We start from the raw sequence: 57,671 nt of genomic DNA on the forward strand, positions 1-57,671 counted from the left end.
CTGATCGGTTCATACGAAGCCTTAGGCCGTCAAAGTGGCGGGGTTGGAACGAAGAATAAAGGTGTTGGTGAAAAGAAGCTTGAACTAGACCGCCGTAAAGTGGAGCAAAAGATCCATGATTTGAACCGTGAAATCGACCAAGTTGAAAAGGAACGCATCACACAGCGAAAGAAAAGAGCTGACTCAAGAGTCAAGGGTGTTGCCCTTGTTGGCTATACCAATGCAGGGAAGTCTACTTTGATGAATGCAATGCTCGATCTTTATTCTCAGAAGAAGGAGAAAAAGGTTTTTGAGAAGGATATGCTTTTTGCAACGCTTGAAACCTCCATTCGCCAGATGAAGCTACCTGATAAAAAGACGTTTACGCTTTCTGATACGGTTGGATTTGTCAGCGAACTGCCACATGATTTGGTAAAGGCGTTTAGAGCGACGCTTGAAGAGGTGAAGCAAGCGGATTTATTGTTACACGTGGTCGATCTTGCCAACCCTGATTTTAGACACCAAATGAAGGTGACACTTGATACCCTAGCTGAGATAGATGCGGCGGATGTACCGATGCTGACCATTTATAACAAAGCCGATATCGCAAACGTTGATTTAAGCGAACTTGTCGATGGGATTGTGGTGAGTGCCAAAACTTCACTTGGGATTGAAACACTTGTAGATGCAATTAAAGCGCATATTTTTAAAGATTTCATTGATTGCGAAGTGAGAATTCCTATGGAAGACGGAAAGCTATTTGCTTTCATCAACGAATATTCTGGTGTCAGTGAGATGCGTTTTGAGGAAGAATCAACCTTTCTACAAATCAGTTGCAGTCCCGAAATCTATGAGAAACTTAAAATGTATATTGTCGCATAAAATAAATGTGAAAAGTGTCAAGTTTTCGGTCAATTGTTAATTCAATTGACCGATTTTATTTGCTAATAAACGCATTTAAGATATAATATTTATATAAGTTTTTATAAGCATTTTGAGTTTGTTTACACTGGAGATCATATGATTAAACCCTTTAAATTAACGACACTTAAAAAGAGTCTGATCTTATATATAACATTTTTGCTGGTAATCTCAAGCCTTTTGGTAGGGGTTTTCGGCTATTTTATCGCTAGAAATGCGCTTATTAATCGCGGGAAAATCACACTGCAAAATGGTGTTAACTCAGCTTTGATCTTGATCGAACAGATGAACAAAGAGGTTGAATCTGGTTTTATTACGCTTGAAAAAGCACAAGAGCTTGTTAAGATTAAGCTGGTAGGTCCAATGCAGGAAGACGGTACACGATTAATTACCACTAGTGTAGATTTTGGTGAGAATGGTTATTATATCATCTATTCGACTGATGGTGTCGAGATTCTTCACCCTACGCTTGAGGGAGAAAATGTTTGGGGTTTTATCGATAAAAAAGACACTTCAAAGCCATTTTATTTGGTTCAGGATAAAATCAGTAAAGCTTTAAATGGTGGTGGATTTACACAGTATACATGGGAATATCCATATTCTGATAAGCTAGGTGAGAAAATCGTCTATTCTAAGTACGATCCAAACTGGCAATGGGTTGTTACAGCCGGTTCTTATATATCTGATTTCGATCAAGAGGCATTAACTATACTTCAAATAACTGCAATCGTTATTTTTTCAATTGTCCTACTGGGAATTATATTATCGATTAAATACATTCATACGATTACCTCACCGCTTTCAAATGTTGTAGCAGGTATGAAAACTGCTGAAGCGGGGAAGTATGCTAGAGTTGAGAACTTTAGTAAAACGGAGGAAATGCTAAATCTAATCAATGGTTTTAATAATATGATTGAATCCATTGAAACCGCTCAAATTAATCTAGTGAAAAAAGATGATCAATTGTTGCGTTATGCCTACTACGATAGTTTAACTGGTTTACCAAACTCATATTATTATAGGCTAAAGGTCAATGCTAGAATGCTTGAAGCGCCAGTCCCAGCAGCAATTTTGCTCGTCGATATTAAGGATTTCAATTTCATCAACTCTGTTTATGGCTCTGAATATGGTGATCAAGTACTTGCCTATATTGGCAATCAACTATTAGAAATCTGTGATGATGAAGCTATCGTGGCTAGAGTAGGTGGTAATGAGTTTGCTATTTGGTACCAAAAAACGGATGAGCAAACCGTTGAAGCTTTAATCAATGAACAGTTTAATTTACTTAAAATTAAGCTGAGAGAAAGTGGATTAATCAATCATATTGAGTTTTATATGGGGCTATATGTTACTGATGGCACACAAAATGATTTTGACAGCGTTCTAAAAAAAGCGACCATTGCACTTCAAAATGCAAAGAACAGTGGGATCGTCACACCTAATCGATACGATGAACTCGTCCATCAGATTATAGAAAGAGAATCTAAGATCATTGATCAGCTAGAAGCTGCTATTGATAACTCTGAGTTTAAAGTGTTTTATCAGTCAAAGGTCAATGCAATTGAAAATAAAATCATCGGCGTTGAGGGGCTCGCTAGATGGCAATCTGCTGAACTCGGGTTTGTTTCGCCAGGTGAATTCATACCATTAATCACAAGAGCGAATTTAATGCTCAGATTTACACGAATGATATTTACAATGATCTGTGAGGATTTTGAAAAGCTAATACAAAAGTATGGTGAAGGTATTGCAGTTTCAGTCAATATTTCACCAGCATTAATGTTTGACTCTGATTTCTTAGAATTCATGAACACCAAGGCAGATGTGTATCGTGTTCCTAAATCACAGATTATATTAGAAATTACAGAAGATATCTTCATTAGCGATCTTGATTTGATTCAAACGCAGGTAAATCAATTAAAGAAATATGGTTTTAAGATTGCTTTAGATGATTTTGGAACCGGTTATTCCTCTTTAAATTACCTTGCTAAGGTAAAATTTGATGAAATAAAAGTAGATAAAACCTTTGTAGATCCAATATTAACTGACCAATCCTCATTCGATTTGTTTAAGTCTATCGTAAGGATATCGGAAGCACTTGATTGCATCGTTATCGCCGAAGGGGTAGAGACGATAGAGCAGGTCGACAAGATTAAGAGTGCAGGATGTCACTTGATACAAGGTTATTATTATTCAAAGCCGTTGCCACTATAAAAACCTGCTAAGAAAAATCAAGAAGAACTTTTGAATTCTCAGTCAAGTTTTCGATGCAATAAAAAAACACCATCTTCGAAAAGATGATGTTTTAAGCACGACAAATAGGCTAACTGATTACCTGAAGTTAGCCTGCTTTTTATTGAAATTGCTTTTATAAATGTTATTGCAGTTCCATAACCCTCGCATAATAAATGCGTAAGAACTTGTTTAAAGCTGCAATTTTAGCTACCTTTTTTGCCTTTCCTTCTGCTTCCTTTTTCAACATATACTGATATACTGCGGCATCATTCACAGGCTGTATTGCTTTTAAGCATTTCATGACTTCATAACCAGTTTTTCTAAGTAATGATGATCCACGTTTGGATATCTTTCTCCTTGTGCCTACGAAATTACCAGATTCAAAAGGTGGAGAATCTAACCCCGCATAGGCGACTAATGCACTTCCATTGTGAAATTTTCTAACGTCTCCTATTTCCGCAATTAGTCTTGGTGCCAGGACATCGCCGACACCACTCATCGCTCTAACGGTCTCATATTCTTTTAAAGTACTTGCCGTGACCTGCAGCTGTGTTAAAATATTTTGTAGAGTCTTGTTGATTTCACCAAGCACTCTGACTGCTTCTAGCACGAGCATTTTCGTCGATGGTGTGCTAGAAGAGAGCGTTGGAATACCACTGCTGGCAATGGCGTAGATTTTTCTCGCCTTGGATTCACTGGCGTGGTATTTCTTCTTTTTAGCCCATTCTTGATAGCTCTTAATAAAGTCTTCCTCGCTTAATTTTGTGATGTTGTCGTAATGCCAATAATGCTCAACGAAATCACTGAGTTTGTCTCTTGTTGGATAATCAGATCGTTTCCCTGAAAGTAATTTTTTTATGCCAGGCATCGTTCTGTCCAATATGCCGTTAAGAGACAACTTGCTGTCTATCTTCATTCGAATATAATGAGAATACTGCCTTCCGAGAAATTTGAGTTCTTCATAAACTTCTTCGCTAGGTTCATGCCTTCGTAGATGAAACCAATTATCGAGACCATAATTTGCAATCCTCACAGAATCAATCTTATCCGTTTTGCCTTTCCTAATAGCTGTTGAGGCGTATTTTTTCATCACGAGTGGATTGATGATGCTAACGAAGATTTTCTTCTCTGTAAAAACGCTTAACAGCGGTAGATGATAGGCTCCCGTTGCTTCTAATACTACTCTTACCTCGTTGCCAAGCTTTAATATGGTATCTGCTAACTTTGATACCGCTTCTTCTGTGTGAACGATTTCTGTTGGTGATAAAAGGACTTCACCATATGGCTTTAAAATGCAAACCATGCTTTTTTCTTTTGATACATCGATTCCAACGCTTATCATAACAACCTCCATGAGTTATTGTAATTGCAATCCATCTGCACTCATTGCCCATTCAGTTTGGTTAGTTACACGAACGCTATCTGGTTCAACCTGCTTAATCGAATGCTCACAATAAGAGATGGCTGACAGTTTTTATTGACGGATGCAAGGATCCAAAAAAGCCCACGCCAGACCAATTACCCTCTCATTGTAAAAAAATAAGTGCAAACGCTCAACATCACTAAGAATGTCTTGCATTTACACTTTTATCGTACCAAAAAGCCTGTCTGTTTCATATGTCCAGTAAAACTGGTTCATATATGAAATATCGACAGGCTTTATTTATTATTTTATTTGTTAGTTTGAACTATTATAGTGAGCTAGATGCGTTTAATTATATACATTTATTGATTATTAATGTTTGTTTTAGTTAATAGCTGTATCAACAAGGATTTCAAATGCATAGGTTTGAGGTGGTAAACTTCTTGTCATCGCTAAGCTGTGGTAAACTTTAATTTGATTCCCAACTCTAAGGTCTTCCGCGTCTATTGCATTACCATTTAAGTTTGATAATTTGGTATTTTCATCAAAATTGAACTGAATTAGATCGTTGTTTGTTTTAACTAAAATAGAATTTTCACTGATTGTTTGAATTGTACCTTCGTTGTATGCGACATCTTCAAGAACTTCAATTTCATATGCGTTATATTGTGCTGGATAGATCAAAATCATAATTGAAGGATGTGTCACTTTTAGCGTATCACCAACCTTTAAATCAGCCAATGTTAATGCTTCACCTGTTTTGTGCGATGTAATTACAGTATCATCATTTGGAATAACATAAGCTTCACCATCGCCTTGTGATACATGGATTTTGCCATCTTTGATATCCGTAATTACAAATCCGCCAGTACTTACTTGATCTTGAAGTGCGGCAAGTACTTCGATTGAACTGTCATTTACAAATGCATTTGCGTGCATAATTTCATCTATAAAATCTAAAGGCACATAAGTGGATCCTTCAGAGATGAATGCTTGTTCGGATAATTGCATTGGTGCCATTTTACCAAATGTAAAATAGTTTTCAGTTGTTTTAAACGTAATAAAGTGAGCGCCTTTAATTAATTCTACGTGTTTGTCCTCAGGATACCATTTCACTTGGTAACCAAGTGCTTCAGATACCACCTTAATTGGTAAATAAACTTGCTCATCAATTGTTTTGTACTCTTTTTCTAAAGAGACACCATTCACGGTGATTTGATTTGGGTTGAGTTTTGCAGAAATTAGAACTGGAACTGCATCATTTGCAGCATATGCTGAACTTGAAGTCGCAATTCCTAGCGCTAATAGCATAGCTAATGCTTTTTTCATATTTGCCTCCTTTTAAGCGTTATGCCATTATGACGCAAGCGACTCAAATAAAGTTCCATTTAATTTAAAAAAGTATAATTATTTTTGAATTTAAAAGGGAAATATAATTAACATAAATAAATTATATTTTGATATTGCCAAGTTAGATTAGTTATGGTAATATTAAATAGCTGTGAGCCGAAGTGGTGGAATTGGCAGACGCGCCGGACTCAAAATCCGGAGAGGTAACACTCGTGCGGGTTCGACCCCCGCCTTCGGCACCATATTAAAATCCTAGATTTCTAGGATTTTTTTTTTAGTCTTAAAACTGCTTTTTAGCAAAGAAATATATTAACTGCAAAGCGTTATATCTATATTTAGAAAGCTTGATGCTAGAATCATAATGAGTTACGCTATAGATCAGTCAGTTGAATAAAAATGAATGTAACTATCGTGAGTCTTTTTATATTTTATAGTATAATAGATTCAGATTAAAATAGGAGGCAGCTATGAACACACAGAGAATTTCAAGAGTAAGAGAAGAAATGAAGCAACATAGTTTTGATCAGTTGGTTATCACTTCACCAGATTCCATTTTTTACTTAACGGGAATAGACATTCATCCTGGTGAACGTTTATTTGCACTTTTGATTGATCAAGAAAGATGTCACCTTTTTTTAAGCGCTTTATTTCCATTAAAAGAGGAGACATTACCAGTAACTTATTTTACAGATGATGTGGACGCTATAGAGCTTTTATCAAAATCAATTATTGATCAAGGCGTGATCGGCATCGATAAATTTTGGGAAAGTCACTTCTTGTTAAGACTAATGAAGATAAAAAACAATCTTTTATATGAAATTGGTTCTATTGCGGTTGACAATTGTCGACTCACAAAAGATGAAGACGAAAGAGAAAAAATGAGACATGCATCAAAGTTAAATGATGAAATTATGTCTGAAATCATTTCCTATATATATAGTGAAGCACCAAATGGTAATTTAACAGAATTAAAGGTTCAAAATCAAATTAAAAAATTACATGAAGATAAAGGCATACATGAGCTTTCATTTACACCTTCTGTCTGCTTTGGCGCAAATGGTGCTGAGCCACATCACGACTGTGATGATACCGTTTTAAAAGAAGGCATGGCAGTTGTGATCGATATGGGTGGCAAGGTAAATGGTTATTGCTCAGATATGACAAGAAGCTTCTTTTACGGTGATGCGACAGAAGCTTATACAAAGGTCTATAATTTAGTAAAAGCAGCCAATGAAGCCGCTATTAAAATCGTTAAACCAGGTGTTAAGTTATCAGACGTCGATAAAGCCGCTAGAGAGATTATAGAAAACGCAGGCTATGGCGCGTACTTTACCCATAGAACGGGTCACGGTATCGGTATTCAGGTTCATGAGTTTCCAGATGTGAGCAGTGTCAGTCAAAATACTTGTTTAACGGGAATGGCTTTTTCAATCGAACCAGGTATTTATTTAAAGGATCAGTTTGGCGTCAGAATAGAAGATTTGGTATTGGTTACAGAAGAGGGCGTAGAAGTGCTGAATCGCTTTATGAAATAATTCGCTTTTATGAAATATATAACCTTTCAAAAAGTTAACAATTTTCTGTCAATTTCAGTTTGTATTTATTACAATCATGTGATAGACTAATTTATGTTGAATATGGTTAACATAATTTTATGTCAGGAGCTAAAATGGATCCACTTACACATGGTTTAGTAGGCAGTGCTATTTCTGCATTTTCAGGTACTGCAGTTGGAATAGACAACCCATTGACGATTGGTGCTATGTTAGGTGCTATGTCGCCGGATTTAGATTTTGTAATAAGGTTATTTAAAGATGATGCAGCCTACTTGGAGCATCACAGAGGCATTTCACATTCAATTCCATTTCTGATTGGCTTTAGTGTGGTGATCACACTTGGACTTAGCTTTATGGGATTTGAACAATTTAGCTTTCTACAGACTTTACTCTGGACCTTTATAGGCGCTTTATCTCATACGGGGCTAGATATTTTAAACTCCTATGGCGCAAGGCTATTCATAAAGAAGCGAAAAGCGAATTTGTTAACATTATATGATCCTGTAATAACTTTAGTTGGATTTTGGTTTGTGCTAAATGGAAAGAACACACTTTATGAACTTGTAAGTGGTACTCTGATTATCAGCATCTACTTACTTATGAGGAACAATTCTAAGCACAATGCGGGTAAACGCATTAACGCATATTTTTCAAAGCTATACCAAGTTTCAGATATTAGTGTCATGCCTTCGCTTAAGGCGTTTTATAAGTGGGATTTTGTTGTTCATACCACAGAATATGATTTCGTAGGTCAATACAGTCCGCTTAGAATAAAAAATAAATTGCAAATTAAGCATAGGATGAAAACGGTAGATGAAAGTTATTATAATTTATTTAGATCTGCAATTGTAGGGGAAAAGTTTTCTGAGTTCTCTCCAAATCTACATCTTGAAGTGACTAAGGATAGTGAAACACACTTGATCATTATCAGAGCGATCGATTTGAGATACTTTGTTAAAGAGAATTTTATGCACCATGCGACTTTAATCGTCGATCATGACCATAAATTTGTTTCTTCTTTTATACACCCTTATAATATGAACAAGGCGATTCCTATTTATCAATAAAAATCTGAGCATATCGAGTCCTCAGATTTTACCACAAGCAAGATTGAGGCAAATAAATTTTGGCTATATCAGATTTCTGATATAGCTATTTTTTTTTATTTATTTTGATTAATGGTATAATTATTTATGGAACTTTTTTATCTATTATATCGTCAAAGTACTATACCTTTCATGAAAGGAGTGGAAAAATGGAATCAATGCTCATCGAAAAGAGCGTCCAGGGAGATGTTGAGAGCTTTGAAAAACTCATTGTTAAATACAATAGATATGTTTATAATATTGCATTTAGAATGATGGGCAATGAAGAGGATGCTAAGGACATGTCGCAGGAGACCTTAATTAAGGCTTTTAAAGCGATTGGTCAATTTAAAATGGAATCAAATTTTTCTACTTGGTTGTACAGAATAACAATTAATGTATGCAAAGATGAACTTAGAAAACGAAAAGAAACCGTTTTATCTTATGATGCACCTTTAACTGAGGATGAAGTTACGTTAAAGGATACGCTAAAGGATGAAACCTACAATCCATTATTGATTTATGAAAAGCTTGAGTTAAGGTCTTCTATTGAAAATGCTTTAAATCAGCTTTCCGAAGACAGCAAGTCCGTGGTAATCCTCAAAGATATTATGGGTTACTCTTATGAAGAAATTGGTACTATTTTGGAGATACCTATAGGAACCGTTCGTTCGAGACTGAATCGGAGTCGGACCGCACTAAAGAATATCTTACAAGTTCAACTATCAGAGAATTAGAAAGGAGGGAGTTTATATGAAGTGCATCGAAGCTAGAGAACTTATGAATGCGTATATTGATAACACTTTAAGTGACAAAGAATTACAATCACTTGAAAAACACTTAGACTCCTGCGAATCTTGTACAGTTGAATTTGAAGAGTTCAAGTATATGGTTCAGTTGATGGGAGAAATTGAGTTGAAAGAATTACCAAAGGGATTCGATGAAGAACTCCATGAGAAATTAATATTTGCCTCAGGGGAGATGGAAAATCAAAGACAACAGAAGAAATCGACAAAGTCTGGAAACGTGATTTCAATATTTAAAAATAACTTTATTAAGAAAAAATACTACCGTTATTCCGCAATACCAGCAGCATTGCTTTTGGTTATTTTTGCAGCTAAGGGACTATGGCCGAACTTAAATATGGCTAAAAGTGAGGATAGTGTTGAATCCTACTATATGGAAACCACTGCTGCTGCAATGATGGATAATGAAATGGCATATGGCGGTGAGGAAGAAAGTAAAATGGCGATTTCTCCCTCTGTGGCTGATGTTAGAGTTACGACATCATTTTCTGAGAGCCAAGCATCAGACACTGGTGAAGCATTGCTGAAGAGTACTGGTGAATCAAGCTATGAAACGGGTCGTATGATTATTCAAACATCTAGTATTCAAATGGATGTTGAGGGCTTTGATGATAAAGTCGCACAGATTAAAGCAATGGTCGAAGCTTCTGGTGGCTATGTTGAAAATGAAAACTCATCTTATCGCTTTTACGTTTCTGATGAAGACAATCTGAAATATGGCTATTTAACCTTACGGGTTCCAGAAGAGGGCTACACACTTATAACAGATAGTATTAAAGAATTAGGTAGGGTAACTTCTGACGCGAGTAACGCAACAGATATTACGAAACAGTATAGAGATACTGCCGCTGAAATCGAAAATTTGAAAGTAACTGAGCAAAGACTTCGAGAAATTATGAGTCAAGCAGTAGAGATTTCAGACATTCTTTCTATTGAAAATGAATTGACTCGAATTCGCGGTAATATTTCAAGCTATGAAAAGCAAATGAAGGATTGGGAGAACTTGGTGAGTTTAACGACGATCACGGTGACACTCAACGAGGTAAAAAACCTTAAACCAATAGTAGAACCAATCGATAACAGTTTGTGGAGCAAAGCAAAAGAAGGGTTTATTGGCACCATCAATTCTGTAAAAACATTCTTTGAAAATTTAGTGATTTGGGTCATCGCTAAGTCGCCATATTTGGTAACGCTTGGTGTTCTAGGCTTAATCATAAAACATTTCTACTTTAAAAGGAGGAAGTAACATGAAAAGCAAATTATTAACTGGCATTTCAATGATTTTACTAGTTGCTATGGCATTTAGTTTCATAGTAATGAATGCGCCAAATGAAGTTTCTTTAGCAGATACGACGTCAAGTGACGTTAAATTAGTGACTGTAAGTGGTGAAGGTAAAATAGTAGTGACACCTGATTTAGCTTATATTGATCTAGGTGTACAAACTAAAAATGCGGATGCAGAAAAAGCACAGCAAGAAAATGCGAAGCTTATGACAGCGGTTGTAGCGGCTTTAAAGGCTATGGGAATTGCAGAAGCTGATATTAAGACAACCGGCTATAATCTATACCAAACTTATGATTATTATCAAGACAAACAAAGTGATCCTTATTATGTCGCAAGCAATATCGTAAACGTAAAAATCAAAGATATTACAAAAGTCGGTTCAATCATCGACGGTGCTACTAAAGCGGGTGCTAACAATGTAAATAGCATTCGATTTACAGTAGCAGATGACAGCAAATATTATCAAGAAGCTTTAAAACTTGCTATGGCAAATGCTAAAGGTAAAGCAACTGCAATTATGAGTACATTTGGCAAAACACCAAATATGCCTTACTCTGTAAATGAAACCAGCTATGGTGGTACTTTATATCTCGACTATTCTCCAGCAAAAGCGATGAGCGAGGCTGCTGATTATTCGACACCTATTCAAACCGGTGAAATTACAATTACTGCAAATGTTTCAGTTCAGTACGATTATTAATATATGTTAAACTGTTGTTTAAACGGAAGGCTTAAGCCTTCCGTTTTTATGTTATAATAAGTGTAAATAAAAATTTTGACATCAAATCTTTAGATTAAATATAAGGGAGTAAGTGATGGATAAAAAATCAGAACAAAAAATGATTATAATCGATGGCAACAGTTTGATTAATAGAGCTTTCTTTGCAATGAGTGAAATGAGAAATTCTAATGGCGTTTATACAGGTGGTATCTATGGCCTAACAAATATGATTTATAGTCTTATCGATCAGTTTAAGCCATCCCATTTTTGTGTTGCGTTTGATATGAAGGGTCCTACTTTCAGACATCAAAGTTATGATCAGTATAAAGGGACTCGAAAAGGTATGCCTGATGAGCTGGCGATGCAAATGCCTATAGTTAAGGAAATTTTAGACGCTATGAACATCATGCGTCTGGAATTACAAGGCTATGAAGCGGATGATTTGATTGGAACAGTTGCAAAGGCATGTATGGATCAAAGCATCGCACCTCATGTTATCACTGGCGATAAAGATGCACTTCAGCTAGTGGCTTTTGGTGCAAATGTGCATATAACAAAAAAGGGAATTACGCAACTTAAACGTTATTCTGATGAAGATATCATGGAAGAATGGGGCGTTCATGCTGATCAAGTGATCGACTTTAAAGGCATCAGTGGTGATAGCTCTGATAATATTCCTGGTATTCCTGGATTTGGTCCTAAGACTGCTTCGAAATTATTGGCGCAGTTTGGTACTGTAGAGAATATGGTAGCGAACTATGATCAGATTGAGAACAAACGCTGGAAAGGCTTAGTTGAAGAATACGCTGAGCAAGCGGTGATGTGCAAAAGACTTGCAACCATTATGACAGAGGTGCCAATTGAAATTGACTTTGATAAGTTTTTACTTGAAGAGCCTTTATTAGAAGAACTCATCGGATTATTTAAGAAGTATGAGCTTAATTCGCTTCTTTCAAGAATAAAAGTGGAAGCCGCTTCTGTTGAAAATTCATTGACACAAGATCAAGTGAGTTTGAATACGTTTATTGATTTGGCTTTAAGTAAGAAGCATTTTAGTTTTTTAACTTACAGCGATGTTGAAGAAATCATAGAAAGAAAATTTAGAAAGGCCGTCTTTAAAGTAGACGACTCTATTTGTATTTTAGATGATATTGAGGACCTAAAATTACTAAAGCCTCTATTTGAAAACAAGAACATTTTAAAAAGCGGTTATGATCTTAAGAAGGAATACTTGCTATTGATGCAAGAGGGCATTGATTTAAATGGCGTAAGCTTTGATGGGTTTATCGCCGCGTATTTGGTTGAGCCCGCTAGAAAGAACTATGATTTAGCTGAGGTAACTTTTGAAAATGTCTCTTATAAGATGATTTCAGAGGAAGATGTCTTAGGAAAAGGCGCTAAAAAGCTCACTTATGAACAAGTGAATTCAGATGAAATGAACCGATTTGTTTTATCTCAGATCGAAGGTGTTACTCGACTTCAAGCGTACTTTGAAAAGAAACTTGAAGAGTTATCGCTTGTCAGTCTGTTTAAAGAGGTAGAAGTACCGCTTGTAAAAATTCTTTCTGATATTGAATTTACTGGTTTTAGAATTGATAAAGAACAAATCGACCAGTTGGATGAACAATTGATTACGAAAATAGCCGAAATAGAAGCTTCAGTTTATGAAATGGCAGGAGAAAGCTTTAATATCAATTCACCAAAGCAGTTGGGTACTATTTTATTTGAAAAACTAGAACTGCCAAGCGGTAAGAAAACGAAAACTGGCTATTCTACCAGTCATGACGTCCTTGAAAAACTCAGCAATCAGCATCCTATCATCAATGAAATCATTGAATATAGAACTTATACTAAGTTGAAATCAACTTATATTGATGGCTTACGATTGGTTATAACAGAGGGAGATCGCGTTCATACTTCGCTTAATCAAACGATTGCAGTGACGGGAAGACTGAGCTCTACAGAACCAAATCTACAAAACATTCCAATTAAACTGCCTTTTGGTCGCAAGATTAGACGATTTTTTATTGCAAATCAAGACAGTGTACTACTAGATGCCGACTACTCTCAAATCGAGTTAAGAGTTCTGGCTCATTTGTCTGAGGATCCTAAACTGATCGAGGCATTTAAAACAGATATGGATATCCATACTTTAACGGCATCACAGGTTTTCCATGTAGATGAAAATGAAGTTTCATCACTTCAAAGAAGTCGAGCGAAAGAGGTAAACTTTGGAATCGTCTATGGAATGGGCGATTTTGGATTGTCTGAAAGCCTAGGGATCTCAAGAAAAGACGCGAAAACTTATATTGAAAATTACTTCGCAAGTTATCCTCGTGTAAAGGACTTTATGGATGAAATTATAGAAGCCTGTAAGTCAAATGGCTATGTTGAAACCATTCTCGGTAGAAGACGTGAAATTGTCGATATCAATAATAGTAACTTTATGTTGCGATCAGCTGCGGAGAGGATAGCAAGAAACACACCGATTCAAGGGAGTGCTGCAGATATTATTAAGCTCGCAATGATTAAAGTCTTTGATGCACTTAAAGCGAATCAGCTAAAATCAAAATTAATTTTGCAGGTACACGATGAGCTCATACTCAATGTCCCTAATGATGAAGTTGAAACTGTAAAGGCTCTTCTAAAATCATGTATGGAGGAGGCTTACGAGCTTATAGTACCTCTTAAAGTCGATATGAACACAGGAGATAGTTGGTATGAAGCGCACTAATACGCCATATAAAGTTGGGCTTACAGGTGGTATCGGTACTGGTAAAAGCACTGCGGTAAAATATCTTAAGCAAAATGGCTACTTTATTATAGATGCTGACGAGATTGCAAGAGAAGTCGTTGAAATTGGTAGCGAAGGTTTAAATGCAGTTGTAACTGAGTTTGGAGAAGGTATATTAAATGAGGACTTATCTTTAAACCGTAAGGAATTGGGAGAAATTGTCTTTAAAACAAAAGAGAAATTGCATAAACTCAATCAGATCCTACATCCTTTAATTAGAGAAAGAATTCAATATTATGAAAAGCAAAACAGTCATTTAGATGTGATCTTTTATGATGTGCCCTTGTTATTTGAAACAAAGCAGCAGAATCTATACAATGAAGTTCTTTTAATCTACGCTTCACATGAGACCGCTTTAAGTAGAGTTATTGAAAGAGATCGTATTTCAGAATCTTTAGCAAGGATGAAGATCAACGCTCAGTTCAGTATGGATATTAAAAAGAATTTAGCTGACTTTGTTATCGAAAATGAAGTTACACTTAATGAACTGCACAAACAATTGGATCATTATATTGATGCACTTAGGATTAGAATAGAAAATTGGCAAAAAAATAACGAACATTGAACAAGTTCGCTAAATCACTTATAATGTAAAGGACTATTGTTAGGAAGGATGATCCATTATGAAGCAATTGGATACCATGCACGATATCAAAGACATTAAGATAGATAACAATCGCTTGATGCACAGTGCAACACATGAAGAAATCATTAACGGACATACTACAGACGTCTATTTTTTAAGAACGTTGGATATCTTGGGAGAGCTTGACTTAGCTGAATCTGAGGTAGTTGCCGAAATTTTCCCTAGAAAAGCTGGGATGCTTGCAGGGGTAAACGAAGTATTAAATCTTTTAAAAGGAAGAAACCTTGAAATCTGGGCAGTTGAAGAGGGTGAGCGTTTTGAACCTAAAGATACTGTTATGAGAATTAAAGGTAAGTATAAAGACTTTGCTATTTTTGAAACAACCTTATTAGGGATGATGGCGAGTGCTTCTGGGTGGGCAACCGCATCAAGTGTTATCAAAGAGGCTTGTGGTGATAAGTACTTTTTATGCTTTGGTGCAAGACATGTTCATCCTGCTGTTGCACCAGTTATGGAAAGAGCTGCTATCGTAGGTGGCGCTGGAGGTGTTAGCTGTATCTTAGCAGCTAAGTTAGGCGGTATAGAACCATCAGGTACAGTGCCACATAGTGCAATGCTAGTCGCAGGAGATACGGTCAAAGTTGCTGAAACCTATAATAAACTTGCAGCACCTGACCATAATAGAACCGTGCTAGTAGACACATTTAAAGATGAAGTTGAGGAAGCGATAAGAGTAGCTAAAGCGCTTGATGGTAAGCTTTCTGGTATTCGTTTGGATACTCCAAGTGAAAGAGGTGGTGTAACACCTGGTCTTGTAAAAGAAATGAGAGCGAAGCTTGATCTTGAAGGCTTTAATTATGTAAAGATATTCGTTTCAGGTGGTTTAACACCTGAAAAGATTAAGACCTTGATTGAAGCGGGAGCAGATGCATTCGGTGTAGGTAGCTATATCTCAGCAGCATCACCAATAGATATGACAATGGATTTAAAAATGGTTAATGGAAAGGCCGTTGCAAAACGCGGTAGAATTCCGGGATTAGTAGATAATCCAAAATTGAAAAAAGTAGAAGCATAATTATAAATCCTACAGTTATTCGTATATGAAATACGATCTTCCTGTAGGATTTTTTATTTTATACTATAGAAATTTTAATGCGCTAAACTTTCAGATTTTACCACAAGCGAGTTTGTGGCTAAAAAAAAAACAACCTATTAAAATAAGTTGTGTTTTAATGGTGCAGATGGCGGGACTCGAACCCGCATGAGCTATGCTCGCTACCCCCTCAAGATAGTGTGTATGCCAGTTTCACCACATCTGCATGTCTTGTTGCGACTTTTTTATTATAGTTATTGCGCCATTAAAAGTCAAGTCTTTTTTAAAAAGAAATTTATACTTATAGTATTAATGTATATGATAAAAGTGCTATAATAATTGAGTCGGAAAAATAGGAGGTTTGAATGACATTTGTTTTTGCAGCTTTGATAATTTTGCTAGCTTCTACAGTTCAAGGTGCAACGAGCTTTGGTTTTTCACTTATTGCTCTACCGCTACTTGGCTTTTTCTTTGATATCAAAGTTGTCGTACCGGCTTTGGTTTGTTTTTCATTAATACTTAATTTAATGATCTTACTTAAACTGAAATTAAAACCTGATTTAAAGCTTTTGTTACCACTTGTGTTGTTTGCAACTTTAACGATTCCTCTAGGAGTGAAAGCACTACTATTAATCGATGAACATTTATTAAAGCAAATAGTAAGTGTGATATTGTTAGTTGTGTCAATCTTACTTTTATTTGGTGTAAAGGTTCATTTTAAAAATAAATGGGTAACATATAGTATCGCAGGGATTATATCAGGGTTACTTAATGGTTCGGTTTCACTTAGTGGACCGCCTATAGTCGTCTTACTTAGTAACGAGGGCGTTTCACGAGATGAATTTCGTGCAACATTAACCTCATTGTTTTTTATTTTGAATGTCATTACAATAATAATGTATGGCAGAGGTGGTTTGTTAACAAATCCTCAGTTATTTAATCTACTCTATTTAACCCCGATTATGATTGCGGGAACTTTTATGGGTATATATTTAGGTAATAAAATCAATGAAGCATTTTTTAAGCGATTGGTACTAATAATGCTAATGGCGATGAGTATAATTAACCTAATTTAATTGGAGGTATTTAAATGGCGAAGAAAATACTTGTTGTGGACGATGCGATGTTTATGCGAAAGCTTTTAAGTGATATTTTATCAAAAGCAGGCTATGAAGTTGTTGCGGAAGCAGGAAATGGAGAAGAGGCGTATCAAATGTTTAAATTGCATCAACCTGATCTTGTAACCATGGATATTACCATGCCAGAGGTTACAGGAATTGAAGGGGTTAAATTGATCACTTTGGATTATCCTGATGCAAAGATTTTAATGTGTAGTGCGATGGGTCAAGAAAATATGGTAATCGATTCCGTAAAGGCAGGTGCAAAAGGATTTATAGTAAAACCATTTGTAGCTGAAAAGGTAATCGCTGAAGTTCAAAAGCTGATTGGATAATAAATCTAAGAGGTGGTTGATATTAATGTAAATAAAGATTATTGATGATTGAAGGGTGGCTAAGTTAGCCATCTTTTATTATGTCATAATGAAGTAAAGTTAAAATCTATAAGATTTTAATGTTTCAAAAAAATTAACAAGCTTTATAATAAAAATATAAAATTTTGTGCATCCAATGATATTTGGTTAACAAAATATGATACAATAGTGAAGTGAAAGTATTAAGAAATCATTACAAAATGACTAATTTCAAGTGCTGGGACGTTTTTTGACTTTGATATTTTTTTAACTTTTTATTGCTTGAAAAGGTTGAAATTTCAATAGGTCGTGCATTGACCTATAAATCGATTTATAGTATTATGTTAGTGGTGAGAAAAGATATTGTATACAGTATAATTAAGGCGATTTTAAATTATTTCTGTATCGTTCTTTAATCATAGAGGTATTATTAAATTTCTAAAGGGGTGAGTATATATGGGGCTTTTAACTTTTAAAGGAGGCATTCATCCTCCACACGCTAAAGAGTCAACCGAGCATTTGCCAATCGTAGACTTTTTAGGCCCTAAAGTTGTTGAGATTCCCTTAAGACAGCACATTGGAGCACCTTGCGAGGCAACCGTCAAAAAAGGCGATGAAGTAAAGGTGGGACAATTGATTGGTGCTGCAGGAGGATTCGTCTCTGCAAACGTTCACAGTTCTGTATCTGGTACTGTACTCGATGTTAAGAAACAAAACACCGCGTATGGATTTGATACTTGCGTTATTATCGAAAATGATGAACAATACGTTCTTCATGAGTCGGTAGTTCCAAAACCAGATTACAAAACGTTATCTGGAAAAGAAATTGTGGATATTATTAAAGAGGCTGGCATCGTCGGTATGGGTGGTGCAGGTTTCCCAACACATGTTAAATTATCTCCACCACCAGAAAAACCAATTGATACAATCGTATTAAATGGTGCTGAGTGTGAGCCTTATTTAACTTGTGACCACAGATTAATGCTTGAAGAGCCTACTGCGATTATTAAAGGTCTTCAAATATTGATGCATGCACTTAATGTTAAAGATGGTGTAATTGGTATTGAAAGCAATAAGCCTGATGCCATTGAAACAATGACAAAAGCTGCTTCTGGTACTGGTATAAGAGTGGTTGGACTAAAAACCAAATACCCACAAGGTGCTGAAAAGCAATTGATTTATGCTTGTACAGGAAGAGCGATCCCATCAGGTGGACTACCTATGGATATCGGCGTTGTAGTAAACAACGTAGCTACAGTTGCAACCATAGGCAATTTGTTTGAAACAGGTTTACCACTTGTTCAAAGAATTTGTACAGTAACTGGTAAAGGCATTAAGTCGCCAAAAAATATTAGATTTAGAGTAGGAACACCATTAAAACAGTTAATCGAGTTTTGTGATGGCTATAACGGTACGCCTGGCAAAATCTTACTCGGTGGACCAATGATGGGTGTTGCTCAGTTTTCTGATGAACTTCCAGCAATGAAAAACACATCAGGCATTTTAGTGTTTAGTGAAGAAGAAGCTAAATTACCTGAAGCAACTGCATGTATTAAATGTGGTAAATGTGTTTCAATCTGTCCTATTAATCTCGAGCCAATTCAAATCAGTGCTTATGCATTGATGCATGATTATGATAAAGCGGCGAAGTTTAATGCATTGGATTGTATTGAGTGTGGATCATGCTCATTTATCTGTCCTGCTAAGCGACCTTTATTACAGTCAATACGTGTTGCAAAACGCGAGATTTTAGCAAGAAGAAAGAAATAGGGGAGGTTGATTATGGAAAATAGATTGACGGTTTCATCATCGCCTCATATTCGTTCGAGTGAGACGACACAAAGTATCATGAGAGATGTTACCATTGCATTAGCACCTGCTGCTGCATTTGGTGTTTATAATTTCGGTTTACGCGCACTTTTAATTCTTGTCATTTCTGTTGTAACAGCAATGCTTACAGAAGCATTGTGCCAAAAGATTAGAAAACAACCGATTACGGTTAATGATTTCAGTGCTGTTGTAACTGGTTTATTACTTGGTATGAACTTGCCGGTATCCGTACCGATTTGGATTCCTATCGTTGGTAGTTTTTTCGCTATCGCAATCGTTAAACAAGCTTTTGGTGGATTAGGACATAACTTTATCAACCCAGCTTTAGCAGCAAGAGCTTTACTCGTTGCTTCTTGGCCAGTTCAAATGACAACCTGGACAGCCGTAAAGCCTGATGCTCAAACGAGCGCAACTGTACTTGGTATTTTAAAAGAAGGTCTTGACCCTAGCTTTTTACCATCGTTAAAAGACATGTTATTAGGTAGCATCGGTGGATGTATTGGGGAAACATCTGCAATTCTGTTGTTATTAGGTGGTATTTACCTAATTTATAGAGGTGTTATTACAATTAAAATACCTGGAATTTATATTGGGACTGTTGCAATTTTAACGCTTTTAATTACTGGTTTTGATGTTCAGACAACTATGATCCACATCTTATCAGGCGGTTTGATTTTAGGTGCTTTCTTTATGGCTACTGACTACGCGTCATCTCCTATTACACCTAAAGGTCAAATTATCTATGCTGTTGGTATGGGTCTATTGACGACGATTATACGTTTCTATGGTGGCTATCCAGAGGGCGTATCTTATTCAATTCTTTTAATGAACGTTGCAGCTCCATTAATTGACAAGTATTCTAAACCAAGAGTATTTGGAGGTGCAAAATAATGAAAGATATTTTAAAAACGGGACTCATATTGTTTTTAGTAGCTGCAATCGCTGCTCTAGGATTAGGTCTTACTAATGAAGTAACTAAAGATCCAATTGCTGAACAAAGAAGAATTGCGAATGAGCAAGCTAAAAAAGAAGTTTTACCAGAAGCTGCTAGTTTTACAGATGCAAGTGAAGCAGATGTTGAAAAAATTGCAGCTGAGTTTGCACCAGTAGTTGCTGTTTATACAGGACTAGATGCAAATGGTGAAGTTATTGGTTATGTATTTAAATCAACCCCAACTGGTTTTGGTGGTAATGTTGAAGTTGTAACTGGTATTTCTGTGGATGGACAAGTAACTGGATTAAGAGTAGGTAGTCACAACGAGACGCCTGGTCTTGGCGCTAAAGCAAAAGACGCTGCATTCTACGAGCAATATGCTGGTAAGTCAGCTGAAGAAGCTATCGGTGTGTCTAAAACTGCTGCTACAGGTAATGATATTCAAGCAATTACTGGTGCCACAATTTCAAGTGCTGCTATCACAAGTGGTGCGAATGCGTCAATTGATGCTTTCCACTGGATTCTTGAGAATGGGGGGTTAGGAAATTGAAAATAAGCAATTTGACTAAAGGTATTATTAAAGAAAATCCAATTTTCGTTCAGTTGCTTGGTATGTGTCCAACTCTTGCGGTTACGACATCGGCTATCAACGGTATTGGTATGGGTCTTGCGACAACTGCAGTTCTCGTAAGCTCAAATATAGCGATTTCACTACTTAGAAAAGTGATTCCAGCTCAAGTTAGAATTCCTGCATTCGTAGTTGTTATTTCTACATTCGTAACAATTGTCGGTATGTTAATGGAAGCCTTTATTCCAGATTTATTTAGTGCTCTGGGCTTATTTATCCCATTGATCGTAGTTAACTGTATCATCTTAGCGCGTGCAGAGGCATTTGCATCAAAGAACGGTATTGTTGATTCTGCATTTGATGGTATAGGAATGGGTCTTGGCTTTACACTTGCACTTACAATTTTAGGTGCAGTTAGAGAATTACTTGGTAATGGTAGTATTTTTGGCACTATGTTATTAGGTGAGGCTTATAAACCAGCATTAATTATGATTCTTCCTCCAGGTGGATTCTTAGCTTTAGGTTTATTGTTGGCGCTTTATAACAGCTATCAAATTAAGAAAGCGAAGTAGGAGGGTGACTTATGGAAAATGCAAGTATTTTTGTCATAATGGTCAGTGCCATTCTCGTAAATAACTTCGTACTTTCGAGATTTCTTGGTATCTGTCCGTTTTTAGGGGTTTCAAAACAAGTAGAAACAGCTTTCGGTATGGGTATGGCCGTAACGTTCGTTATTACTTTAGCGGGAACGATCACATACTTTGTTCACTACTATATTTTAGTTAAGTTTCATTTAGAGTATCTTCAAACTGCTGCGTTTATTTTAGTAATCGCATCACTGGTTCAGTTCGTTGAAATCGTTCTTCAAAAGATGAGCCCAACACTTTATCAGGCATTAGGTGTATTCTTACCACTAATTACAACTAACTGTGCGGTTCTAGGTTTGGCGTTGCTCAACATTCAGTATAAGTTTAATCTAATTCAAACTATTTTCCATTCGTTCTTTGCAGCGATTGGTTTCTCTCTTGCAATTGTTTTATTTGCAGGTATCAGAGAAAAATTAGAAACATCTGATGTGCCACTTCCTTTTAAAGGATTCCCAATCGCACTTATTACTGCGAGTCTTATGTCAATAGCCTTCTTAGGCTTTACTGGCTTAGTATAGGAGGCTAACATGGATGTAAATTCTTTAATTTTAGCAGGAACGAGCTTAGGGGTAATGGGCTTAGTTTTCGGAGCGTCATTGGCATTTGCTTCTAAAAAGTTTGCTGTAGAAGTTGATCCAAGGGTGATAGAAGTAAGAGAAGCTGTACCGGGTGCAAACTGTGGTGCATGTGGTTACCCGGGTTGTGATGGTTTTGCTAATGCTGTTGTAAAAGGATTGGCGCCAGTTAATGGTTGTCCAGTTGGTGGTGCACCAGTTGCTTCAAGAGTCGCTCAAATCATGGGTGTTGAAGCAGGTGCAACAACCAAAAAAGTAGCAAAAGTAAAATGTGAAGGCCATGAAGAAAACTGTAGTAACCGATTTGACTATGATGGTCTTGATAGCTGTGTTGCAGCAAATATGCTAAACGGTGGACCAAAAAGTTGTTTATATGGATGTATGGGTCTTGGGTCATGTGTACAAGTATGTCCGTTTGATGCGATTCACATCAACGTCAAAGGGCTTGCTGAGGTTGATCCAGAGAAGTGTACCGCTTGTAACAAGTGTATTGATATTTGTCCGAAGATGGTTATTAGCTTAATACCTTATAATCAATTGACAATTGTTGAATGTAACAACAAAGACAAAGGTCCTCAAGTTAAGAAAAATTGTAACGTCGCATGTATTGCTTGTGGTATCTGTGAAAGAAATTGCCCACACGACGCAATACATGTAGTAAACAATTTGGCAGAGATTGATTATGACAAATGTACAAACTGTATGATTTGTGTTGAAAAATGTCCAACAAAAGCAATCAGTGGTGATTTGTCAAAACGAACTGTAGAAGTTGTTGCACAAGCTTAGTAAAATAATATTAAAATTAAAACGGCCATATGGCCGTTTTTTTTCGTTTTAACGGTTAACAGTATTTATATCTGTGGCTTATTATTTAATAAAATTCATGATTTTGTAACGCCCTTTTCCTTGTAATTGACAGCAACCAATGTTAAACTAGATTTTAGATTAGACTGTACTTTTGGTCTGCCATCGCTATGGAAACATATGGAAATATATGGTAAAATTAAGAGGTAATTCATGAGAGTAAAAAGTAACGATGGAATTGTGCTACTTGTATTACTGTTGGTTGGTGCTGTTTTTGGAAGTTTGATCGGCGCAGCATTAGGTGATGTAATCCCGATTTTAAACTATGGTAAAACAATTGGGGTCGACCCATTTGTAGTGGATTTAAATGTGATTATTTTAACCTTTGGTTTAAAGCTTAGTCTCAATCTTTCAGGCATCTTAGGCATTGTGATTGCGTTTTTCATCTATCGAAAATTATGAGAATCATATTAGCCTCGGGCTCACCGAGAAGGGTAGAACTTTTAAAACAATTTATTGATGAGATTGAAATTATACCCAGCAGTATAGAAGAGAAAATTTCATTGAATGATCAGCCAAAACAAGCGGTTATGGCGTTAGCCTATGAAAAAGGGATGCAAGTTGCTCAAGAACATCCTGATGCACTTGTAATTGCAAGTGACACAGTGGTTTTTAAAGATGAAATACTTGGCAAACCTGAAAATTATGACGACGCAAAACGCATGTTAAACCAATTAAATGATACAACTCACGATGTATTTACTGGCATTGCACTCATCCATTTGGAGTGTGGCTTAAAAATAGTCGACTATGAGCGGACCGGTGTTACGTTTAATCCGTTGTCCGATAAGATGATTTGTGATTATTTAGATACTGGGGAACCCTTTGATAAAGCAGGGGCATACGGTATTCAAGGACATGGCGCGTTACTGGTAAATGGAATTGAAGGTGATTTTTTCAATGTCATGGGATTGCCACTCTCAAAATTAAACGCAATGTTGCGTAAGCATTGTAACTTAAATTTGATGAAGCGAGGCGACTAATGATAAAGAATATTCCTGTTACGGAGCAACCAAGAGAGCGTATGTTGCATTATGGCGCTAAAGCACTTACTGTTTCTGAACTTTTAGCTATACTACTTAGAACTGGAAGCAAGAAGAGATCCGCTTTAGAATTAGGTCAATATATGGCCAGTCAATTTGAGTCTAACCTATCAGACTTGTCACAGATTACAATTGAACAGCTTTGTGAGATTGATGGGATTGGTACGACGAAAGCGACGCAAATTATTGCTGCAATTGAACTGGGTAAAAGAATCAAACAATCAACAGGAATAAAAGGCTATAAAATTACTTCACCCAGTGATGTTACAAGTTTTTTTTATGCTGAACTGTCACTTGAAAAAGTAGAGAAGTTTGTTATTGTAATGTTAAATACTAAGAATGAAGTGATCAATTGGGAAGTGATCTCCATAGGCAGTCTTAATGCCTCTATTGTACATCCAAGAGAGGTATTCAATAGCGCTATTAAAAGGAGTGCAGCGTCTATAATCGCAATTCACAATCATCCATCAGGAACGGTTTCACCAAGTAAAGAAGATTCACTTATTACTAAACGTTTAGATGAGTGTGGTCAACTTTTGGGAATACCACTTTTGGATCACTTAATTATTGGAAAAGACAAATATTTTAGCTTTAAAGAAAGCAATCAACTATAAATGAATTGAGAGGAATGTTACAGATGAGATTTGGATTATTTTATAAACAACTTGGTATTGATTTAGGAACATCAAACACGCTTGTATGTGTTAAAGGAAAGGGCATTGTCGTTAGAGAATCATCCGTTGTTGCGATCAATGATAAAGGACACGTTCTTGCAGTCGGTAGAGAAGCGAAGGAAATGATAGGTAAAACACCAGGACAAATTAGAGCGATTAGACCGTTAAAAGATGGCGTTATTGCTGATTTTGATATTACTCAAAAAATGATTAAATACTTTATTCATAAAGCAGTTCCAAACATCAATATGTTTACTGGCGCTAAAGTAGTTGTAGGTATTCCATCTCAAATCACTGAAGTTGAAAAACGTGCAGTTTACGAAGCGTCATTATCAGCTGGAGCTAAAGATGCTTTTTTAATTGAAGAACCTATGGCAGCAGCAATTGGTGCTGATTTACCAATTACTGAACCAACTGGTAGTATGATCGTAGATATCGGTGGCGGTACAACTGAAATTGCGGTTATTTCTTTAGGTGGTATCGTTACAAGCCGTTCTATAAGAATCGCAGGCGATGAACTAGATGATTCAATCGTAAACTATGTTAGAAAAAAATACAGCTTAATGATCGGTGAAAGAACTGCTGAAAATATAAAAATGAACATCGCTTGTGCAATGCTGCCAAGCCAAGATAGACAAATGGAAGTTACAGGTAGAAACTTAGTTACAGGTCTTCCAAACACTTTACTTTTACAATCAAGTGAAATTTTTGAAGCAATTAGGGAACCAATTCAATCAATCGTAGAAGGTATCAAATCAACACTTGAAAAAACACCTCCAGAACTCTCATCAGATATTTATCAGTCAGGTATTGTTTTAGCAGGTGGTGGTGCACTTCTTACAGATCTTGATAAGTTAATTAAAAAGGAAACTGGTATGCCAGTAAGAATTGCTGAAAATCCGTTGGATTGTGTAGCTATCGGTACAAGTAAAGCAGTAGAAAGCTTTAATGAATTAAGAGAAGTATTTATTAGCTCTAGAAACTTATAAGATAAATTGAGGTAAAGATGGATAATCGCTTAAAGAAATTTGCGCTGATTTTGATTGGATCTTTACTCATCATTATGATGATTTTATCATTCGGTGGTAGAGACCGGATTACTTTCATAGAAAGTAAGCTCGGGTCTTTACTTATGCCGGTTCAACGCTTTTTTACATCTGTAGGTAATTTTGTAGATGAAAAAACAGAACCGATTATCAATGTTCTTAATTATAAAGAGCTGAATGAAAATCTTGCGCTAGAAAATGAAGCCTTAAAAGAGCAGATCGTCAATCTTACGATGTCACAAAAGGAGCTCGCTGAGTTAACAGAACTTAAGCGAGCACTTAAGTATGTCGATTCTGATGCTCAAATAGGATATGTTTCAAGTAATGTCATATCTAAAGATGTTGGCAATTGGTTTAATATGTTTACCATAGATGCTGGTATCAATCAAGGGATTAATAAGAATAGTACAGTCATCAATGGCAATGGTTTAGTTGGTCTCGTTTATGAAGTTGGTGATAACTGGAGTAAGGTTATCTCAATCGTTGACCAAAAATCCTCTGTTGGATTCGAAATGCTAAGAGTGACGGATGATTATGATGGCGTCTTAAGTGGTACCACGAATTATGAGCTCATTGGTGAGTTGTTTGATCCGAAGGCATCTGTAAAAGTAGGAGACTACATTGTTACTTCTGGGCTTGGGATGTATCCGAAGGGAATATTAATTGGAAAAATCTATGAGGTTGTTGTAGACAAAGACTTAATTCTCAATAAAATCAAAGTGACGCCTGTTGTTGATTTTAGAAAAATTGATAAAGTTATGGTAATTCCATACGTTGAAAAAGAAGTTGGACAAGAGGGTGGTGAATGATATGAAGTATCGTTATATCATCCTTCTTGCACTTATAAACTTCATTTTGTCGAGCACACTTTTTCAGCTTTTCCGTATTAATGGTGCAATGCCTAATTTTACAATTGTGATTGCAATTGTTTTAGCGGCATTATCAACTTCGCAAAATGCTTATTTATTTGCATTCATCTCAGGTGCTATGCAGGATATGTTTTTAGGAAGAATGCTAGGCGTTAATTTTTTAATTTATGGTTTAATTGTCTATCTTGTCTTATATCTGATAGAGGTATTGTTTAAAGGAAATTTTATGACGCCATTGTTCTTAATGGCGATTGGGACGATTCTTTATCATTTTGTATTTTATTTAATCATGTTCTTTATACAATCGACGATACCATTTTCACTTATGTACTTAAAAATTGCCACAGAGATTGCTATGAATGTCGTCATAGGGTATTTTATCTATGCGTGGGTTTTTAAAAGAGTTCATGGTTACAAGCTAGGAGACTTCAATGCTTAACTTACTTAAAGATCGAAAAATACACATTATGCTCGGTTTACTCATCATTTTTGTTCTCTTGGGTTATAGTCTTTACGATTTAACCATCACTCATGGTGAAGAGTATTATCAAAAATCGATTAGTAATAGAATTAAAAAGATCGAGACGCAAGCTAAACGTGGCGACATTTACGATCGAAACGGACAATTACTTGCTACGTCTGAAGTTGGTTTTGCGATAGAATTAAATAGTAGCATCGTACCTTCAGATGTATTTTCACAAAAGATGATAGAGATTTATGATTTTCTTGAAGCACAAGGCGAGGAACACCTTGAGTTTCCAATCTATATTGAAAATGGCGTATACAAGTTTAGATTTGATGAAAGTATAAAAAAATGGCTATATGACAATGGTTATGATGAAAGTTGGACCGCAGAAGCCGTTTTTGATGATATTCGATCTGCAAACTATATTGATCCAGAGCTGAGTGATTACGAAGCCTATCGAATTTTATACAATCAAGGTAAATATTTGCCTATTTCGACCAATAGGATGCTTTTCTTAGAACAAATTTATAAAACGACATTTTTAAAAATGTATGGCTTAGATGAGAATATTTCTGCCAAAGAGGCCTTCCAAAAGATAAGGTCGAGATCAGAATTTAAAATCAGTGATGATTATACTGATGAGGATGCTTATAAAATTCTTATCTTTAGACATACGATTAAAGAACAGGGTTATTTAAAGTACGAACCAATTACCGTTGCAAGTTCTGTATCTAAAGAAACTGCGATTTTGGTTCAAGAAAAGGGGTACGATTTACCTGGTATTTCAGTCAATTATACAACGATCCGTACGTATCCAAACAGCTCAACTGCAGCACATATTCTCGGATATATGGGGAAAATTGCCACGGACGCTGAAATTGAAAACTATATTAATCAAAAAGGCTATAATAGAAATCAAGTCATTGGAAAAACCGGAATTGAAGGTGCTTATGAAGACTCATTACACGGTGAAAATGGCTATAAGTATATTGAGGTTGACGTCTATGGAAAGTATGTTGCAGATGTAGATGAAGCTGCATATGGTCTTGATAGTAAGGATGCAAAATCTGGTGAAGATATCTATTTAACCATTGACTTAGATTTACAAAAAGTTTTAGAACAGGGACTTGAAAAAGCATTGACAGCACTTCAAACAGGTGGTGTCTATGAAAGCCCTTGGGGAGATTATAAATACGATCAATATGCGAATGCTGAAACTGCTGCAGGCGTTGTCGTAGACGTAAAGACTGGCGAGGTTCTCGCATCGGCAAGTTATCCATCTTACGATGTCAATTTATTTTCAACAGGCATCAATCAAGAGGACTGGAATGCGCTTAACCCAGTTAACAAACGTAATCCTTTAGCGGCACGTCCGTTATATAATACCGCTACAATGATGGCGGTTCAGCCTGGCTCTATCTACAAGATGATGACCGGGTATGCTGCGCTACAACAAGGGCTAGACCCGTATCAAAAGCTTTATTCAGATGGTTATGTAGAAATAGGTAACCAGAGATTTGGTTGCTGGTATTGGAACGATTATGGTGGGAAGCATGGTCCAACTGACTTCTTTAAAGCCATAGAAGTATCATGTAACTATTACTTCTTTAATATTTCAAATGGTAAGGACTATTATAGAGGCGTGCCTCTTAATTTTGAAATGAATCCTACCATCATGACAGAATACTCAAAATTATTCGGTTTAGATCGTAAGACCGGTGTTGAAATTAGTGAAGTTTCAATGGGATTGCCAGAACCAGAAAAGAAGAAAAGAACCATTATGGCGCTTTTATCTAATCAACTTCATTTAATTGCTAAAAACTATTTTCCCGAAGAGTTAATTGATGATGAAGATAAGTTAGATGCACTTGTAGATACTATTGTCAGCTGGTCTGATGATAATCCTGGCAGAGGAGAGTTGATCAATCGTTTACTTGAATTAGGTAGTAATCCAGATTACTATGTTACTGAAGAGTTAGCTGATATCATAAAATATGACTACTTCAATTTAATGAAATGGTATGAAAGTGATACACTGAATCTTTCTATCGGTCAAGGGGACCATACGTATACGCCTATGCAAATAGCAAGATATATCGCAACTATAGCTAATGGTGGTTACCTAAATGAGTTAACCTTGATAAAAAAAGTTGGTGATATCGTACAAAATAAGAATGTAGATGTTACGGAAAGTTTTGATACAAAGGGTAATCTAAATTATGTTAAACAAGCGATGCTTCAGGTTACAAAAGGAACCTCTTCATCTGTTTATAAAATATTCAAGGATATGCCATTGAATATAGCAGCTAAAACAGGAACTGCTCAGAAAGAAGGTTTAATACCGCCTCTAGATGAAGTTGCCTATTTGACTGAATATTTGAATGAATTAGCTCCTGGCCTTAAAATAGAGGATGTGGAAGAAAAAACGATTGAAATCATCAAACAGCGTAGTGAAGAGATGGCCATACTTGAAAAACAAAGTGATGAGGCAACCTCCGATGAAGAAAAAGCAATTAAAGATGAGAAGTTAGAATCGTTAATTCAAAAGGATTATCTTAACAAAGGTTCAGCAATGCGCGAAGCTATAAAGGAAATGACAAATTACACTTTAACCGATGAGGATTTGAATCAATTCCGTTTACCATATGATAACTATTCATGGTTTGTTTCATTTGCACCTTATGAAGATCCGGAAATTGCAGTGGTCATTTTTATTCCACAAGGCGGACAAGGGTATTATTCAGCTCCTGTTGCTAGGGATGTCTATGCACAGTATTTTGGTTTAGAGCCAGAAGTGGAAAGTGACGAAGTAATTGAAGTTCCTAAAAACCAAGATTAACTGTTGGTTGTGAAATCTGTTAAAATAAGTTAAAATAATAATGATGCAGTAATAACTGTAAAAATACGAGCTGGTGGTGATGAAATGGCCTCAAAAGGTCCAGTTGAATTCAAAGGAAAGTTAAATGGACTTTACTTGAATATTGACACCAACGTTTCTTTTGATATTGCGCTCAATCATTTAAAAACACTGTTAAAAGAGCGTGGTGACTTTTACAAAGGCTCCAAAATTATCGGTGTCAATGGCGCAGAGCTTAATTATAAGCAAAAAGCTGCTATTGAAGTACTGGTCTTTGATGAGTATGGCATCGAAGTTGAGAGTCTTGAAGAAGTCAAAGAGAAGAGCCCAAAACCGACTAAATTATCTAATCGTACTGCTGAAGTTAGCGAACCACATGTTGAAACTAAAGTCGAGACAAAAATTGTTGAAAAAATTGTCGAGAAAATTGTTGAGGTTCAGGTACCTGTACCTGTGCAAAGTGATGCGCATTTGATTTGCGATACGCATTTTGTGTTTGGTACCATGCGTTCTGGTAAATCTGTTCACTTTCCCGGGCATGTCGTCGTAATAGGCGATGTAAATCCAGGAGCTGAAGTGGTCGCAGAAGGCAATATAATCGTCATGGGGAGAGTTTTAGGGTTTATTCATGCTGGTTCTGCCGGCAATGATAAAGCCGTAGTAATCGCAAATTTATTGAAGCCGACTCAAATCAGAATCTCTAAATTTATTTCGGTTCCACCGAGCGATGATGAAACGATTCATACGACGGTTCCTGAAAAAGCGACTGTGAGTAATGGGGTTATTAAAATTGAGAAATGTCATTAAATAAGGCTTTTGATGGATTGTATAGATGTACAACCAGTGCGATAATAGTAAAAATAGACTAGTAAGTTTTTGGAGGGTGTAATATAATGGGCGAAGCGATCGTAGTAACATCTGGAAAGGGCGGCGTTGGTAAAACCACAACTACCGCAAATATTGGAGCTGCTTTAGCATTACTTGGTAAAAGAGTATGTGTTATCGATGCAGATATCGGACTTCGTAACTTAGACATCGTTATGGGGCTCGAAAATAGAATCGTTTATGATATCGTAGATGTCGTTACTGGCGTTTGTAGAGTGAAGCAAGCGTTAATCAGAGATAAAAGATTTGAAAATTTATCTTTGTTACCTGCTGCACAAACAAAAGACAAAAATGCAGTAACACCTGATCAAATGAAAGAGTTAATTGAAGATTTAAAGAAAACACATGATTATGTATTAGTGGATTGTCCAGCTGGTATTGAACAAGGCTTTAAAAATGCTATCGCTGGTGCAGATAGAGCTGTAGTCGTTACGACTCCTGAAGTTTCTGCGGTAAGAGATGCAGATAGAATTATTGGTTTACTTGAAGCTGCAGAAATTAACAATCCAAGATTAATCGTCAATCGTCTTAGAGTTGATATGGTAAAAAGAGGCGAAATGATGAACGTTCAAGATATCGAGGATATCTTAGCAGTTGACTTAATCGGTGTCGTTCCAGATGACGAAGAAGTCGTAATGAGCACAAATAGAGGTGAACCTGCAGTATTTAAAGACCAATCATTATCAGGTATGGCTTTTAGAAATATCGCTAAAAGAATTACTGGTGAAGATGTGGCATTTTTAGAATTTGACGTTCAGGAAAGCTTTTTGGAAAAAATCAAAAAAGCGTTATCATTTGGCAAATAGGAGGGGTTTATGTTTGATTTATTTGGTTTTCTAAATAGCAAACCTCAGAGCAAAAATGTGGCCAAGGATCGCTTGAAGCTGGTCTTAGTCCACGATCGATCGAATTGTTCGCCTGAGTTGCTTGAGCTATTAAAGAAAGATATATTGTCATCAATATCGGAACACGTGGATTATGATCCATCTGATATGGATATTAAAATCACTAGAACACATGATGACGAATCCGGAAAACCGGTTTTAGTCGCTAGTATTCCGATTAAGAATTTGAAGCGTTAACCAAAGGTCCTTCGGGACCTTTTTTAAATGAGGTGTTAAAGTGAATTTAAAGAGGATTGTTACGAGCTTTGACTATATTTTATTAGGAATCGTATTAGTTCTATTTACATTAGGACTATTTGCGATTGCTAGTGCAACAGATGTAATGAATGTCGGAATGACAAGGCAAGTACAATTACAGGCATTTTCGTTTGTTTTTGGACTTATATTGATTGGCATACTTCAATTTATCAATTACGAAGTCGTTGGAGAGTTTTACTGGTGGCTTTATGGAATCGCGCTTTTATTATTGATAATTATCTTTATTCCAGGAGTGGGCGTGATTCGTAACGGCTCACGTAGCTGGATTAATTTAGGCATTATCGATTTTCAGACCAGTGAAATATCCAAAATTGCATACATTATCTTTTTAGCAAAATTTGCAGAAAAAAATGGAGGGATGCGCTCCCTTAAGTCAGTTATTAAGGCAGGGATTGCACTGGTTCCAATATTATTACTCATTCTTAAACAGCCAGACCTCGGCTCTGCGCTCGTATTCGTATCTGCAACATTTGGTATTCTTTTAGCAAGTGGCATGAGATACTGGCAAATTGGTGGCGGTTTATTGGCTGTGGTTGGATTGACACCATTAATTTACCCACATTTAGAAACGCACCAGCGCGAGAGAATTGATGCTTTTTTAAATCCGAATGATTTGACTTTACCAGGAAATTATCACGTAATGCAGTCAAAAATCACAATTGGATCTGGAATGATGTATGGTAGAGGCTTATTTCAAGGTGTATACCATCGACTAAATTATTTACCCGTTCAAGAATCCGATTTTATATTTGCTGTTTTTGTTGAAGAAACAGGTTTTGTTGGTGGGATAGCAGTAATTGCGCTGTATTTGTTTTTTCTGCTAAGAATGATTAGTTTAAGCAGACGTGTAAAGGATGAGTTTGGATCAAATATAATAATTGGTATAATTTTTATGTTTGCATTTCAAATAATTGAAAATATTGCAATGACTTTGGGTAGAATGCCAGTAACGGGAATAACACTACCGTTCTTTAGCTACGGTTCAACTTCAATCGTTTCCAGTATGTTGGCGATTGGAATTGTTGAATCTATATATATTAGAAGAAAGAAAGGCACTTTCTTTAACGCATAGTACTAGGAGGAACCATGAATTTAGAAGCTTTGCTTCACAAGGTAGAGAAGCCATCGAGATACATCGGTGGTGAGTTGAACACATTCAACAAAGAAATTACTGAAGAAATGATCAGATTTTGTTTTGCTTTTCCTGATGTATATGAGGTTGGGATGAGTCATTTAGGCATGCAAATTATATACAATTTGCTCAATCAACAAGAAGATGTATTTTGTGAGAGAGTATTTTCACCATGGCCAGATATGGAAAAAGAGATGCGAGAAAGAGGACACAAGTTATTTTCACTTGAAAAAAAATCGCCTCTCTCTGAAATGGATGTCATTGGCTTCACACTTCAATATGAGTTAAGCTACACCAATATTTTAAATATGCTTAACCTTTCTGGCTTAGAGCTATATTCTAAGGATAGACATTCTAAGGATCCAATTATAATTGCAGGTGGACCTTGTGCTTATAACCCAGAACCAATCGCTGAATTTATAGATATGTTCTTTATCGGTGAGGGTGAAGAGGTATTGCTTGAGTTTGTAGATGTATTTAGAAGCTATAAGAAAGGTGATATTTCAAAGGATGACTTACTGCTTGCATGTGCTGGTATAGAGGGTATATATGTGCCTAAGTTTTATGAACCACAGTATGATGCTCAAGGCATAATGCTTGGATATGCACTTAAAGCAGATGTTCCTAAGGTGATTAAGAAGCGTTTCTTAAGAAGCTTTGAAGATGGTTTTAAACTTGAAACAATGATCGTTCCTTTCGCTGACATTGTTCACGATCGCGCTATGGTGGAGCTATTCAGAGGCTGTACCAAAGGGTGTCGTTTCTGTCAAGCGGGTATGCTTTATCGACCAATAAGAGAAAGAAAACCAGAAACGATCGTTTCAAATATTGACAAAATTCTTAACAATACAGGCTTTGAAGAATTCTCTTTAACCTCATTAAGTTCAATGGATTATAGTCAAATAGGTCCTTTGGTAACGGATCTTGTCAAGAAGTATGAAGGGGATAATATTGCCGTTTCATTACCTTCATTAAGGTTAGATAGTTTCTCAGTAGACGTTTTAAAGGAAATTCAAAAAGTAAAGAAAACTGGTCTTACTTTTGCACCTGAGGCAGGTACACAGAGACTTAGAGATGTTATTAATAAAGGCGTTTCTGAAGAGAATATTTTAGAAACATTTAAAAGTATTTTTTCTTTGGGTTGGCACCGTGTTAAGCTTTATTTCATGATTGGTTTACCAACAGAAACTTATGAAGATTTAGATGGTATTAGTGACATTGCAAATCTAGGAACTTACACATTTAAGCAAGTAAAACCAGAAGATATGAAAAAGTCTGTACAAGTAACTGTAAGTACCTCTTGCTTTGTTCCAAAACCATTTACACCATTTCAGTGGATGGTTCAGGACGATAAAGAAACTTTTTATAAGAAAATTCATCATTTAAAATCAAAATTGATCAATAAAAAAGTAGTCTATAATTATCACGAACCAGAAACAAGTGTTCTTGAGGGTGTATTTGCAAGAGGCGATAGAAAACTCAATGCGGTTGTTAAAAAGGCTTATGAGTTAGGATGTAAGTTTGATGGCTGGGCAGAGTATTTTGATCAAGACTTATGGATGCAAGCTTTTGAAGCCGAGGGGATTGATCCAGATTTCTATACACGTCGAGAAAGAAGCTTTGAAGAATATCTGCCTTGGGATCATATAGACGCAGGTGTTTCTAAAGCATACCTTAAAAGAGAGTATGATAATGCGGTAATCGAAAAAGAAACACAGGATTGCCGTCAGGGATGTACTGGCTGTGGTTTAAACGTAAATCTTATAGGTGGTGATTGCTATGATAACGCTTAGAATTGTTTATACAAAAGAAGGGTACATGGCATTCTTAGGACATCTTGAGTTAATGAAGTTATTTGAAAGGGTCTTTAGATTTAATAAGGTTCCATTAAAGTTTTCTGAAGGTTTTAATCCAATTCCAAGAATGACTTTTGCAGCACCTCTTTCAGTGGGTTATTCAAGCAAGTACGAAGTAATGGAAGTTCTACTTGAAAAAGAGATGCCAATGGAACAGGTGAAAACTATGCAATTCCCCGATGGGATAAAAGTCGTTGAGGCTTCATATGTTCAAAGTAAAAAGTCACTTATGGCCGCTTTATCACATGCTGAATACCTGATTAAGGTTGAGTTTAATTCTAATATTGAAAGATTACCTATTGCAGAGTGGATTGATGCTTTTACTCAAAATAATGAGATCGTTTATGAAAAGAAAGCAAAAAACGGTAAGATGAAGCAAGTCAATATCAATGAACAAATTGATTCTTTTAAAATGGTATTCCAATCTGAACAAGAAATTTTGTTTAGAGCAACCTTACAATCTGGAAGCCAAGGCAGTTTAAACCCGGAGACTTTAGTCAAAGTCTTATTTGAAACCTATAAAGTGCCACAAACCATTGAAACAATTCGGGTTGAAAGAATTGGTTTGTTTTTTGAAAACGATGGCGTCAAACAATCTATCTTTAATTTGAGTGAATAGTATGAGAACGTTAATAATTGAGGAAAGTAAAACTTTAACTTTAGTGGCAGTAGCAGATCTAAAATCAAAAGAAATTTTTTCCTTAGATGTGTTTAACCATTTCAAGAGAACCTATGAGGGGAATTTATATACTGGTAAGGTCGTACAGGTTGTAGAATCTTTAAATGGGATTTTTATAGATATTGGTTTAAAAGACAATGCGTTTATTCAAAAGAAAGAATTAATTAGAGCACTTGGCATTTCCTATCATGACCACAAGGATATGCCAATTGGTCAATTTGTAAAAAAAGGTCAGATGGTTCTAGTTCAAGTTGAAAAGGAACCATATCAGACAAAAGGTGCGGGATTAACAGGTGATTTTTCATTGCCTGGTGAGTTTGTAATCTTAATGCCCCGTGTTAAAGGGATTAAAGTTTCAAAGAAAATCAGACAGCGAGTTGACTTAGAACAACTTATTGCTGAAGTGGAGCAGGCTTCATCAGGATTTGGCGTTATTTTGAGAAGTTCACTTGAAAACGAAACGGTTACTATGGAGATGATCTTAAAGGATTTAAATCAATTGATTTCAATGTGGAAGAACATTGAATTAAAAAGTAAATTGTCTTCAAAGATTATGCTTCATTTTGAAAAAAACAAAATAATAGATCAAATTGAAAACGTTGTTAAAGCATTTGTTCCTTCACATGCGATTGTGAACGAAGATAAGTGGCTAGAGCAACTGGCAAATCTAGGGTTCACAAAAAATAGTCTGAAGTATGTCGCTGCTGGTTCTGTTTTCGATGAGAATGGCATCAATTTAAGCGGCTATTTAAATAATACGATTTATACCTTTGAAAATGGTATTTGGGTAACGGTTGAAGAGTCAGAGGCATTTACGATTATTGATGTTAATTCAGGATCGTTTGATTCTAACATGAACAAAGAGTCACATATTTTTGAAGTCAACAAAGTTGCTGCTGCTGAACTTTTGAAAATTCTTCAGCTTAAGAATTTAAGCGGTGTGATTTTAATCGATTTTATTGATATGGTAGAAGCGCAAAGAAATACTTTTATCAGAGAAATTCAAGAAATAGGCTATAATAAATCAAATGATATTACTATTTTAGGGTTTACGCGACTTGGTATATTAGAGCTGACTAAAAAAAGAATCAATCCCTCAATGATCGATCTCTTAAGTATACATCATAGAAAACGTGATCTTTGTTATTATCATTTGCATCAGTTGGAACTTGAACTGCAGGAAACGGCAGCAAAGACCAATACAAAACGGTTAAGAATTGACATGGATGAGGATTTATATCTTCTTTTAAGACAGATTGATGTATTAAAAGAGATTAAAATAGCTTTAGAGTTAAACGGAACGCCGATAAACGAAAAAAAATATAAATTGCATAGTTTAAAGCATTGACTTTACTAGGCAGTTGTGATAATATTTATCGGGTAGCCGCACGATAGTGGGTTTTTAAACATGCAAATGTACCTACATTGGCGAGAATGGATAGAGGAGGTGCGATATGTACGCAATTATTCAAACTGGTGGAAAGCAATACAAAGTTCAACAAGGAGACGAGATTTTCGTTGAAAAATTGAATGTAAATGAAGGCGATTCAGTAGACTTCACTTCAGTATTAGCTGTTTCTACAGAAGAAGGCTTACAACTTGGCGAAGCGCTAGCTAACGCTAAAGTTACAGCTTCAGTTGTGAAGAATGGCAAAGGTCCAAAAGTGATCATTTTCAAATATAAGTCTAAAAAAGACTATAGAAAAAAACAAGGTCACAGACAACCTTACACAAAAGTTAAAATTGAATCAATCAGCTTATAATTAAGCAAAAATCAAAGATATGATTAGAGTAGAAATCACTCGAAAATATAACCACTATAGTACAGTTAAAGTGACTGGTCACGCCTTTGCTGGTGAACCTGGAAAAGATTTGGTCTGTGCTGCGGTTTCAACTTTGGCTCAAACCTTAGCAAATTCAGTTGAGGAAATTGGCCACATTCCGGAAGAAGCAATTGAGCTTTCAATTGACAGTGGTTACTTTGAACTACGATTACAAAATGAAGACTTAAATGATATCGTTGATATAATTTTTGGCACATTTAGAGTCGGTATTGAAGGTATAGAACGAACGTACAGTAAGTACATTAAACTTATAATCAAGGAGGTGCAGGGGAAATGTTAAGAACTTTTGACTTACAATTATTTGCAAGTAAAAAAGGTGTTGGTTCATCGAAAAATGGTCGTGAATCTGCAGCAAAAAGACTTGGCGTAAAGAGAGCTGATGGACAACCTGTTAGCGCTGGTAGCATCTTGGTAAGACAAAGAGGTACTAAGATTCACCCTGGAATTAACGTCGGCATAGGTGGAGATGACACCTTATTCGCTAAAGTGGATGGCGTCGTTAAATTCGAGCGTAAAGGTAGAGACAAAAAACAAGTAAGCGTTTATGAAGCTTAATCCCAGAGCCCATCGTCAGATGGGCTTTTTTATGTAATAGACATTTCTTTACAAAAGCATTATGATGTTAATGTGAGAAGTCTGTTTGACGAGGTGTAATAATGTTAGTAGATATAGCTAAAATCACCATTAAAGCTGGAAACGGTGGTAATGGTAGAGTTAGTTTTAGAAAAGAAAAATATGTGCCAGATGGTGGTCCAGATGGCGGTGACGGTGGTCGTGGCGGAAGTGTAATCGCCCTTGTCGATGAAGGCATGAGAACACTGATGGATTTTAGATATAAAACAAAATACGTTGCTGAAGTCGGAGAAGACGGTGGTAAGAAAAAGATGAGTGGCAAGTCTGGTGAAGACCTTATCATCAGATTACCGCAAGGCACGATCATTAGAGATCTCGAGACTGGTAAAGTTATCGCAGATTTAAAGGAAGTTGGACAGCGTGTTGTCATCGCTCAGGGTGGTAAAGGTGGTCGTGGTAATCAACATTTTGCTACGCCGACAAGACAAGCGCCTACTTTTGCTGAAAAAGGAACCTCAGGTGCTGAAAAAGTTGTTAGTCTTGAGCTAAAAATGTTAGCTGATGTTGGTCTGCTAGGCTATCCTAACGTCGGTAAATCAACTTTTCTTGCAACGACTACAAAAGCAAAGCCTAAAATTGCAAATTATCACTTTACGACACTTCAACCGAACTTAGGTGTTGTTGAAGCCATAAAAGGAAAGAGCTTTGTTATTGCTGATATACCAGGCCTTATCGAAGGTGCTAAAGAAGGTGTTGGTCTAGGTCTAGACTTTTTAAGACATGTTGAAAGAACTAAAGTTTTGATCCATGTTGTTGATGTTTCAGGTATCGAAGGCAGAGATCCATATGTTGATTTTTGTAAGATCAACGAAGAGGTTTTTGGCTATAATGAAAGACTATCCACTAGAAGGCAAATTGTAGCTGCAAATAAGATGGACTTGGTTTTTGAAGAAGATCAATACAATGACTTTGCGGAAAAAATTAAAGCAGATGGCTATGAAGTTTATCCTATTTCAGCGGCTACAGGTGAAGGTGTTGACGCACTGCTATTGAGAGTCACTGAACTACTTGATACAATCGAAGACGAAGAATTATTTGATGTAAATGATTACTATGTTGAAATGATTGATAAATCAAATGAAAAAGACATTAAATACTTTATGGATGGAGATGTTTACTGTGTTGAGGGCGATTATATCGATCGACTTCTATATTCTACTAACTTAGAAGACATAGAATCACTTCGAAGATTCCAAAATGCACTCAAAGTAAACGGTGTCTTTGATAAATTAAGAGATATGGGTATCGAAGATGGCGATACAGTAAGAATCTTTGAATTAGAATTTGAATTCTATGATTGATGAGGGAAAAATATGTTAACAGGAAAACAAAGAAGTTTTTTAAAAGGTTTATCACATTCGTATAAACCATTGGCTCAAGTGGGTAAGGAAGGGATTTCCGAAGCGTTTTTAACACAATTAAGTGTATTGCTGGATCAACACGAGCTCGTAAAAATTAATATTTTAGATAACAGTATGGAATCTGCCGATTCAGCTGCTAGACAAATCTGTGAAGCATTAAATGCTGAGTTTGTTCAAGCTATGGGGAATAAATTGACGATTTATCGTCAATCTAGAAACAACCCTATGCTAGAAATACCAGGTGCTGATAACACAAGAGTTAAAATTAATCGTCAGAACAAAGAAATGATGTCTAAAAAAGCGACCACAAAAAAAGGCGGCGTTAAATCTAGACCAAATCAAGGGAAGCGTTCTGTCGCTAAAGCAAAACGTGAAGAAGCTGAAAAACTTGAAAAAGAGCAAGCTATGGCTAAGTTCAAGTACAGCTACTCCAAAGACCATTCCAATAAGAGTACGCGTTCTTTAGGAACATCAAAAGAAGGCGGTTTTAAAGCAGCGCAATATAAAAAAGCTGGAAGAGGAACTTCTAAATGATTCAACCAAACAAAGGTAGAAAAATTGGCATAATGGGTGGGACTTTTGATCCGATCCATTATGGTCATTTAATGCTTGCTGAACAAATAAGAACCGGCTTTCATTTGGATGAAGTGATTTTTATACCAGTAGGTAAAGCCCCACATAAAACATTGAGTAATGCAGCGCAGAAAGATCAACGCTTTGAGATGGTTAAGCTCGCAGTTGCGTCAAATCCTTATTTTTCTCTATCTGATATTGAGATAAAGCAATCAGGTACGACGTACACGATCGATACAATTACTGAACTTCAAAGTCAAATGTCTAAAGAAGATGAACTGTTTTTTATCACGGGTGCAGATGCCATCCTCTTACTCGAGTCGTGGAAGGATTATCAATCATTAGTTAAAAAGGTTAAGTTTATTGGTGCGACACGTCCTGGCTATGAAAAAGAAGTACTTGAGGAAAAAATTAGGGCTTTACATGCTAAATACGGAGCGCAAATAGAGCTTTCTGTGGTGCCTGCATTGGCGATTAGTTCGACAGATATTCGTGACCGTGTTTATGCTGAGAAGAGTATTAAATATTTATTGCCTGAAGTTGTTGAAAATTATATTCATGAAAATTTTCTATACAAGGAACATCACGAGCGTTTTTTTGAGTTTAAACAGTTACTTGAGGAGACACTAAGTAAGAAGCGATTTCTACATTCATTAGAAACCGCACATACGGCAAGAAAGCTTGCGTTACAATTTAATGTTGACCCTTTAAAGGCTGAGTTTGCTGGATTATGTCATGATTTTGCTAAAGAAATCAAAAGCAAAAAAATGCAAAGCTATATTGAGGCGTTTGGGATTTATCTAGATCCAAGTATTATCGCAACACCCAACATAGCTCATGGCGAGGTAGCTGCTGGTATACTTAAAGCAGAGTACGGTATAGAGGATGAAGAAATACTCGATGCAATTAAATGGCATACTTATGGCAATAAGGAGATGTCAGATTTGAGCAAAATCATCTATATATCTGACATTATTGAACCAACAAGAGATTTTGAGGGCGTAGTAGAACTTAGAAAATATGCCTATATGGATTTAGACTTAGCCATAGTCAAATTCTATAGTCAGTGTACACCTCATCTTGAAGACAAACACTTAAAGATGCATCGATATACAACTGAGATGGTAAAACAAATACTCGATTCACAGGAAAGGAATTAATTCATTAATGGATGATATATTAAATTTGTCAAAAGCAATCTATAAAGTTTTAGATGATAGAAAAGCTCAAGACTTAGTTGTCTTATCTGTTAAAGGTATAAGTCCGATTTCTGATTACTTTATTATATGTACCGGAACCTCGACAACTCATATGAATGCACTAGCAGATCATGTTCGAAAAGAACTAGGAACACTTGGCGTTCAGTTAAGACATAAAGAAGGCAAAGAAACTGGTGGTTGGTTGTTGATGGACTATAAAGATGTAATTGTTCATATCTTTAGTAGAGATATGAGAGACTATTATGGCCTTGAACGTATATGGAGCGATGCGACCTTAATAAATTTCTAATAATTTGTATGAATATTATTGAGTTTTTATTTGAATTAATATACAATAGTCAACATACAAAATGTTGAGAGGAGACTATTATGGACAAGCCAATCCATCCAAAATTACTATCGATAATTCCAATTGCAAAAGCTGTTGCAGAAACATTTGGCTCAAATTGTGAAGTTGTTATCCATGATTTTAGAAATATGGAGAATTCTATTGTAGCGATATTTAACGGCCACGTAACAGGTCGTACTATAGATACTCAGATGTCTGAACCTATTTTAAGCAAAATTAACAAGCATCAAGAAGGTCATGACGTCTATAACTACACAGGTAAGAGCACATTAGGCAGAGAACTAAAGTCAACGACTACTTTTATGAAGGATGATGATGGTGAAATCGTAGGCTGTATGTGTATTAACTTTGACATTACAGATCTATTGAGCGCTAGAAATGTTATGAATGAACTTTGTAAAGTTGATGAGAAGGAAATTGAAGTAATTGGAGAAATCAACAAAGTAAATGATGTCCTTTATGATATTGTAGAAGGTACAATTCATAAATTTGGTCGTCCCGTAATTTATTTGACAAAAGACGAAAAGGTAAGTATTGTAAAAGATCTAGAAGAGAAAGGTGTCTTTTTAATTAAAGGCGCGATTGACTACGTTGCAAATTCTCTACAAGTATCTAGATACACAATTTACAATTATTTAGATGGCATTAGAGAAGGCAAATAAATATTAGGAGGCTTTAACGATGTTAAAGATAATTTCAACTGAAAATGCACCTGCTGCAGTTGGCCCATATTCACAGGCTATTGAAGCTGCAGGATTTGTATATGTATCAGGCCAATTACCATTAATTCCTGGTAAAGGTGAGTTAGTGAAAGGCGATATTAAAGCGGCAACAAAACAATCACTTGAAAATGCAAAAGCAATTTTAGAAGCTGCTGGCTGTACTTTTAGTGATGTGGTAAAAGTGACTGTTTTAATGAACGATATTACTCAATTCGCTGATATGAATCAAGTTTATGCTGAGTATTTCACTGAGCACAAACCAGCAAGAGCAGCATATGAAGTTGCAAATTTACCTTTATTTGCAGATGTTGAGATTGAAATGATTGCTTACAAAGCAAGCAAATAATAAAAAAAATTAACCCCACTAAATATTAGTGGGGTTTTTATTTGTCTAGTAACAAACAGATTTTATCTTGCTATTTTTCGTCTTTTTAATTTTTGAACACGAATTGCAGTTACGATTGAACGCCATAATAAGAGGGCAATCAGCAAACGCGTCAATAGATTAATAAACCATGCTTTAGAAAAGAGAGGACGTTTGTTGATGAAAATCATGTTGGTAATTTCATTCAAAAGATCTTCACCATCAAAATCATCATTTGAAATAAGTGGTACTGAGACCAGTAGCTCATCATTTAAATAATACCCGACACTACCCAGTACTTCACCCTTTAAAACTGGTAATTCAATTGAGTTATTGATATTTATTTTTTTTACTAAAGAAGCGGGATCAACATCTGACTCTAAATCGATAACAACCTCATGTTCAGGATAAAGTGGAATTTTAGTTTCTTTTTTATTGTTAATCTGTAGTGTATCAATAACTTCCTCTTTTTCATTTAGTACATGGGTTGATAATCCAAATAAGCCCAAATCAAGTAAAAGTCTCGTATCTTGATACATTGCATTGCCATTAGACTTTAATACAACTGCGATATACGCCTTATCATCCATTTCAGCTGAAGTAACGAGACAGTTCATCGCTTCGTCTGTGTAGCCACGTTTTATACCTACTACGTATTCGTAAGCGATGGGTACTTTTTTACCACGGATAGTTATTAAATCATTCGAGCCTTCTATACCTTGATAAAAGCTGTTGGTACTGTTCAAGTACCGTGTATCCTTTTTCATATTCGTCGGTGGAATTTCATATCTTTTTGTTGTGACTATTTTTCGAAACATTTCATTCTGCATTGCATATCTGGAAATCATAGCCAAATCATAGGCTGTCGTAATATGATCATTATTTGGCAAACCATGTGGTGTAACAAAGTTAGAGTTGATAGCGCCCATTTCTGCTGCTCGTTCATTCATCACATCTGCAAAAGCTTCTATGCTGCCTGAATGATATCTTGCTAAAGCTTCTGCGGCATCGTTGGCACTTGTAATCATTAATCCATATAGCAACTGTTCAACCGTAAGCTGTTCACCTGGTTCTAATGCGATAGAACTTCCACCTGCATAAGGGGACTGATTATCTATCGTTACAACCTCATCTAGAGACAGATCTTCAAGAATAATAATTGCGGTAAGAATTTTTGTAGTACTTGCAGGATAAAGAGGTACATTCGCGTTTTTGTCAAATAACACTTGTCCAGATTCTTCATTAATCAAAACTGCGCCTTCTGCAATTAGATCAGAAGGTGATATATCATATTCTGAAGCAAAGTTAATGGATGGTATCGTACTTATAATCATTAACATTGCAATTATAACCAAATAAATCTTTAATTTCATGTAGCCTCCAACTGTTTAAATAATTCTGCTCTTTCCATTATAAAAGAAAACTATTGTTTTTTAAATGTTAAAATTATGGTAATCTTATTATATACCATTTTATGGAAATTGAGGTGTTATATGAAAAAGTATCAAATGATTCTAATTGGACTAATCTTATTATTAATTGGAAGCAGAATTTATACGCAATTACAATCTTCAAATGTGATTGCGGCTTTTATTGCAAACGAATCTACTTTAGTGAGTGACGTTCCAGATCAACTAGATCAACAAATTAAAGCAGAGCAACAAGTACATTTAGATCAAGAGAATTCATTAAATCTAAGCAATACTAATGTCATACGTGAGGACGTTACTGAATCTTTATCTTCAAATGATATAAAATCATATTATGCGTATATGAAGGATGGTACAGAAGTATCCATAGAGAGATTTAATCAACTTTCAATTGATGAGCTAAAAGATTTCACAGGTATTGGTGATGTCACTGCTGCTGCAATTGTTTCCTATAGAAATGATTGTGGTGGATTTAATTACTATGAGGAGTTGATTAATGTCAAAGGAATTGGTCAAAAGAAATTAGACAAGCTGTTGAATCAGAGTTTTGATTAATACTTATACGTAAAAAAATGTTATAATAAATCAAAATAGTGAAAGGAGGCGTAAAGATGGTTAAATTAACTTCTTATAGCAAAAGCGCTGGTTGAGCAGCCAAAATTGGTCCTGAGACCCTCGCACAAGTTTTGTGCGACTTACCAAAAATGAATCACGAACAATTATTGGTTGGATTTGAATCTTCTGATGATGCGGCAGTCTATCAATTAAACGATGAACAAGCCGTTATACAAACACTTGATTTCTTTACGCCTATTGTTGATAATCCGTATGATTTTGGTGCAATTGCTGCTGCAAATGCATTGAGTGATGTCTATGCAATGGGCGGTACACCGACTCTTGCAATGAATATAGTTGGTTTTCCTAATTGTCTATCACCCGATATTTTGAAACAAATTATGCATGGTGGTGCTGATAAGGTCATTGAAGCAGGTGCTTTGTTAATTGGAGGCCACTCAATTGAAGATGAAGAGCCGAAGTATGGTCTTTCTGTTATGGGTATGGTTTCACCAAAAGCAGTCTGGAAGAATATCGGTGCGAAACCAGGTGATCTACTATTACTGACTAAACCCTTAGGGATTGGAGTGCTAACGACAGCACTTAAAGAAGGTATGCTAAGTGGGGAAGTAATTGCACAGATTACAAGCCAAATGGCAACACTGAATAAAATACCATCGGTTCAGGCAAAATCATTGAATATCGATGTGCATGCTTGTACGGATATTACTGGCTTTGGTTTGATTGGACATACCCTTGAAATGGCAGTGGGAAGCGAAGTTAGCGTTGAGCTATTCTCTGAAAATGTGAAATACATCTCTGAGGCGTACGAACTGGCTGAGATGGGCATTATTCCAGCAGGCGCATACAAAAATAGAGCACATGCATCTGATAAAGTTAGTATTTTGGATACAGTTTCTGAAGTATTAGTGGATTTGATGTTTGATCCTCAAACTTCAGGTGGTTTATTGTTTGCTTTATCAGCTGAAGATGCTGAAAAGCTAAAGAATAATTTAAATGAGCTGTATCCACTGGACGTTTATGTCGTAGGGCGCGTCGTCAACAAAATGGACAAATCAATCTATGTAAAATAACATTTTTTTGAGCTTAAAACAGTAAAATGGAGGTATTGATGCAATCACACAGTGATATCTTGAGACAAATTCCCAAGGTGGACTTGATTTTGAGTCTTTTGCCTGAAGCTTTGTATGAGCAACTTGATGACAGTATAATTAAAGAAACGGTCGCCCAAATATTGGATCAATTGAGATATGATATTCTAAATAACCACATTAAAGAAGTAGTGGTCAATGAGGTTATTTTGGAAATTATTGATGCTTTAAACGGGATCACTGCCCATAGCCTAAAAAAAGTAATCAATGCTTCAGGCATTATCCTCCATACAAATTTAGGTCGTGCTGTGATATCAAATCGTTCACTGGATCATTTGATCGATACGATGTCAGGTTATACAACTTTAGAATACGATGTATTTGAAGGGAGAAGAGGGAGTCGCTATGAACATGTCGAATCCCTTTTATGCCGTCATACAGGCGCTGAAGCGGCTATCGTTGTCAATAATAATGCTGCAGCTGTTTTGTTAGTTTTAAATACTTTTGCAAAGGACAAGGAAGTTGTGCTTTCCCGTGGTGAGATGGTGGAAATCGGCGGCTCCTTTAGGATTCCTGAAGTAATGAAGATGAGTGGTTGCAAACTAGTAGAAATTGGTACGACTAATAAAACACATTTAAAGGATTATGTCGCTGCAATTACGGATGAGACAGGGTTGCTTTTAAAGGTGCATACTAGTAATTATAAAGTTGTTGGATTTACACATTCAGTTTCAAGAGAAGAGATCCATCAGCTTTCAATTCAAAATGGCATTCCATTTTATGAAGATTTGGGAAGTGGTTCCTTTATAAAAATAAAGCACTTAGAAGATGAACCAACGGTTTATGAATGTATCGCAAGCGGGGTAGACATCGTCTCATTTTCGGGTGATAAATTACTTGGTGGGAATCAATCTGGCATAATCGTTGGAAAGAAAAAATACATTGATCAGCTAAAGAAAAACCAATTGTTAAGAGCACTCAGAATAGATAAACTTTCACTGGTCGTTCTTGAAGATTTATTGATCTCTTATTTAAACACTGAAAATGTAGTTAAAACCAATCCAACGCTTGAGATGTTGTCTATGACTCAAGAGGCAATATTTGACAAAGTTACGAAATTTGTCAAAATGGCACAAGCATCACTACAAGAGTTGGAAATCAGATATGTAATAGAGCCTTTATATTCTCAAATTGGTGGTGGTGCTTTACCAACTTCTGAACTACCTTCATACGGTCTTTTTATTACAGGCAATTTTAATCCTAATCAAATTCAATTAAAGCTTAGATTAAATCCAATTCCAATTGTGTGCAAAATCGAATCAGATGCCCTTGTGTTTGATTTTAGAACTGTCTTTGAGCAAGACTTTGATACATTGGTAAATGGGCTTATATCGAGTTTTAGGAGTATATAATGCATAGTCATATCGTCGTGGGAACCGCTGGTCATATCGACCATGGCAAAACCACTTTAATTAAACAATTAACAGGTATCGAAACCGATCGATTAAAAGAAGAAAAAGCCAGAGGCATAACTATTGAAAATGGTTATGCCCATTTAACTTTAGACGATGGTCGTACAATCGGTTTTATAGATGTACCCGGTCATGAAAAATTTGTTAGAACCATGATTTCCGGTGCGATGGGTATAGATGTAGCGATGCTAATTGTCGCTGCTGACGAAGGCATCAAAGCGCAGACGATTGAACATCTTAATATCATTAATCATTTAAATATTAAAAATGGACTTGTGGTTTTATCAAAGGCGGATTTGGTTGATGAAAGGCGATTATTGAATGTAACTAATGAAGTTAAAGCACTTCTAAAAGCAACGGTACTTGAATCATTTCCAATTTTTATATATAGCGCTTTAGATGATTCATCACTAAATCCCATTGTCTCATTTTTCCAAGAATTATATGAGATTGAAGATGGATCAAAAGAGAATGCGAATCCTAGGCTTTTTGTAGACCGTAAGTTCACTAAAAAAGGCTTTGGTACTATCGTAACTGGCACTTTGTTAGATGGATCGATAAAGGTTGGCGATAAACTCTTTTTATATCCTACGGATAAGATGATTAAAGTAAAAGCCATTCAAGCCTATGGCATGGATACAGAATCAGCTACCTATGGCCAAAGGGTTGCTATAAACATCAATTTGGACCTAGATGAAATTGACAAAGGTAACTTAATAACTGGAATTGAGCATCTAAAAGCCACACAGATTATCGATGCACAAATTAAGTTTGATACGTTTATTACACATTGGCAACGCCTACGACTATATCATGGGACGAATGAAATATTATGTAGGATCGTCATCAAGGATGAATTGGTTAATGAAGATGTTCTTTTAAACGTTCAGCTCCGACTTGAATCGCCTATATATGCACGAACCAATGATCCTATCATATTGAGATCCTATTCTCCTGTATATATGGTGGGTGGTGGCAAAATAACAAACCCATATGGTAAAAAAGGGTTAATTGAGGTTGAGTCTAAAGATGCGTCTGACCAAATTATAACCATTTTTAATAATGAAGCACCTATTTCAGATAATCTCGAAATGCTACACAAGCTAAGTGGTTTTAATTTGGAGAGTTTCAACCAAGCTTTATTAAAACTAATTGAAACACAACAAATCATAAAGACGAACGAGGTGTATTTTACAAGTGATCGCTATGATGCAATTAAAAATTCTGCTTTTGAGTTAGTTAGAGCCTTTCATCTAAAAGAACCCTTAAGTAGAGGGATTAGTAAAGAAACCTTGTATTCAAAATTAAGTGATCAATATCGTGAATTTGGATTTAATAGAAAAGCTTTTTCAAATTTTATTTCCTCAGATGATACTCTGCAAATAGATGAAGAATATGTCAGACTATCAACCTTTAAAGTTTCTTATAATTCTAAACAAATGACCATAAAAGAAGCGGTAATTCACTATATTAATGCGTATCACCAGCCGATCGTTCCATTAAAAGAGCTCTTAGCCTTAAATTATGACAAAAATATTATCAAAGAAATGGTATATCATTTGATTAATTATGAAATTCTTGTTAAAATTAATGATGAAAACATAATGGGTATGGAAATTTACAAACAGAGCTTGTCGCAGTTATATGCATATTTCAAAGAGCATAAAGAGATAGCTGTAAGCGACTATAAAACTTTAACTGGTTTTTCTAGAAAAGCGACAGTTTTGTTATTAGAGCATTTCGACAACAAGATGATAACTAGACGAAATGAAAATACAAGGATATTACTTAAGAGATGAATGGAGTGAAACTATGGCAGAGAGAATTTTAGTTGTAGATGATGAACCGATTTTATTAAAAGGTTTAAGATTTAGCTTAGAGCAAGAAGGATATGAAGTAGAAACTGCTGTCGATGGAAAGGAAGCATATGATTTAATCCTTTCAAACACTTATGATGCTGTAATACTAGACCTCATGTTACCTGGTATGGATGGCCTTGAAGTTTGTAAAAAGGTAAGAGAAAAGTTAATGGTACCAATTCTAATGTTAACTGCAAAAGACGATGATTCTAGTAAAGTTCTAGGTCTTGAATATGGTGCTGATGACTATATTACTAAGCCTTTTAACATGCTTGAACTTAAAGCTAGAATTAAAGCTATTCTAAGAAGAGTTCAAGTAAGTGATCAAAACATTTCATCAAATGTCTTAAATATTGGTGACTTCAACATTAATACTTTAGGTAGAAAAGTGACTATAAACGGTCAGCAAGTCAATTTGACTGCAAAAGAATTTGATTTGTTATTATTACTGATTTTAAACGAAGAGAAAGTATACTCAAGAGAAGAATTACTTGAAACCATCTGGGGCTATGAATATTTTGGTGATGTAAGAACCGTTGACGTTCATATTAGAAGATTAAGAGAAAAAATTGAAACCAACTCATCACAACCAGATTATATTTTAACGAAATGGGGCGTTGGCTATTATTTCAAAAATAAAAAGAAAAGAGTTCTTTAAAAGTATTAGGTGGAAACTTGTTTCCACCTATTTAATATTAATAACCTTTGTTATGTTGCTGACTACTTTTTTTGTTAAGGATTCACTTGTAAAGAGTAATGTAAGTGAAGCACAATCTACTTTGTTGAATTATAACGCTATTATTGCGAATCAAGTAGCGCCCTTTATTTCAAACATTGATAACGAATACACGTTCAAATACGTCGATGATATTATCAAAAAAAATAGTCTTGAGTACGGTGCAAGAACACTTATACTCACAACTGGTAATCAGGTCTTGGTTGACTCGTATGATTTACTAAGATTAACCAGTATAGATAATAGAGAAGCCGGTGTAGCAGCATCTGGAAACGATATCTCGAATATTTATGTCTATGGTGATGAGTATTTGTTATATGCTGCTGTTCCAATCGTTGATCGAGATGATATCGTTGGTGTCGTGTTTACTTCTATGGAAGCAAATTATATCTTTGATGATATCAATGCATTTATGGATAAACTGTTTATTATATTTTCAATGGCAATACTAGTATCTATTTTTATCAGTATGTTGTTCGCTGATATTATATCAAAGCCTATTGAAAGATTAACGGTTTCAGTTAAAACCATTACTCAAGGGAAGTACGACACAAAGGTTGAGATTCAGGGTAACGATGAGATTGGTGAACTTGGAAAAGCCTTTAACATCATGACCACAAAGCTTTATCAAGTGGAGGAGAGAAGGAAGAAATTCGTCTCAAACGTTTCTCATGAATTAAGAACGCCAATGACGAGTATGAAGATTGTATCTGATACTTTGTTATCCGCTCCTAATTGGGATGAGGGGATTTATAGAGAGTTTATGGTAGACATCAATACTGAAATTGATCGTCTCAATAAAATTATTGATAGTTTATTGTACTTAGTGCGCGTTGAGAAAGATGAGCTTGAGCTTGATCTGAGCATGACTTATGTGAACTATTTATTAGAATGGGTTATTAAAACTCTAAATCCAATTGCTCTAAAAAAAGAAATTCAGTTGACCCTAACTGCGAATAATAAAATTCAGATTCAGTTGGATCAAGAAAAAATGCAGCAATGCTTACTCAATATAATAGGTAATGCCGTTAAGTATACACCTGAAGAAGGAAAAGTCTGGGTTGAACTTGAAGAAACTAGAGATAATATTATCATTAAAGTAAATGACTCTGGAATCGGAATTCCTGAAAAAGACCTACCGTTTATTTTTGATAGGTTTTATAGAGTGGATGAGGCAAGAGCAAGGAAGACAGGTGGTACAGGACTTGGTCTATCAATAGCGCAGCAAATTATTCAACTCCATCAAGGCACTATTTCAGTTAATAGTGAATTAGGTGTGGGAACTCAAGTTGCAATCACTTTACCTAAAAAATAATGGAGAAAATATATGAAATTTCCCGTTAGTGTCATGGTATTGTTAATTGTTATAACCAGTCTAAGTCTAATTGCACTTAATTCAGATATAGCTTATGATGCTCTCGAACCTCATAATTATATATCACCTGAAGAAGGCGCAATTAAAGTGACGACTAAATTATATTTTGTCTATGATAAAGCACTTCGGACAGAATATAGAACATTAACAATTACAGATGAGAATTATGGAAAAGCTGTTATCGAAAACCTATCTTATGGTGCAGATAATAAGTTCTTTAAAACAATATATGATCTTGGGGTTAAGGTAAACTCGGTTGATTTGATCGATGAGACTTGCTTTGTCAATTTTGAAGGATCAGAGCGCTTAACAATGCTTTTTGCAAGTGATAATGCATCACTTTATCTATGGTCTATCGTCAACAGCCTAACTGAACTCAGTCAAATTAAAAACGTTCAGTTTTTAGTAGATGGTAGACAATTGACCCGAAATTTAATTGGCTTTAGTTTAAATCAACCGTTGCCTATGGTTGACACATTGGTTTATAGTAAGCAGCAAACCTCAGCAGATATCGTCATTGTTTTTCTAGAAAATCTGTACAATCGCAGGTTTGATTTGGCTTATAATTTACTTTCAAAATCATCAATGAATAATTATTCGTATAGTGCGTTTATCGCATATGCGGAAGGCTTTTTATCTGAGCACAAGGATTTTAATCGAGACACCTTTTATACCAGAGTATACGATTCCTATGAAGAAGTATTTGTTAAATTCACGAAGAAGTTTCAATCAGATGGATTTATGTTAAACTCTTACGATACATGGATCGTTATCAAAGAAGAGGAAGTCTATAGAATTAATCTGACCAACGCATACCAAGATTAGTTCAACGCTTTCACGAACATTTAAAAGTATTGTAATCCCACTGTCATAGTAATTTTATATTAAAGGATTATAATTAAATTAATATAATTTTGAATGATAATGATATGACTGTGTGGAAAGGATTGAATATGTTGCGATATAAAGAAAATATCAAAATAAAATGGATTGCTTTGGTTTTGGTTCTTACTATGATTGTTCCCATCGGCTTTTCAGAGGTGGTGACCTATAGTGATGTATCGAGCAAGCATTGGGCTTATAAGATGATTCATGAATTAAATGATGCTGATGTTTTAAAATCAACAGAAATATTTGGACTTGGTTCAAATATAACTGAAACTGATTTGATTGAGTGGTTGGGTAAAATAAAACTTAACTCCAATTATCAGTTGATTTTTGAGCCAAAACATAATTTAACTCGAATTGAAACAATCGAAGTGTTTGCAACATACCTACGTTTAAATAAGGGGATTGCACTACTAGGTGAGGTTGCATCACCCTATATAGATACAGATGAAAATAGCGCGTTATTGGCTTTTGCATCAAATGTTGGTTGGATTTCAGTTAATACAACTCAAACGTTTCGACCAAATCAATTAATCAAAAAAGAAGAAGCGATTGCAGTACTTTACAAAATTTATAGTCAATTAAATAATCCATTGTCTGTTTTACACACCTATTATGCGATCAGCTCTTATTCACAAGCCGGTTTAACAGATGATGTTAATTCCTTAAGCTATGGATGGGCAAGATTAGAATTTGATAAAACAAAACAAACGGTTATTTTAAATATGACGAGTGCTAACAGTAATGAATATCGCGTTCCAACAGGATATGCCGCTGCACTAGATGCAACTTCCAATAATGAAGCAACGAAACAATTGATGGTATTTGTCAAAGATGAAACTAGACCTGATCCTGTTACAGGAAAGGCAGTGAGCTTAGCAGAATCTATTTTAACGAATGATACCCTTTCTGAATCCGTTATTGATCAAATCGTAGGTGCTATAGAAGCAAATGTTTACAACATTCCATTCGATGGCGTTGTTTTAGATTTTGAAAATTTAAAAGGTGAAGCAGTTGCGGAAGCTTATAATGAATTTGTGTCAAAAATCTCAGAAATATTAAAGGAAAAGGATTTATCATTATATATCGCAGTTCACCCTGAAAGAAATGAATCACAAAGCTACTTTGATGGCTATGATTTTAGAACCTTAGGTAAGTATGCTGACCATATTATACTTATGGCACATGACTATTACGCTAAAAAGCTATCAAGTGTGGAAATGCAATTAGGATATACAGTAACACCGCTTTCTCCAATTGACGAAGTATTTTATGCCCTTGAGGCAGTAACGAATCCTAAAAATGGCGTAGAGGACAGTACAAAGGTTCTGCTTCAGGTATCCTTTGATACAGTTCAATGGCAAAGCAAAGAAGGCATTATTTTGAATAGCACGCCTTATCACCCTAGTTATCAATCTGTATTAGATAGAGCTTTGAAAGTAGGAACTGAAGTTAATTATTCACTCAACCTAGAAAGTCCATATTTAACTTTTACTGAAAACCAAATTCGTAACATTATATGGTATGAAGATGAACGTAGTATTCAAGCAAAAATTGATTTAGCAAAGATATTCAATACAGGTGGTATTTCAGTTTGGCGACTTGGAACAATCCCAAATTTCGACGATACTGAAATTGATTCAGATAATATTGATTTACTGGAAGATTCAACAGAAATTCAGTTAAACATTTGGCAACAAATACTTGAAAATTTTTAGTTATGTAATTCGCTATAAATAAAGTCGGTATACGAAATTGTATACCGACTTTTTCATTGTTTGATATCTTATTTGGCGAGGGTATGTGGGAATCGAACCCACCCGAGCATCTCTTAAATACTCACACTGATTTTGAAGATCAGAGGGCACACCAGAACCCATCTACCCCCAAGTATTTCTATTTTAGCAGATTAAACCTTATTTTCATAGAATATTAACACAATTTTAAGTATTGTTTGGTATTCTTGTGACAGAGTTACAAAACATAGCGAAGGAGTTGTGAACTACTAATTTAACACAGCTCAATTTCATATTTCGATTTTATCAATTAAAATAGTTATTAAGATTATGGAGGTAATTATGATCGTTACAACAACCCCTACAATTCAAGGCATGAATATAGTTGAGTACAAGCAAATCGTCTTTGGCGAAGTGATTAACGGTGTGGACTTTGTTAAAGACTTTGCAGCGGGTTTGACCAACTTTTTTGGAGGTAGATCCAATTCCTATGAAGGTGAGTTAATCGATGCAAGAGAACAAGCGATGAATGAAATGATACAAAGGGCAAAGGCAATCGGTGCAAATGCAATCGTAGGTGTTGACATCGATTATGAGGTGCTTGGCCAAGGCAACAATATGTTAATGGTAACCGCATCAGGAACTGCAGTTGTTTGTGAATAAAACATAAAAAAACGTCATAGGTATTTATCTATGACGTTTTTTATTAAGCCACAATCTTGTTTGTGGTAAAATCTTATGGTTCGATGCCTGAAGATTTTTATTTAATTAGTTGTCTTCTTTTTTATACTAAGTTTGCTTTCAGTTCCTTTTAATAAACGCATTAAATTGGTTCTATGTCTGTAAATTACAAATGCACCTAAGAAAAATGCAAATACAGTCATTGTAGTACTTTTGGAGAATATAATTGCATAAATAGGTAGCATAATTGCGCTTAAAATAGATGCCAAAGACATATACTTTGTTAAACCGATGATGATAAATTGGCTGATAAATAATAATACAAAAATGTCTGGATATAGAACAATTAAAATACCTGCTGAGGTTGCTACACCTTTTCCACCTTTAAATTTAAGCCAAACCGGATGACAATGTCCGATGACTGACAAACCGCCACCTATAACGCCGCCAAGCTCACCAAACCAAATAAGGCCTAACAACGAAGGTATAATTCCTTTTAAGAAGTCACCTATAAAAGCAATTACGCCAACTTTCATACCTAATGTTCTTATAACGTTTGTCGTTCCAGTGTTACCACTACCATGAAGTCGTATATCTATTTTTCCAATCCATTTTGGTATTAAATAAGAAAATGGAATACTACCGATAAAATAACTTAAAACCCCAAAAATATAAATCATGAATGCCTCCTAATTAAAATCGCATGTTCATTTTAGCATAAAATTGAAAGGCTTAAAATAATAAATGTAAAGTGTTATAATATTATTATAATTAAATACTCTAGGAGGCAGTTATGATGAACGCATTTTCACTAAAGGCATTTGATGGTTTTGATTTAAAAGGTTATCATTGGCAATCGGTGCAAGAACCTATAGCAACTTTGGTTCTAGCCCATGGAATGGCAGAAAATGTCGAGCGTTATGCTGCTTTTGCTGAATTTTTGAACACACATCATATAGATGTGATCGGTATACATCAACGAGGTCATGGGCCACATGCCGAGATGCTGGGTTATCTTGGAGATAATGGTTGGGATGCAATGAAAGAAGATTTACGTTATGTCATTAACTCTTTAAAAGCAGAATATGAAAACAAACCAATTATTCTAATGGGGCATAGCATGGGTTCGTTTTTAGTACGCGATTTTCTAAGAAGTTATTCTTATTTAGTAGATGGTGTTATCTTATCTGGAACAGGATTTTATTCAAAAATGACACTGAAACTTGGTAAATGGTTAGCTGAAAGAGATGTTAGAGCACATGGAGATAAGCATATCTCTGAACTCGTTCATAAAATGGCATTTGAATCTAATAATAAAAAGGTTAAAGCGCCTAGGACTGATTTGGATTGGTTGACGCGAGATGAAAAAATGGTGGATGATTACATAAATAGTCCGCTTTGTGGTCAAAAACATCCGTCTTCATTTTATGCATTATTTTTCAATGGATTGGAAGGCGTCTTCTTTCAAGATGCAGAAGCAAACTTTAAGGCGGGTCTTCCAATGTTGATTTTTTCGGGTGATGCAGATCCAATTGGAAACTATGGCAAAGGCGTTCATCAAACTGCAAAATACTATAAAGATCACGGATATAAGGTTTCGCTTAACTTATATAAAGAGGGTAGGCATGAAATGTTAAATGAGATCAATCGTGATGAAGTCTTTGAGGATGTTGCTAACTGGATCGTAAAACAGATAGGATAAAATAAAAAAGGAACAGCTGTAATCGATAATAGACATAAGCTGTTCCTTGTTCTATAAATTAATATTTACGAATCTATAAAAGTTGCATCAGATTAACTGATAATAAGAAACCTTTTATAGATAAATCATCCTTTTGCTATTAGAAGACTGATTTGAGACTCAAAAGCTTCAACCAGAACTTCTAAATCAACGGATTCAGTGGTACCACCTTGTGCGACGGCTTTATTTCCGCCACCGCGAATACCATATGTCCCAGCAATCTCCTTGAAAAGATACCCAATATCGATGGTATCAGTAATGTTTTCCGATTTTGCAACCACCATATGTGATTTTCCTTCTTCACTACTTGCGCCAATGACGATGCGATCAGGTTCAGAAGTAATTAAACCAACTTTAAATCTTAAATCCGCCATAGGTAAATCGACTTCATTTAACGTGATAATTTTTATCGTTTCACTAGCTTCATCTGAATCATATCCTTGCATGAGTAGCTCAACCTCATATTTGATTAACTTCTCTTTATAGAGTTGTAGCTTAGCCTTATCCTCTTTTTGTCTTTGAATCAAAAATTCAGAGAATGATAAAATTTCATTATCCTTAACTGAGAAAAGACGCATTAATTGATTTACGATTTCATTTCTTTCATTCATAAAATCAAGAGCAAAGTTACCACATCCAAATTCAACTCTGACGCCAGTTTTATATGGTTCTACTCGTTTGATCTTTATAATTCCAATTTCACCTGTTCTTTTTAAGTGCGTACCACCACAAGGAGAAAAATCAGCATCGATAATTTCGATCACACGAATATTCTCTGTAACTTTAGGTTGCTTGCGAAGGGGCATTCGTAATAGTTCTTCAGAGCTGGGATAATGTGCTACAATTTCTAAATTTTTATAGATGAGTTCATTTGCAGCTTTTTCAAGAGCTATAATCTGTGATGCATCCAATTTTTGATCAAGATCTATGGTAATATAGTCATCTCCAATATGAAAGCCAACTGTATTTGCATTGTAAAGCTTTTCAGCACTGGAAGAAAGAAGATGTTGTCCACTATGTTGCTGCATAAGGATAAATCTTCTATTCTCATCTAAGTGAGCATCTACGGTGTCACCGATTTTAAAGTTGACTTGTTCAGTGGTAATATGCGTTATGACATCGTTTGATATCTGTACGTCTTCAATCTTTAAACCATTTATAGTTCCGAAATCGCAGGGTTGACCACCGCCTTCTGGGTAAAAGTAAGTATGGTCGAGTAGGATCGCAGTCTTGTTATTTATAGATTCAATGCCGATCACTTTTGCTTTAAATTGCCAAGTGTAAGCATCTTTTAAATATGATTTAATGGTCATGTATGCCTCCTATAGATTCGTGACTGGAATATTTACTCAAATAGTATATAATAGTTAAGTAAACTTTGAAAGAGGAGACCCTTATGAACTTAGAATTATTGGATGAAATTTATAATGACCTGTATGCATTTATTAGTTCACCAACTTATGAAACTATATTATCTCAAGGAAAAGATATATTTATAATGAATGAAGACGAATCCGATACAGATGGCTTTGCAGAATGGTTGATATTTAATTATCGAAATTCAGATCAGAAAAGAATGATTGATCTGTTTTCACTCAATTCAGATAGTGAAGAAGAAAAGGTTCTTTTAGCTGGATTAAAGAAAAGCTTTAGAAGTATTTTTGAGGTAAAAGTTGAACGTGATCAA

57 protein-coding genes and 3 tRNA genes (2 of these 60 cut by a window edge) are annotated in these 57,671 nt (G+C 35.6%); 53 read left to right on the forward strand and 7 right to left on the reverse strand.

The annotated features are described in order from the left end of the window. Positions 1-861, forward strand: the 3' portion of a protein-coding gene (gene hflX, locus AC4PID_RS16840) for a GTPase HflX (RefSeq protein WP_492133154.1). The gene continues 447 nt to the left of window position 1, outside the view; the window shows 861 of its 1,308 coding nt (coding positions 448-1,308); its start codon lies beyond the left edge, outside the window; the stop codon is at positions 859-861. Positions 862-999: 138 nt separating this feature from the next. Further along, positions 1,000-3,114 carry an EAL domain-containing protein gene (locus AC4PID_RS16845; RefSeq protein ID WP_492133155.1) on the forward strand — a complete coding sequence of 705 codons (2,115 nt, stop codon included), beginning with the start codon at positions 1,000-1,002 and terminating at the stop codon, positions 3,112-3,114. A 163-nt stretch (positions 3,115-3,277) separates the two neighbouring features. Here AC4PID_RS16845 and AC4PID_RS16850 read toward each other — a convergent pair whose 3' ends face one another. Beyond that, positions 3,278-4,477 (reverse strand): IS110 family RNA-guided transposase, encoded by a 1,200-nt coding sequence (locus tag AC4PID_RS16850; protein ID WP_492132732.1) that lies wholly within the window; start codon positions 4,475-4,477, stop codon positions 3,278-3,280. Between the two features lie 405 nt (positions 4,478-4,882). Next, complete coding sequence (locus tag AC4PID_RS16855; RefSeq protein ID WP_492133156.1) at positions 4,883-5,827, reverse strand: copper amine oxidase N-terminal domain-containing protein; 945 nt, start codon at positions 5,825-5,827, stop codon at positions 4,883-4,885. A gap of 176 nt (positions 5,828-6,003) precedes the next feature. On the opposite strand from AC4PID_RS16855, the gene AC4PID_RS16860 reads away from it, so the two are divergent. The 9 genes from AC4PID_RS16860 to AC4PID_RS16900 all read left to right on the forward strand — a co-directional run bounded on the left by AC4PID_RS16860 (position 6,004) and on the right by AC4PID_RS16900 (position 15,756). After that, a tRNA-Leu gene (locus tag AC4PID_RS16860) sits at positions 6,004-6,090 on the forward strand. 225 nt (positions 6,091-6,315) lie between these two features. After that, complete coding sequence (locus tag AC4PID_RS16865; protein ID WP_492133157.1) at positions 6,316-7,383, forward strand: M24 family metallopeptidase; 1,068 nt, start codon at positions 6,316-6,318, stop codon at positions 7,381-7,383. 119 nt (positions 7,384-7,502) lie between these two features. Then, positions 7,503-8,471 (forward strand): metal-dependent hydrolase, encoded by a 969-nt coding sequence (locus AC4PID_RS16870; RefSeq protein ID WP_492133158.1) that lies wholly within the window; start codon positions 7,503-7,505, stop codon positions 8,469-8,471. Between the two features lie 188 nt (positions 8,472-8,659). Then, the gene (locus tag AC4PID_RS16875; RefSeq protein WP_492133159.1) at positions 8,660-9,226 is read left to right on the forward strand and encodes a sigma-70 family RNA polymerase sigma factor; all 567 of its coding nucleotides are present in this window, start codon (positions 8,660-8,662) and stop codon (positions 9,224-9,226) included. Between the two features lie 16 nt (positions 9,227-9,242). Continuing rightward, the gene (locus AC4PID_RS16880; RefSeq protein ID WP_492133160.1) at positions 9,243-10,541 is read left to right on the forward strand and encodes a DUF4349 domain-containing protein; all 1,299 of its coding nucleotides are present in this window, start codon (positions 9,243-9,245) and stop codon (positions 10,539-10,541) included. Position 10,542: 1 nt separating this feature from the next. Further along, complete coding sequence (locus AC4PID_RS16885) at positions 10,543-11,280, forward strand: SIMPL domain-containing protein (protein WP_492133161.1); 738 nt, start codon at positions 10,543-10,545, stop codon at positions 11,278-11,280. 115 nt (positions 11,281-11,395) lie between these two features. Further along, positions 11,396-14,035: a DNA polymerase I gene (gene polA, locus AC4PID_RS16890; RefSeq protein WP_492133162.1), complete on the forward strand. Its 2,640-nt coding sequence runs from the start codon at positions 11,396-11,398 to the stop codon at positions 14,033-14,035. Further along, the gene (gene coaE / locus AC4PID_RS16895; protein ID WP_492133163.1) at positions 14,022-14,660 is read left to right on the forward strand and encodes a dephospho-CoA kinase; all 639 of its coding nucleotides are present in this window, start codon (positions 14,022-14,024) and stop codon (positions 14,658-14,660) included. Before polA ends, coaE begins: the two co-directional genes overlap by 14 nt. 58 nt (positions 14,661-14,718) lie before the next feature. Continuing rightward, positions 14,719-15,756: a nicotinate phosphoribosyltransferase gene (locus AC4PID_RS16900; protein ID WP_492133164.1), complete on the forward strand. Its 1,038-nt coding sequence runs from the start codon at positions 14,719-14,721 to the stop codon at positions 15,754-15,756. 158 nt (positions 15,757-15,914) lie between these two features. Here the strand turns inward: AC4PID_RS16900 and AC4PID_RS16905 are convergent. Then, positions 15,915-16,000: transfer RNA gene (locus AC4PID_RS16905), tRNA-Leu, on the reverse strand. Positions 16,001-16,139: 139 nt separating this feature from the next. On the opposite strand from AC4PID_RS16905, the gene AC4PID_RS16910 reads away from it, so the two are divergent. The 31 genes from AC4PID_RS16910 to AC4PID_RS17060 all read left to right on the forward strand — a co-directional run bounded on the left by AC4PID_RS16910 (position 16,140) and on the right by AC4PID_RS17060 (position 42,381). Continuing rightward, on the forward strand, positions 16,140-16,850 hold the full coding sequence (locus tag AC4PID_RS16910; protein ID WP_492133165.1) for a sulfite exporter TauE/SafE family protein: 711 nt from the start codon (positions 16,140-16,142) through the stop codon (positions 16,848-16,850). 14 nt (positions 16,851-16,864) lie between these two features. After that, a complete protein-coding gene (locus AC4PID_RS16915; RefSeq protein WP_492133166.1) occupies positions 16,865-17,227 on the forward strand; it encodes a response regulator in 363 nt (120 codons plus the stop codon). A 474-nt stretch (positions 17,228-17,701) separates the two neighbouring features. Next, positions 17,702-19,015 (forward strand): electron transport complex subunit RsxC, encoded by a 1,314-nt coding sequence (rsxC, locus tag AC4PID_RS16920; RefSeq protein ID WP_492133167.1) that lies wholly within the window; start codon positions 17,702-17,704, stop codon positions 19,013-19,015. 9 nt (positions 19,016-19,024) lie between these two features. Continuing rightward, positions 19,025-19,966, forward strand: a complete 942-nt coding sequence (locus AC4PID_RS16925; protein WP_492135395.1) for an RnfABCDGE type electron transport complex subunit D — start codon at positions 19,025-19,027, stop codon at positions 19,964-19,966. After that, on the forward strand, positions 19,966-20,559 hold the full coding sequence (locus tag AC4PID_RS16930; protein WP_492133168.1) for an RnfABCDGE type electron transport complex subunit G: 594 nt from the start codon (positions 19,966-19,968) through the stop codon (positions 20,557-20,559). Before AC4PID_RS16925 ends, AC4PID_RS16930 begins: the two co-directional genes overlap by 1 nt. Continuing rightward, entirely contained in the window at positions 20,556-21,149 is a 594-nt protein-coding gene (gene rsxE / locus AC4PID_RS16935; RefSeq protein ID WP_492133169.1) for an electron transport complex subunit RsxE, read from the forward strand. The genes AC4PID_RS16930 and rsxE overlap by 4 nt, the downstream gene beginning before the upstream one ends. An 11-nt stretch (positions 21,150-21,160) precedes the next feature. After that, on the forward strand, positions 21,161-21,742 hold the full coding sequence (rsxA, locus tag AC4PID_RS16940; protein ID WP_492133170.1) for an electron transport complex subunit RsxA: 582 nt from the start codon (positions 21,161-21,163) through the stop codon (positions 21,740-21,742). Between the two features lie 9 nt (positions 21,743-21,751). Next, the gene (locus tag AC4PID_RS16945) at positions 21,752-22,585 is read left to right on the forward strand and encodes an RnfABCDGE type electron transport complex subunit B (protein WP_492133171.1); all 834 of its coding nucleotides are present in this window, start codon (positions 21,752-21,754) and stop codon (positions 22,583-22,585) included. A gap of 231 nt (positions 22,586-22,816) precedes the next feature. Next, complete coding sequence (locus AC4PID_RS16950) at positions 22,817-23,065, forward strand: DUF4321 domain-containing protein (protein ID WP_492133172.1); 249 nt, start codon at positions 22,817-22,819, stop codon at positions 23,063-23,065. Continuing rightward, the gene (locus tag AC4PID_RS16955; protein WP_492133173.1) at positions 23,062-23,646 is read left to right on the forward strand and encodes a Maf family protein; all 585 of its coding nucleotides are present in this window, start codon (positions 23,062-23,064) and stop codon (positions 23,644-23,646) included. Before AC4PID_RS16950 ends, AC4PID_RS16955 begins: the two co-directional genes overlap by 4 nt. Beyond that, positions 23,646-24,320, forward strand: a complete 675-nt coding sequence (gene radC / locus AC4PID_RS16960; protein WP_492133174.1) for a RadC family protein — start codon at positions 23,646-23,648, stop codon at positions 24,318-24,320. Before AC4PID_RS16955 ends, radC begins: the two co-directional genes overlap by 1 nt. Positions 24,321-24,343: 23 nt before the next feature. After that, positions 24,344-25,369, forward strand: coding sequence for a rod shape-determining protein (locus AC4PID_RS16965; RefSeq protein ID WP_492133175.1), 1,026 nt, complete (start codon positions 24,344-24,346; stop codon positions 25,367-25,369). 17 nt (positions 25,370-25,386) lie between these two features. Continuing rightward, positions 25,387-26,235 (forward strand): rod shape-determining protein MreC, encoded by an 849-nt coding sequence (gene mreC / locus AC4PID_RS16970; protein WP_492133176.1) that lies wholly within the window; start codon positions 25,387-25,389, stop codon positions 26,233-26,235. Position 26,236: 1 nt separating this feature from the next. Continuing rightward, the gene (gene mreD, locus AC4PID_RS16975) at positions 26,237-26,734 is read left to right on the forward strand and encodes a rod shape-determining protein MreD (RefSeq protein WP_492133177.1); all 498 of its coding nucleotides are present in this window, start codon (positions 26,237-26,239) and stop codon (positions 26,732-26,734) included. Next, positions 26,727-29,600 (forward strand): penicillin-binding transpeptidase domain-containing protein, encoded by a 2,874-nt coding sequence (locus tag AC4PID_RS16980; protein WP_492133178.1) that lies wholly within the window; start codon positions 26,727-26,729, stop codon positions 29,598-29,600. Before mreD ends, AC4PID_RS16980 begins: the two co-directional genes overlap by 8 nt. Positions 29,601-29,684: 84 nt before the next feature. Beyond that, positions 29,685-30,425: a septum site-determining protein MinC gene (gene minC / locus AC4PID_RS16985; RefSeq protein WP_492133179.1), complete on the forward strand. Its 741-nt coding sequence runs from the start codon at positions 29,685-29,687 to the stop codon at positions 30,423-30,425. Between the two features lie 86 nt (positions 30,426-30,511). Continuing rightward, positions 30,512-31,309, forward strand: coding sequence for a septum site-determining protein MinD (gene minD, locus AC4PID_RS16990; protein ID WP_492133180.1), 798 nt, complete (start codon positions 30,512-30,514; stop codon positions 31,307-31,309). A gap of 9 nt (positions 31,310-31,318) precedes the next feature. Next, entirely contained in the window at positions 31,319-31,585 is a 267-nt protein-coding gene (gene minE, locus AC4PID_RS16995; RefSeq protein WP_492133181.1) for a cell division topological specificity factor MinE, read from the forward strand. 40 nt (positions 31,586-31,625) lie between these two features. After that, positions 31,626-32,738: an FtsW/RodA/SpoVE family cell cycle protein gene (locus tag AC4PID_RS17000; protein WP_492133182.1), complete on the forward strand. Its 1,113-nt coding sequence runs from the start codon at positions 31,626-31,628 to the stop codon at positions 32,736-32,738. A 14-nt stretch (positions 32,739-32,752) separates the two neighbouring features. Continuing rightward, positions 32,753-34,591 carry a TIGR03960 family B12-binding radical SAM protein gene (locus AC4PID_RS17005; protein ID WP_492133183.1) on the forward strand — a complete coding sequence of 613 codons (1,839 nt, stop codon included), beginning with the start codon at positions 32,753-32,755 and terminating at the stop codon, positions 34,589-34,591. Next, the gene (locus AC4PID_RS17010) at positions 34,578-35,273 is read left to right on the forward strand and encodes a TIGR03936 family radical SAM-associated protein (RefSeq protein WP_492133184.1); all 696 of its coding nucleotides are present in this window, start codon (positions 34,578-34,580) and stop codon (positions 35,271-35,273) included. Before AC4PID_RS17005 ends, AC4PID_RS17010 begins: the two co-directional genes overlap by 14 nt. 1 nt (position 35,274) lies before the next feature. Continuing rightward, positions 35,275-36,681 (forward strand): ribonuclease E/G, encoded by a 1,407-nt coding sequence (locus tag AC4PID_RS17015; protein ID WP_492133185.1) that lies wholly within the window; start codon positions 35,275-35,277, stop codon positions 36,679-36,681. Positions 36,682-36,787: 106 nt separating this feature from the next. Continuing rightward, complete coding sequence (gene rplU / locus AC4PID_RS17020) at positions 36,788-37,096, forward strand: 50S ribosomal protein L21 (RefSeq protein WP_492133186.1); 309 nt, start codon at positions 36,788-36,790, stop codon at positions 37,094-37,096. Positions 37,097-37,115: 19 nt separating this feature from the next. Beyond that, on the forward strand, positions 37,116-37,457 hold the full coding sequence (locus AC4PID_RS17025; RefSeq protein ID WP_492133187.1) for a ribosomal-processing cysteine protease Prp: 342 nt from the start codon (positions 37,116-37,118) through the stop codon (positions 37,455-37,457). Then, positions 37,451-37,732, forward strand: coding sequence for a 50S ribosomal protein L27 (gene rpmA, locus AC4PID_RS17030; protein WP_492133188.1), 282 nt, complete (start codon positions 37,451-37,453; stop codon positions 37,730-37,732). Before AC4PID_RS17025 ends, rpmA begins: the two co-directional genes overlap by 7 nt. Before the next feature lie 101 nt (positions 37,733-37,833). Next, positions 37,834-39,111 (forward strand): GTPase ObgE, encoded by a 1,278-nt coding sequence (gene obgE / locus AC4PID_RS17035; protein ID WP_492133189.1) that lies wholly within the window; start codon positions 37,834-37,836, stop codon positions 39,109-39,111. A 12-nt stretch (positions 39,112-39,123) separates the two neighbouring features. Next, positions 39,124-39,705 carry a YhbY family RNA-binding protein gene (locus AC4PID_RS17040; protein WP_492133190.1) on the forward strand — a complete coding sequence of 194 codons (582 nt, stop codon included), beginning with the start codon at positions 39,124-39,126 and terminating at the stop codon, positions 39,703-39,705. Then, positions 39,702-40,904 carry a nicotinate-nucleotide adenylyltransferase gene (gene nadD, locus AC4PID_RS17045; protein ID WP_492133191.1) on the forward strand — a complete coding sequence of 401 codons (1,203 nt, stop codon included), beginning with the start codon at positions 39,702-39,704 and terminating at the stop codon, positions 40,902-40,904. The genes AC4PID_RS17040 and nadD overlap by 4 nt, the downstream gene beginning before the upstream one ends. Positions 40,905-40,911: 7 nt before the next feature. After that, entirely contained in the window at positions 40,912-41,253 is a 342-nt protein-coding gene (gene rsfS / locus AC4PID_RS17050) for a ribosome silencing factor (protein ID WP_492133192.1), read from the forward strand. A gap of 80 nt (positions 41,254-41,333) precedes the next feature. Continuing rightward, positions 41,334-41,975 carry a helix-turn-helix transcriptional regulator gene (locus AC4PID_RS17055; RefSeq protein ID WP_492133193.1) on the forward strand — a complete coding sequence of 214 codons (642 nt, stop codon included), beginning with the start codon at positions 41,334-41,336 and terminating at the stop codon, positions 41,973-41,975. A 19-nt stretch (positions 41,976-41,994) separates the two neighbouring features. After that, positions 41,995-42,381 (forward strand): RidA family protein, encoded by a 387-nt coding sequence (locus AC4PID_RS17060; RefSeq protein WP_492133194.1) that lies wholly within the window; start codon positions 41,995-41,997, stop codon positions 42,379-42,381. 62 nt (positions 42,382-42,443) lie between these two features. On the opposite strand, the gene AC4PID_RS17065 is transcribed toward AC4PID_RS17060, so the two are convergent. Next, positions 42,444-43,772: a D-alanyl-D-alanine carboxypeptidase family protein gene (locus AC4PID_RS17065; RefSeq protein ID WP_492133195.1), complete on the reverse strand. Its 1,329-nt coding sequence runs from the start codon at positions 43,770-43,772 to the stop codon at positions 42,444-42,446. Between the two features lie 120 nt (positions 43,773-43,892). Between AC4PID_RS17065 and AC4PID_RS17070 the strand changes: the two genes are divergently transcribed. The 8 genes from AC4PID_RS17070 to AC4PID_RS17105 all read left to right on the forward strand — a co-directional run bounded on the left by AC4PID_RS17070 (position 43,893) and on the right by AC4PID_RS17105 (position 53,544). After that, a complete protein-coding gene (locus AC4PID_RS17070) occupies positions 43,893-44,384 on the forward strand; it encodes a ComEA family DNA-binding protein (RefSeq protein WP_492133196.1) in 492 nt (163 codons plus the stop codon). Between the two features lie 56 nt (positions 44,385-44,440). Beyond that, entirely contained in the window at positions 44,441-45,478 is a 1,038-nt protein-coding gene (gene selD / locus AC4PID_RS17075) for a selenide, water dikinase SelD (RefSeq protein WP_492133197.1), read from the forward strand. A 38-nt stretch (positions 45,479-45,516) separates the two neighbouring features. Continuing rightward, a complete protein-coding gene (selA, locus tag AC4PID_RS17080; protein ID WP_492133198.1) occupies positions 45,517-46,908 on the forward strand; it encodes an L-seryl-tRNA(Sec) selenium transferase in 1,392 nt (463 codons plus the stop codon). Then, a complete protein-coding gene (gene selB / locus AC4PID_RS17085; protein WP_492133199.1) occupies positions 46,908-48,767 on the forward strand; it encodes a selenocysteine-specific translation elongation factor in 1,860 nt (619 codons plus the stop codon). Before selA ends, selB begins: the two co-directional genes overlap by 1 nt. A 13-nt stretch (positions 48,768-48,780) precedes the next feature. Further along, entirely contained in the window at positions 48,781-49,485 is a 705-nt protein-coding gene (locus AC4PID_RS17090; protein WP_492133200.1) for a response regulator transcription factor, read from the forward strand. 52 nt (positions 49,486-49,537) lie between these two features. Then, a complete protein-coding gene (locus AC4PID_RS17095) occupies positions 49,538-50,878 on the forward strand; it encodes a sensor histidine kinase (RefSeq protein ID WP_492133201.1) in 1,341 nt (446 codons plus the stop codon). A gap of 12 nt (positions 50,879-50,890) precedes the next feature. Beyond that, a complete protein-coding gene (locus AC4PID_RS17100; protein ID WP_492133202.1) occupies positions 50,891-51,763 on the forward strand; it encodes a GerMN domain-containing protein in 873 nt (290 codons plus the stop codon). Between the two features lie 104 nt (positions 51,764-51,867). Beyond that, positions 51,868-53,544, forward strand: coding sequence for a glycosyl hydrolase family 18 protein (locus AC4PID_RS17105; RefSeq protein WP_492133203.1), 1,677 nt, complete (start codon positions 51,868-51,870; stop codon positions 53,542-53,544). A gap of 73 nt (positions 53,545-53,617) precedes the next feature. On the opposite strand, the gene AC4PID_RS17110 is transcribed toward AC4PID_RS17105, so the two are convergent. Continuing rightward, positions 53,618-53,714: transfer RNA gene (locus AC4PID_RS17110), tRNA-Sec, on the reverse strand. Between the two features lie 190 nt (positions 53,715-53,904). On the opposite strand from AC4PID_RS17110, the gene AC4PID_RS17115 reads away from it, so the two are divergent. Then, positions 53,905-54,225, forward strand: coding sequence for a putative heavy metal-binding protein (locus AC4PID_RS17115; protein ID WP_492133204.1), 321 nt, complete (start codon positions 53,905-53,907; stop codon positions 54,223-54,225). A gap of 101 nt (positions 54,226-54,326) precedes the next feature. Here the strand turns inward: AC4PID_RS17115 and plsY are convergent, their stop codons facing one another. Next, the gene (gene plsY, locus AC4PID_RS17120; protein WP_492133205.1) at positions 54,327-54,923 is read right to left on the reverse strand and encodes a glycerol-3-phosphate 1-O-acyltransferase PlsY; all 597 of its coding nucleotides are present in this window, start codon (positions 54,921-54,923) and stop codon (positions 54,327-54,329) included. A gap of 113 nt (positions 54,924-55,036) precedes the next feature. Between plsY and AC4PID_RS17125 the strand changes: the two genes are divergently transcribed. Next, positions 55,037-55,945, forward strand: a complete 909-nt coding sequence (locus AC4PID_RS17125; RefSeq protein ID WP_492133206.1) for an alpha/beta fold hydrolase — start codon at positions 55,037-55,039, stop codon at positions 55,943-55,945. A gap of 125 nt (positions 55,946-56,070) precedes the next feature. Here the strand turns inward: AC4PID_RS17125 and AC4PID_RS17130 are convergent, their stop codons facing one another. After that, positions 56,071-57,297, reverse strand: a complete 1,227-nt coding sequence (locus AC4PID_RS17130; protein WP_492133207.1) for an alanyl-tRNA editing protein — start codon at positions 57,295-57,297, stop codon at positions 56,071-56,073. Between the two features lie 83 nt (positions 57,298-57,380). On the opposite strand from AC4PID_RS17130, the gene AC4PID_RS17135 reads away from it, so the two are divergent. After that, positions 57,381-57,671, forward strand: the beginning of a protein-coding gene (locus AC4PID_RS17135) for a DUF7986 domain-containing protein (RefSeq protein ID WP_492133208.1). It continues 600 nt past the right edge of the window; the window shows 291 of its 891 coding nt (coding positions 1-291); the start codon lies at positions 57,381-57,383; its stop codon lies beyond the right edge, outside the window.

Source organism: Fusibacter sp. QWL-12, from assembly GCF_058683495.1.

Excerpts from the sequence above, each read along its gene's own strand:
- AC4PID_RS16875 (WP_492133159.1), top strand. The coding sequence starts at position 8,660 with ATGGAATCAATGCTCATCGAAAAGAGCGTCCAGGGAGATGTTGAGAGC.
- AC4PID_RS17055 (WP_492133193.1), top strand. The coding sequence starts at position 41,334 with ATGGACAAGCCAATCCATCCAAAATTACTATCGATAATTCCAATTGCA.
- AC4PID_RS16980 (WP_492133178.1), top strand. The coding sequence starts at position 26,727 with ATGCTTAACTTACTTAAAGATCGAAAAATACACATTATGCTCGGTTTA.
- AC4PID_RS17005 (WP_492133183.1), top strand. The coding sequence starts at position 32,753 with ATGAATTTAGAAGCTTTGCTTCACAAGGTAGAGAAGCCATCGAGATAC.
- obgE (WP_492133189.1), top strand. The coding sequence starts at position 37,834 with ATGTTAGTAGATATAGCTAAAATCACCATTAAAGCTGGAAACGGTGGT.
- AC4PID_RS16880 (WP_492133160.1), top strand. The coding sequence starts at position 9,243 with ATGAAGTGCATCGAAGCTAGAGAACTTATGAATGCGTATATTGATAAC.
- AC4PID_RS16865 (WP_492133157.1), top strand. The coding sequence starts at position 6,316 with ATGAACACACAGAGAATTTCAAGAGTAAGAGAAGAAATGAAGCAACAT.
- AC4PID_RS17115 (WP_492133204.1), top strand. The coding sequence starts at position 53,905 with ATGATCGTTACAACAACCCCTACAATTCAAGGCATGAATATAGTTGAG.
- AC4PID_RS17105 (WP_492133203.1), top strand. The coding sequence starts at position 51,868 with ATGACTGTGTGGAAAGGATTGAATATGTTGCGATATAAAGAAAATATC.
- coaE (WP_492133163.1), top strand. The coding sequence starts at position 14,022 with ATGAAGCGCACTAATACGCCATATAAAGTTGGGCTTACAGGTGGTATC.
- AC4PID_RS16965 (WP_492133175.1), top strand. The coding sequence starts at position 24,344 with ATGAGATTTGGATTATTTTATAAACAACTTGGTATTGATTTAGGAACA.
- mreD (WP_492133177.1), top strand. The coding sequence starts at position 26,237 with ATGAAGTATCGTTATATCATCCTTCTTGCACTTATAAACTTCATTTTG.
- AC4PID_RS17040 (WP_492133190.1), top strand. The coding sequence starts at position 39,124 with ATGTTAACAGGAAAACAAAGAAGTTTTTTAAAAGGTTTATCACATTCG.
- AC4PID_RS16900 (WP_492133164.1), top strand. The coding sequence starts at position 14,719 with ATGAAGCAATTGGATACCATGCACGATATCAAAGACATTAAGATAGAT.
- AC4PID_RS16910 (WP_492133165.1), top strand. The coding sequence starts at position 16,140 with ATGACATTTGTTTTTGCAGCTTTGATAATTTTGCTAGCTTCTACAGTT.
- minD (WP_492133180.1), top strand. The coding sequence starts at position 30,512 with ATGGGCGAAGCGATCGTAGTAACATCTGGAAAGGGCGGCGTTGGTAAA.
- AC4PID_RS16945 (WP_492133171.1), top strand. The coding sequence starts at position 21,752 with ATGGATGTAAATTCTTTAATTTTAGCAGGAACGAGCTTAGGGGTAATG.
- polA (WP_492133162.1), top strand. The coding sequence starts at position 11,396 with ATGGATAAAAAATCAGAACAAAAAATGATTATAATCGATGGCAACAGT.
- AC4PID_RS17095 (WP_492133201.1), top strand. The coding sequence starts at position 49,538 with ATGTTGCTGACTACTTTTTTTGTTAAGGATTCACTTGTAAAGAGTAAT.
- plsY (WP_492133205.1), bottom strand. The coding sequence starts at position 54,923 with ATGATTTATATTTTTGGGGTTTTAAGTTATTTTATCGGTAGTATTCCA.
- AC4PID_RS16885 (WP_492133161.1), top strand. The coding sequence starts at position 10,543 with ATGAAAAGCAAATTATTAACTGGCATTTCAATGATTTTACTAGTTGCT.
- rpmA (WP_492133188.1), top strand. The coding sequence starts at position 37,451 with ATGTTAAGAACTTTTGACTTACAATTATTTGCAAGTAAAAAAGGTGTT.
- AC4PID_RS17125 (WP_492133206.1), top strand. The coding sequence starts at position 55,037 with ATGATGAACGCATTTTCACTAAAGGCATTTGATGGTTTTGATTTAAAA.
- mreC (WP_492133176.1), top strand. The coding sequence starts at position 25,387 with ATGGATAATCGCTTAAAGAAATTTGCGCTGATTTTGATTGGATCTTTA.
- radC (WP_492133174.1), top strand. The coding sequence starts at position 23,646 with ATGATAAAGAATATTCCTGTTACGGAGCAACCAAGAGAGCGTATGTTG.
- AC4PID_RS17070 (WP_492133196.1), top strand. The coding sequence starts at position 43,893 with ATGAAAAAGTATCAAATGATTCTAATTGGACTAATCTTATTATTAATT.
- selB (WP_492133199.1), top strand. The coding sequence starts at position 46,908 with ATGCATAGTCATATCGTCGTGGGAACCGCTGGTCATATCGACCATGGC.
- AC4PID_RS17010 (WP_492133184.1), top strand. The coding sequence starts at position 34,578 with ATGATAACGCTTAGAATTGTTTATACAAAAGAAGGGTACATGGCATTC.
- nadD (WP_492133191.1), top strand. The coding sequence starts at position 39,702 with ATGATTCAACCAAACAAAGGTAGAAAAATTGGCATAATGGGTGGGACT.
- rsxA (WP_492133170.1), top strand. The coding sequence starts at position 21,161 with ATGGAAAATGCAAGTATTTTTGTCATAATGGTCAGTGCCATTCTCGTA.
- selA (WP_492133198.1), top strand. The coding sequence starts at position 45,517 with ATGCAATCACACAGTGATATCTTGAGACAAATTCCCAAGGTGGACTTG.
- AC4PID_RS17060 (WP_492133194.1), top strand. The coding sequence starts at position 41,995 with ATGTTAAAGATAATTTCAACTGAAAATGCACCTGCTGCAGTTGGCCCA.
- AC4PID_RS17100 (WP_492133202.1), top strand. The coding sequence starts at position 50,891 with ATGAAATTTCCCGTTAGTGTCATGGTATTGTTAATTGTTATAACCAGT.
- minE (WP_492133181.1), top strand. The coding sequence starts at position 31,319 with ATGTTTGATTTATTTGGTTTTCTAAATAGCAAACCTCAGAGCAAAAAT.
- AC4PID_RS17130 (WP_492133207.1), bottom strand. The coding sequence starts at position 57,297 with ATGACCATTAAATCATATTTAAAAGATGCTTACACTTGGCAATTTAAA.
- AC4PID_RS16845 (WP_492133155.1), top strand. The coding sequence starts at position 1,000 with ATGATTAAACCCTTTAAATTAACGACACTTAAAAAGAGTCTGATCTTA.
- AC4PID_RS17025 (WP_492133187.1), top strand. The coding sequence starts at position 37,116 with ATGATTAGAGTAGAAATCACTCGAAAATATAACCACTATAGTACAGTT.
- AC4PID_RS16850 (WP_492132732.1), bottom strand. The coding sequence starts at position 4,477 with ATGATAAGCGTTGGAATCGATGTATCAAAAGAAAAAAGCATGGTTTGC.
- minC (WP_492133179.1), top strand. The coding sequence starts at position 29,685 with ATGGCCTCAAAAGGTCCAGTTGAATTCAAAGGAAAGTTAAATGGACTT.
- rplU (WP_492133186.1), top strand. The coding sequence starts at position 36,788 with ATGTACGCAATTATTCAAACTGGTGGAAAGCAATACAAAGTTCAACAA.
- rsfS (WP_492133192.1), top strand. The coding sequence starts at position 40,912 with ATGGATGATATATTAAATTTGTCAAAAGCAATCTATAAAGTTTTAGAT.
- AC4PID_RS17015 (WP_492133185.1), top strand. The coding sequence starts at position 35,275 with ATGAGAACGTTAATAATTGAGGAAAGTAAAACTTTAACTTTAGTGGCA.
- AC4PID_RS17065 (WP_492133195.1), bottom strand. The coding sequence starts at position 43,772 with ATGAAATTAAAGATTTATTTGGTTATAATTGCAATGTTAATGATTATA.
- AC4PID_RS16930 (WP_492133168.1), top strand. The coding sequence starts at position 19,966 with ATGAAAGATATTTTAAAAACGGGACTCATATTGTTTTTAGTAGCTGCA.
- AC4PID_RS17090 (WP_492133200.1), top strand. The coding sequence starts at position 48,781 with ATGGCAGAGAGAATTTTAGTTGTAGATGATGAACCGATTTTATTAAAA.
- AC4PID_RS16950 (WP_492133172.1), top strand. The coding sequence starts at position 22,817 with ATGAGAGTAAAAAGTAACGATGGAATTGTGCTACTTGTATTACTGTTG.
- AC4PID_RS16870 (WP_492133158.1), top strand. The coding sequence starts at position 7,503 with ATGTCAGGAGCTAAAATGGATCCACTTACACATGGTTTAGTAGGCAGT.
- AC4PID_RS16915 (WP_492133166.1), top strand. The coding sequence starts at position 16,865 with ATGGCGAAGAAAATACTTGTTGTGGACGATGCGATGTTTATGCGAAAG.
- AC4PID_RS16855 (WP_492133156.1), bottom strand. The coding sequence starts at position 5,827 with ATGAAAAAAGCATTAGCTATGCTATTAGCGCTAGGAATTGCGACTTCA.
- rsxC (WP_492133167.1), top strand. The coding sequence starts at position 17,702 with ATGGGGCTTTTAACTTTTAAAGGAGGCATTCATCCTCCACACGCTAAA.
- AC4PID_RS16955 (WP_492133173.1), top strand. The coding sequence starts at position 23,062 with ATGAGAATCATATTAGCCTCGGGCTCACCGAGAAGGGTAGAACTTTTA.